Here is a 49,798-nt window from a genome sequence, read left to right as displayed (position 1 = left end):
TCACGTCGAGGAGCAGGACGTCCTTGACCTCACCCTTGAGGACACCGGCCTGGAGGGTGGCGCCGATGGCGACGACCTCGTCCGGGTTGACGCCCTTGTGCGGGTCCTTGCCGGTCAGCTCCCGCACCAGTTCCGTCACTGCGGGCATGCGGGTTGAGCCGCCGACCAGGATGACGTGGTCGATGTCCGAGACCTTGATCTTCGCGTCCTTGACGGCGTTGTGGAACGGCGCCTTGCAGCGTTCCAGGAGGTCGGCGGTCAGCTGCTCGAACTGCGAGCGTGTGAGCTTCTCGTCCAGGTGCAGCGGGCCCTCGGCGGATGCGGAGATGTAGGGCAGGTTGATGTTGGTCTCGGTGGCGGCGGACAGTTCGATCTTCGCCTTCTCCGCGGTCTCGCGCAGACGCTGGAGCGCCATTTTGTCCTTGGACAGGTCGATGCCGTAGGCGTTCTGGAACTGCTTGACCAGGTGGTCGACGATCTTCTGGTCCCAGTCGTCGCCGCCGAGGTGGGTGTCGCCGTTGGTGGATTTGACCTCCACCAGCCCCTCGCCGATCTCCAGGAGCGACACGTCGAAGGTGCCGCCGCCCAGGTCGAAGACGAGGATCGTCTGGTCGCTCTCCTTGTCCAGCCCGTACGCCAGCGCCGCGGACGTCGGCTCGTTGATGATCCGCAGCACCTTCAGTCCCGCGATCTCACCGGCCTCCTTCGTCGCGGTGCGCTGGGAGTCGTTGAAGTACGCCGGAACAGTGATCACGGCGTCCGTGACCTCCTCACCGAGATACGCCTCGGCATCGCGCTTCAGCTTCTGCAGGACGCGGGCGGAGATCTCCTGTGCCGTGTACCGCTTGCCGTCGATGTCGCCGGCATCCGGGAAACGCCAGTCCGCCTCGCCGATGTGGCGCTTGACGGACCGCGCGGTGCGGTCGACGTTCGTCACCGCCTGCCTCTTGGCGATCTCTCCGACCAGGACCTCTCCGCCCTTGCCGAAGGCCACCACGGACGGCGTGGTCCTGTTTCCTTCGGTGTTGGTGATGACCGTGGGCTCGCCGCCCTCCAGGACTGCGACGACGGAGTTGGTCGTGCCCAGGTCGATCCCGACTGCGCGTGTCATCATCCGCTCCTCTCAGATCCATGTTCGACTACCCGCTTCGCCGGGCGGCCCGAGCAGGGTCGCCGCTGTACCGGTCCGCCGCAGGAGGCGTCTTACCAGGGGTGAGGTGACGCTCACCAAGCGCAGGAGGGTGCCTTGTTCGGCTGCCCGGCGGCGGGCTTTCAGCAGGACGCCGAGTCCGTAGCAGTCGCAGAACTCGACTCCGCTGAAATCGACCTCCACCACACGCGCTCCGTCGGACAACGCCTCGTCCAAGGTGACTTGGAGCTGCGGCGCGCTCAGGATGTCGATCTCTCCCGAGACGGCGACCTTGAGGTGGCCGTCGGCGCGTCTGATCGCGGCCGCGAGAGGCGGTGCGCCGGGCATGACCGCAACCTCGCCTTCGTCCCGGCTGACTTCGAGACGGAGGATGGAGGGCGGCCGGGGGAAGGCCGGCCCGCCCTCCGTGTTCCTGCCGTGCGTCCGTCAGGCGTTGATCTCCTTGCGTGAGCCGGCGGCAGCCCTGATCTCGATCTTCCGAGGCTTCGCCTCCTCCGCGACCGGAATGCTCAGCCGCAGCACACCGGCCTCGTAGGAGGCCTCGATACGGTCGGTGTCCAGCGTCTCGCTGAGGAACAGCTGGCGGCTGAAGCTGCCGGAGGGGCGCTCCGCGATCAGCACGTTGCTGTCGTCTCCTCCGGAGGCGAGGGACCGTCGCTCCGCCCGGACGTTGAGGACGTTCTGTTCGACGTCCAGTTCGATGGACCCGGGGTCGACACCGGGCAGGTCCAGCTCGACGACGACGGCATCACCCTCGCGGAAGGCGTCCATGGGCATCGCCGCCGGCCGGGCCGTGGTTTCCAGGGCGCGCTGTGTCAGCCGGTCCACTTCACGAAAAGGATCGGTCCGCATGAGCATCATCGTTCACTCCTCTCCCTCTCGTCACAGATGCACATGGCGACACCACCTATATAGCGCGCAGCAATAAAGTTGACAAGATGCGACTCAAGGGTAGCGAGGTGGCCGCTACCAGCTCGGATGGCCACGGGTGACATCACGAGGCGGGCGGCAGGCGCACGGCCAGGACGGCTATGTCGTCACTGCTGTTCCGGGCGAGGCCCGCCAGGAGCTGTGCGAGGAAGGGGGGAATGTCCGCGCGGGCCAGGGCGGCGCCATGCTGGCGCAGCATTCAAGGCCCGTGTCGAGGTGCTCGCCGGGGCGCTCGATGAGCCAGTCGGTGTACAGCAGGATGGTGGAGCCCCCGGTGAGGGCCTGCTGGCCGCTGGGGCGCGCTGCGTGCGGGTCGACGCCCAGCAGGACGCTGTGGCCAGCGATCAGGTAGCGGGCGTCGCCGTCGGGGGTGATCAGCAAGGGCGGCGGGTGGCCGGCGTTGGCATAGTCGTGTGTGCGAACCTGGGCTGGCACAGCGGTCGAGACTTGGTGGCGTCTCGCCCCTTGCACCCGCACTCGGGTGAGGGCCCCCGCAGCCTACGTCGAGGCGCTCCTTTGGGGCCTGCGCTGGAGCAACGCGGCTGAAGACGGCGAACGTGGTTCGTCAGGTGATGGCGTTGCCGTGGTCGTCGATCAGGGGAACGAGCACGCGGACCCGTCCGTGAAGGTCTCCGGCTCCCGTAACCACCGGTGCGCCAGCCAGGACCCGGTCGAGACGGGCGAGGCGGGCGCGACGTCGAGCGCAGCCGGACAGCAGGGACACGGGCGAGGACATCCAGGCCGGCTGAGCGGCTGGCGCGCATGAATGAGGGTCTCGGTGGGGGAGTGGACAGGGAGGCAGAGACTGCCCAGCTGCTGCGCAGGCTGCTTCCTTGTACGGCGGTGGCCCGGTAGGGGGCGGGCCGAGGAGGGGCTCGTGGCGGCAGCCGGGCGGCAGGACAGGACGACCGGGCCAACCCGGTCCCATGCGAGGGGGTTCACGATGAGGCAGGTTCACCGGGCGGAGCATCTCTTGCCGGGCGACTACGTGCGGACCGGATACGCGCGATTCAGCGCCGACGGCCCACGGGCGGGCGAGTATTACGCACGCATCGAGCACGTCGAGCACATTGTTCGTCCCGGCTTCGTCATCTCTGGTGCCGGCTTCGGTCTGGACCCCACCGTGAAGCGCCTGGTGGGCCTTCGCATCCAGGGCATGCCCGGCCCGGTTCTCCTGCGTGCCGGAGACCACCATGCTGCCGACGCCATCGACGAGGAGCGGCAGCGGTGGGACAGGCTTCACCCGACATGGCCTGAGGCGTTCACCCCCATATTCGTCGGAGGCAAGCTGCCGGCGGTACCCCCGTCAGCTCGCGAAGGAACGGCAGGGCCGGAAGAGATCCGATCGAGCCCCGGCCGCGAGATTGAACGCAGGCCGATGTCCTTCGAGAAGCCCGCCAGTGCGCTGTGTGTGGGTGACTACCTGCAGACACAGGCCTGCAGGTTCCCCGCCGAGGACATGGGTTTCGATGAAGGCTTCTGGCGGGTGGAGTGGATCGCCCACCTCGAGGGGAAAGCACTGCAGGCCCTCCTCGCCGACCCCGCCTGGGCAGGTGGCAAGGTGACGCTGGCCCACGTCTACGGCATCTCGGGCGTACTGGTCATTCCGGAGACCACCGTAAGGGTGCTGGTTGTTCCGAACCCCGAACGGCTGCGCAACGATCTGGACGGGCCCTGGCACGAGAAGCCCTATTTCCACTTCGACGGAGCCACTGTTCCCGATGAGAATGATCAACGGCGTAGGGATGCCGTCCTGCGCCCGCCGGCGCCGGCAGATGAAGCTGACCTGTACCCCAGCAGCTTCTCCAGCCCCGACGACCGAACTCTCTTCTTGGAGGGTGTGACGGGGATCCGTCCCGTGCCGGTCTCGCGTCTGCCGTGGCCACACCGCCTGTCCAAGTGCCACCACTTCCGGCGCCTGGAAGCGATCGAGAAGACCTACCCGGAAGACTGGTACGCCGGACAAGTGGCACATGCCGAGCTCTTCGCCCGTCTGACGCCGGAGGACTTCGCCGCCTGCCCCTACCACCAAGGGGACTGGCCCGCGATCGCCGAGGCCGCGACCGAACTCGCGGCTGCCGAGCTGGACGACGACGATGAGCGGCAGCGAGCGGCGAACGCCATGGAGCACCTCGAGGAACGCGACCGCGAGTGGGCTCGTGCGTTGGTGCAGGATCCCATCTGCTGGGACGACAACCACGACAGCCTCACGAACGGACAACACCGAACCTGCGCCCTCCGAGCAGCCGGTGTTCCCTACCTGCCGGTGGAAGGGCGGTACCTGCCCGATTCGGATCCGCCCGACGCTGTGGACGCGCGTACGCACGCCCAGCAGACCGTTCAGGGGTTCTGGCACGACGTACTGACCGCTGTCCTCGGTCCCACGCACCCGCTGGTAAAGGCGGCGCCTCTGATGGTGCGCTTCCCTGCCCTGAGGCGGTTGCTCTTCCCGGCGCGGAGGCACCGCGAGTAGAAGCGGGGCCTTCGAGGCGATTGCCATCCACGGGGCTGGCGGTCTTGGGGTCTCTCAGGTGCTGGCGTTGCCGTGGTTGTCGAAGAAAGCGTCGACCCCGCACCCGTGGGGATGGTCCGGCCAACCTTCGGCTTCCGAAGAAATGCCGAGAAACACGGAACGGACCGGGTCGCCCCATACGTTGAGCAGGGCGGGGCCACACCGTGCGCACCTGACGAGCACCGAAGCGACGGGGGGGACGCGCGTGCCGCAACGGAGCCGCTCCGCGCGCCTGGCTGCGTCCGCGCTGACCGTCGTCGTCACCGTCCTCGCGCTGTTCGTTCCGGTGGCCGGGGCGCAGGGCATGCTCATGCCCGCCGACAGGCCGCTCGCCGACCACACGGTGGCGGGGCACGCCGGACAAGAGGCAGGACCGGACGACGACGTCCCGGCGCGGCATGTCGCGGTCACGCACCGACCTGACGCCCACATCCCGGGCCCGCAGCCTGCGGGCCCCGCGCGTACGGCCGTCGACACGGCCCCGCACCGCGCCCTGGGCGGGCCCGACACGGGCCCCGCCACCGCACTCGCACCGCCGCGCAGGCCGGCCGAGTCCGCCGCCCCGCGCGGCCCGCCCCACCGATGAGCACGCAGACCGTCATCGACGCCTGACCCTTCTGCCCCGGCGCACACGCGCGGGGCCGGTCACGCGTCCCTCCGTCCTGCCCTCATCGTGGAGTACGCATGTCTCGCGCACCCTTGTCCCGCGCACGCTTATGGAGGGCGATCATCGCGCTGGCAGCCGTCGCGTTGTCCGTCTACATCGCCCTCATCCAATCCGCCCGCCTCGGCCTCGATCTGCGCGGCGGCACCCAGATCGTCCTGGAGACCCGGGACTCACCTGCCATCAAGGCCGATGCGGCATCCACCGACCGAGCTCTGGAGGTCATCAGGCAGCGCGTCGACGTCCTCGGCGTCTCCGAACCCGGCATCGCCCGCTCCGGCGAGAAACGGATCATCGTCGAACTGCCCGGAGTGCAGGACCCACGCAAGGCCGCCGAGGTCATCGGCCGCACCGCGCAGCTCACGGTCCACCCGGTGACGGGGGCGACGGCCGACAAGGGCTCCGCGAAGCCCGAGGCCGACGGATCGCGCACCCTGCCCGACCCGGACCAGCCGGGCAACCACCTGAAGCTGGGCCCCACCGCCCTCACCGGTGAGGGGGTCAAGGACGCCGAGGCGGTCCTGGACCAGCAGTCGCTCAACGGCTGGATGGTCTCCCTCGACTTCCGCAAGGGCGCGAGCGACACCTGGGCGAAGATCACCTCGGACGCGGCCTGCGCGCCTCCGGGCGCTCCGGAACGCCGCGTCGTCATCACCCTCGACAACAAGATCATCTCGGCGCCCGGCGTCACCGCGGGCGTGGTGTGCGGGACCGGTATCACGGGCGGTTCCACGCAGATCAGCGGCGACTTCGGCCGGGCCGAGGCGCGCGAATTGGCGGCGCTCGTGAAGGGCGGCGCGCTGCCGGTGCCCCTCGACGTCGTGGAGCAGCGCACGGTCGGCCCGACGCTCGGCGCCGACGCAATCGAGGCGAGCACCAAGGCCGCGCTCATCGGCATCGCCCTGACCACACTGTTCATCACCGTCGTCTACCGGCTCCTTGGCGCGCTCGCCGCCTTGGCGCTCGCGCTGTACGGCCTCATCTCGTACGCCGCTCTGGTGGCGCTCGGCGCGACGCTCACGCTGCCGGGGCTCGCCGGGTTCGCCCTGGCGATCGGCATGGCGGTGGACGCCAACGTCCTGGTCTTCGAACGGGCCAGGGAGGAGTACCTGGGCGTCCGTTCCAAAGACTTGGCGAAGCCGGTGAAGACCGGCTTCGCGAAGGCGTGGAGTGCGGTGATCGACTCGAACGTGACGACGCTGCTCGCCGCGGGATTGCTGTTCTTCTTCGCCACGGGCCCGGTCAAGGGCTTCGGGGTCACCCTGTGCATCGGCGTCCTGGCATCGATGCTCACGGCGCTCGTGATCACCCGCGCGCTTGCGGACTTCGCCGTCGCCCGCAGCTTCGTACGCAAGCGCCCCGGTCTGACAGGCATCGCCTCGACGGGCCGGGTCCGCACATGGCTGTCCCGCCGCAACCCGAACCTGGTTCGCCACCGTCGCCGCTGGCTCGGCGCGAGCGCACTCCTGGTGGCGGTGGCCGTCGCAGGAATCTTCATCCGCGGCCTGGACTTCGGCGTGGAGTTCACCGGCGGCCGCCTCGTCGAGTACAGCACCAGCAGGTCCGTCGACGCGGACACGGCCCGGAACGCCGTGTCCGACGCGGGGTTCCCGCGCGCGGTGGTGCAGGAGTCCGGCGACGGCGGCATCACCGTACGCACGGAGAAGCTCACCGACGACGAACAGCAGCGCGTCAAGGCGGTCCTGGAGGAGCCCGGCGGAATCGTCATGGTGGAGCGTGACGAACAGATCGGCCCGAGCCTCGGCAGCGAACTGCGCCATCAGGCGCTCCTGGCCCTGGGCATCGCGGTGGCCGCCCAGCTGATCTACCTCAGCGTGCGGTTCCGCTGGACCCTGGCGGCAGCGGCAGTCTCTGCGATGGTCCACGACGTCCTCCTCGTGGTGGGCCTGTTCGCCTGGCTGGGCAGGCCGGTGGACAGCGTCTTCCTGGCGGCGCTGCTCACGGTGATCGGCTACTCCGTGAACGACACGGTGGTCGTCTTCGACCGCGTCCGTGAAGCGCGCCGCCGAGACCCGCGAGGCAACCTGGAGAAAACGGCCAACCACGCGGTGGTCCAGACACTCCCGCGCACGGTGAACACGGGCATGGGAGCCCTGTTCATCCTGACCGCACTGGCGGTACTGGGCGGCGACTCGCTGGCGGACTTCTCCGTGGCACTGATCGCGGGCGTCCTGGTCGGCATCGCCTCGACCATCTTCACCGCGGTCCCGATCGCGATCGCCCTGGAACACCGCCACCCGACACCCCCGCCGGCACGGGACCGCCGCGCCGCGAAGGAAGTCCCCGACGGGCACAGCCCGGTGGAGGCGCGGAGGAAGAAGGAGAGGGGGACTGGCGCGGTCGTCTGAGACCGCGAGGACGGCCCTGAGGTCGAGGGCAGCCTCCACCACACGCCGACCGGGCCTCCACGGAGCTCCGACAATCGCGGCCACATTCTGTGAAGGCCCGGTCGGCACGATGCACGGGGAAGGGGCATTCCGCGTCGGTGCCGGCGTCCTCGGCCACCAGGTCGTCCAGCGGGAGCGGGTCGCTGCCGACAGTTGGTCCGTGGTGGCCGTTACAGAACCGTTCCTCGAAGGTGTTGGCCGCCGACCCGAACAGCCGGGCGATGCGCCCCGGCGTCGGCGGCTCCGTCCGGTCGCCGCGGCGCGCAGGACCACGGCCTCCGCGAGCCGGTCCCGGTTCAGCTCCACCCCGCACAGCTCTGCCGCCAGCCACTCGGCGAGCTGGGCCTCGTCCTCCTCGGTGCACTCCCGGAACCCGAACGCGCCCCGATTCTCCACCCGGTGCCGCTTGATCGCCCGGCCGGCCAGTCGTACCCGGCCCACTCCTTGGCCAGCACCCTCACCTGCTGCGCCACGTCCAACACCGCAGGCGCCGGAATCTCCCCGCCAATCCTCCGGGAACCGGGCCTCCACCTCGAAGAACTACAGCAGCAAAGCCAACCCCAGCCGGTTCGCCCCCGACTTGTTGCGCAGCCGCTCCTGGTCCTCCTCCAGACCGCCCACATCACCCTCGCCGCCGAAAACGAACCACTTTCGCCGGATGCGCGGAATTTCCCCGGTCAGCGCCCCCGGTTCCCGACCTCCGGGACGGACCGGTGCACGGATCAGCCGAGTGATCGGCCGGACAGGTCCTCGTGTTTCTTGACGTCGATGTGGAGCAGCAGCAGGGAGCGCTCTCCACGGCCGACCTCATCGCCGTCGTACGGGACGGCCGAGTGGCCCACCGGAGGCCGGCAACGGGGCTGAGGCGACGAGGGAGGGGGTAGGGAGGTCCGCATGAACTGGCTGATCACCTTTGCGGGCGCGGCCCTGGTGCTGTTGGTCCTGCGGGACGTGTTCCACACTCTGTGGCACCCCACGCGGCATGGCGGTCTCAGCCGACTGGTCGTGACGGCCCTGTGGCGGCTGGCGGCCTCCCTGCCGCCGCGCCGCCGGGCCTCAGGGCTGGCGGGCCCCCTCGCCATGGTGATCGTGGTCGCGGCCTGGGCACTCACCGCGGTCCTGGGGTGGACCTTCATCTACTGGCCGCACATGCCGCAGGCGTTCACCTATGCAACCGGGCTGAAGCCCGCCGACCACGCGGGATTCGCGGACGCCCTGTACGTGTCCCTGGTCCACATCTCCACCCTCGGCCTCGGCGACATCGCACCCGCCGAGGGATGGCTCCGGATCCTCGCCCCCATGGAGGCCCTCGTCGGCTTCGTCCTGCTCAGCGCCACCGTGGCATGGACACTCGGCATCTACCCCGCGCTGGCCCGCCGCCGCTCCCTCGCCCTGCGCCTTTCCCACCTCGCCCGCACCCATCCCACGACGGAGCAGATCGACGCCGACGCGGGCGCGGCCATCCTCGACGGCCTGGCCGGGGCAGTGGCTGTGGTCTCCGTCGACTTCCAGCAGTACGCAGAGTCCTACTACTTCCACGACGGCGACGACCGGACCTCCCTCGCCCGCCAGATCGCCTGCGCCATGAACTTGGCGGACCAGGCCGCGGCGGCCCGTCACCCCGACGTCCGGCTGTCCGCCGCCGTGCTCCGGGCAGCTCTGGACGACCTGGCCGCCATCCTCGACGAACGCTTCCTGCACACCCGGGGATCAGCAAGGGAAGTCTTCGCAGCCTTCGCCCACGACCATGGCCGCCACACCCGTGGCGGAACCTGATCTGACCGTCCCGCCTTCACCCCCGTGGGCCGTGCTCGCCCGCCCGGGCAGCGTGCCGGCCGCCCGGGAGGGCGAGCAGGTGGCGCGGGTCCGTCGCCCGGGTGATGCCGCCCTCCACGGCGGCGACCCGGTCGGCGAGCAGGCCGAGTGCTGCGACCGCCCGGGTCAGCGGCTCGTCGTCCAGGCCTCCCAGAGCCTGGCTCCGGACGTGCCGGCTGCGCCCGGGACGCAGGACGCGCCCGGCCTCACAGAGGCCACTGCATCCCGAATCGCCGGCCGGCAGCGCTTGGTCACTGCCGGCAGACGATGCGCCCGGCTCTCCCTCTCCCGGACCGGCTCCGCGGTTGGTGACCGGAGTCCTGACTCATTCCTTGTGCGGCCTGTGCCTCGTACACGCCTTCACCGCAACACGGATACCGCACCGCCAGATGTGCCTGGCGGACCTCGGCCGACCGGGGGTGTGGGCCATGACCTTCAGCGCGATCGACGGCTCGACTGGCACGAGCGCATCGTCAGTCTGCTCCGCATGACCGATACCCAGCTGAAACGCAACTGCGGGGCCCTGGAAAGGCTCTCCTGACGCCCTGGAAGCGCGCCTCTCCCAGGCTGTGCCGGTACCGGATCACCGGCTTACGAGATATCGGAAGGCAAATGCCGTGCTGAGCACTCCGTACCGTTCTGAGGCCACCGGGGAAGCGGAGCCGCCCGTCCCGCCTCCGCCTCTGTCCGCCAACCGCTGCCGCGTACTCGTGCCTACCGGCCGTGGCCGCGGCTTGCTGATCGCCGCGGGCGCACTGTGTGCGGCCCTGATGATGGCCCTGCACACCAGAATCCCGAACGGGGCCGTCAACCTCGGCAGCCTGTTCCAGACCTTCCTGCCCTGGGCCGGGCTGAGCGTCCCCGTCCTCCTCGTGGCGGCGGCGGTACGCCGCTCCCGGCTCGCGGCCGTCGCCGTTTTGGCCCCCCTGGCCGTCTGGGGCTGCCTTTTCGGCGGGACCCTCGCCGACAAGCGATCCGGCAGCGGGAACTTCACCGTGGTAAGTCACAACGTGGACGAGGACAATCCCGATCCGGCGCGGACCGCGCGAGCGCTCGCCGCATCGGGCGCGGACGTGCTGGCCCTGAAGGAGATGTCCTCGAAGGCCACGCCCTTCTACGAGCGCGAGCTCGCCGTCGGATACCCGTACCGCTCCGACACTCTCGGCGTCAGACTGTGGAGCAAGCACCCCCTGAACGGCGTGGAAACGGTGCCGATCATGCCGTGGACGCGTGCCGTACGGGCCACCGTCGAGACCCCGCACGGCCCCGTCGCGGTCTACGCCGCCCACCTCGCTTCGGTACGCCTGACCCCGGACGCCGGGTTCACCACCGACCGCCGCAATGATGCGGCCCGGAAGCTGGCCGCGGCCGTGCGGGCGGAGCCGCTGGCCCGGGTCGTCGTGATGGGTGACTTCAACGGGACGGCGGACGACTCGGCTCTGCGACCGGTGACCTCCCAGCTGACCAACGCGCAGCGCGAGGCGGGCGCCGGCTTCGGCTTCACCTGGCCCGCTCCGTTCCCCATGGTCCGCATCGACCAGATCCTGGTGAAGGGGATGAGCGCGACCTCCTCGTGGACCCTTCCCGCTACCGGCAGCGACCACCTCCCCGTCGCGGCCTCCCTCCACCTGTGACCGCACCGCAGGCCCCACTGACTAGGATGGACTCCACAAATGTCCGCGTCTGAGCAGGTAGGTGGCGTGTCGGCACCCCGGGTCCCAGACCCCGTCAGCGTCCTCGTCGTCGAGGACGACGCCACCATCCGCCGCGCCGTACAGCTGTCCCTGGAGCGGTACGGCTATCAGGTCGCGGTGGCCGTGAACGGACTCGACGGCCTGGAGGCGTTCCGGGCCGGCAGGCACGACCTGCTGATCCTGGACGTGATGCTGCCCGAACTCGACGGCATCGGTCTGTGCCGCCGGATCCGCGAGCAAAGCCTGGTCCCGGTCCTGATGATGTCCGCGCGCGGAGACGCCCTCGACGTGGTCTCCGGACTGGAGGCGGGCGCCGACGACTATGTCGTCAAACCCGTCGACACCCCAGTCCTCGTCGCCCGCATCCGGACGCTGCTGCGCCGTGCCACCTTCCGGCCCGCCGAACCGGAGACGACTCCGGCGCCCGGCCCCGGACCGGCGAACCCCGCAGTCGTCTCAGCGGATACCAGGACGACCCCCGCGGAGCTGGTCTTCGGGGACCTGTCCGTGAACACCCTCGGCCTGGAGGTACACCGGGGCGGACGGCCCGTTCCGCTGACCCCCACCGAGCTGCGACTGCTACTGGAGTTCGCGGCGGCACCTGGCGCCGTGCTCGACCGCCGCCGTCTCCTGCGGGACGTGTGGGACTACGGCTGGGAGGGCGACACCCGCGTCGTGGACCTGTGCGTGCTGCGGCTGCGCAAGAAGATCGGAGCCGAGCGGATCGAGACCGTCCGGGGCTTCGGCTACAAACTCGTCCGCGGCTGAGGGGCCGACCCCACCCATGGCACTCCTCAACCCGCGCGCCCTGCGCTGGAAGATCGCCGCCCTGACCGCGGCCGCCTGCTGCGCGGTGGCCGCCGTGATCGGTGTCCTCGTCCACCAGGCGATGGCCGAACGAAGTGACCACATCGGGAACGAACGCCTCTCCGCGCGCCTGGCAGCCGCAGAGCGCGAGTACACCCGCACGGGCAGCGCGCCACTCGAAGTCGAAGTCCTCACTCCCGAGCGGCTCGACCCACCGCTCGCCCGGGCGCTGGCCGCGAAGGACCCGGCCGCCCTCTACGCGACCTGGAACGACCGCAAACCCCCCAACTGGTACTGGATGTGGGCGGCCATGCCCGTCGAGGGCGGCCGGGTACTCGTCGCCCGGACGGACATGAGCTCCGAGGTACGCGGCCTCCAGCTCCTGGACCGCAGCATCGTCAAAGCCGTGCTCGCCGCCCTCCTGGTCGTCGTACCGCTCGCCGCCCTGGCCACCGAACCGATGAACCGCAGACTGCGCCGGGGATCCCGCACGGCCCGGGCCATCGCCGACGGCGACCTCGACGCCCGGATCGGAGCGGGCGGCCGGGCCCGTGACGAGATCACCGAAATGTCGGCGGCCGTGGACGAGATGGCTGCGGCCCTGCAGCACAAGCTGGAGGGCGAGCGCCGCTTCACCGCGGACGTCGCGCACGAGCTGCGCACCCCGCTGATGGGGTTGTCCACCGCAGCCGGGCTCCTCCCGGAGGGCGACGAGGTGGCCGAGCTCGTCCGGGACCGTGCCCGGGCCCTGAACGGGCTGGTCGAGGACCTCCTGGAGATCTCCCGGCTCGACGCCGGAGCCGAACAAGCCCGGACCGACGCGGTGCCGCTGGGCGAACTGGTCACCGACATCGTCCGCCGCACGGGGACGCCGACCGCCGTGGCGGTCCGTGCCACCCCGATCCTGGAGACCGACCCGCGCCGGGTGGAACGGATCGTGGTCAACCTCGTCACCAACGCACACCGGCACGGAGCCGACCCCGTCCAAGTCGCAGTGGAGGCCACCGCCACGGGCGGGCGGATCCTCGTACGGGACCACGGACTCGGCTATCCCGCTGCACTGCTCACGGAAGGCCCGCAACGCTTTCGGACGGGAACCCCCGAGCGAGGGCGGGGGCACGGACTCGGGCTGACCATCGCGCTTGGGCAGGCGAAGGTCCTCGGCGCCAGGCTGGCCTTCGCGAACGCTCCGGAGGGGGGCGCGATCGCCACTCTCGACCTGGACGGCGGACGCCCGTCCGTTGGTTGAACGGAACCGCAACACGCCTTCCCTGGCGGAAACAGGCTCGCGCAGGTACGAAGGTACGGCTCTCGAAGGTGATCCCGGGGCGGGTTCCGCACCCGACTTCCGAGGTTCCCGACGTTCGCCGACCAGGGGGAGGGCTGTTGTGGGAGGCCACCTGGAGCAAGCACCGGTCGCCGGCCGGTGATGACGGGCATCAGCCAACCGGCCCGGTCCCCGTCGCCGTCGGCTACCCCCCGGTTCGAAGAGGTAGCCGTGCCCACCATCCGGACGCCCCGCCGGCAGCACGCTGGTTGACGGTGTGCTCGCGGCGCTCGCCGAGCAGCTCGGCTGGCCGCTGCCCACGCGTCGGCTCAGGGCGGGCAGGATGTGTTCTCCGTACGCGGTGAGAAGCGCAGCGGGGGCGCTGCCCTGCCGTGCAAGAGGGTGCACTCCTTCCGGTACCTGGCCGCGGGGGACTACTGGTTCGACGAGGACCAGGCCGACGGACACGACGGCACCAACAGCCGCCTGCACACCTGATTGCGGGCCGGCACCGCGCACCCCGCGCAGCCTGGGCATCCGGGTACAGGGGGAGAGGGATGAATCAACACGGTGAGGGACGAAAGGGTCCGGTACGTCGAGCCCGCCGCACACAGCGGGATCGGACTGCCTGAGCGGGCCCTCACGCGGCCCGCTCCCCTACGGCGGACGCCGACCGCGGCACCAGGCGCCGCCGCGGTAGCCCGAACCTGCCCCGGCCCGCGTACGACGGAGACCGGGCGGTTTCCGGACGGCAGGGGAGAGGCCGTTTCTGGGACAACCCCTCCGACAGCGCCACCCTGCGCGACGACCGCGGCCGCACCGTCGACACCGAAGCCCGGGGCCGCTTTCGCGTCACCCCCGCCCCGTAGGACGCCCCCGCCGACCCGGCACCGGCGAAGAGCCGCTGGGTGCTCGGTGGTGACCGACACGGCTGGTTTCTCCCCAAGCTCAGGGTCGGTGGTGCTGGTCCCCTAGGGGTGCGGGGCGGCCGCCGGTACTCGAGTGGGAGCACGAAGCCATCCCGCAGCAGGACCGTGCGCGGTCTTTCCGGATCGGAGACTTGAGGCGATCCGTGAGAGCGGCTTTCGTAGACGAAAAGGGGGCGGCACGGTGCTGCGAGCTGGACGAACGACCTCGATCCTGACGGCCGGAGCGGCGACGGCCGTGTTGGTGGCGTTCACGCCGGCGGCCGCGTTCGCGGTCCAGGAGCCGCTCGAGGAGTTCGGGCGGCAGCACCTGCGGTGGGAGCGCTGCGCGCCGGACCAGCCGACGTCGTTGGAGTGCACGACGGTGCAGGTGCCGCTGGACTACGCCGATCCGCACGGGCGGAGCATCCAGATAGCGGTGTCGCGGGTGAAGGCGGCCAGTGCGGCGAAGCGGCGCGGTGTGCTGCTGATGAACCCCGGCGGTCCGGGCGGCCCGGGGCTGACGACGCCGGCCGGGATGGCGCCGCTGCTGGCGCCCGAGGTGCGTGAGCGCTACGACCTGATCGGCTTCGACCCGCGCGGCGTCGGACGCAGCACACCGGTCCGCTGCGGTCTGGCGGCGGACGAGCAGGTCCTCAACCACCCTTACTCCGCCGATACGTTCGGGCGGGACATGGCGCGGGCCAGGAGCGTGGCGGACAAGTGCCGGGCGAAATCCGGCGACCTGCTGCCGCACATCACGACCCGGAACACCGCACGGGACATGGACGTGATCCGTGCCGCTCTGGGAGAGCGGAAGATCTCCTACCTGGGACACTCGTACGGCACGTACCTGGGCGCGGTGTACACCCAGATGTTTCCCCGACGGGCGGACCGGTTCGTGCTCGACAGCGCGCTCGACCCGGCACTGGTCTGGCGGGGAGTGCTGCGGGGCGCGACGGAGGCGGCCGAACTCGCCTTCACCCGGTGGACGGAGTGGGCCGCGGCCCGCGATGCGACCTACGGGCTGGGTGCGACCCCGCAGGCAGTGCGCGCGGCGTTCTGGGATCTGGTCGCGCGTGCTGACCGCACGCCGATCGTGCTGGAAGGGCAGCCGTTCGACGGTGACGCGATCCGGGCGCAGTACCGCGCCTTCGTCCAGGTCGAGGCGGTCACACCGTTCATCGTCGCGCTCAGGGCCGCGGAGGCGGGCGCCGCGGCCCCGGCCGGGCCGAGTACGGCCGTGCCGACGGCGGCCGAGGCGGCCGGCGAAGCGCCGGACGTGGACAACGTGGTCTCCGTCGCCTGGGCCGTTCTGTGCGGTGAGGGCCGGAGCTGGCCGCGCGATCCCGAGCAGTACCGGCGCGACGCCCTCCGGGACCGCGCCGCCCGCCCCCTGGCAGGCGACTTCGGCGCCAACATCCAGCCCTGCGCGTACTGGAAGTCCGCTCCGCGAGAGGCGGCGACGGTGGTGGACAACGACGCCGACGCGCTGATCGTGCAGAACGAATGGGACCCGCAGACGCCCCTGGCGATGGCCAAAGGCATGCGGCGCGCCCTGCACGGCGCCCGCATGGTCACGGTCGCGGGCGGTGAGGGCCACGGAGTGCTGGGAACAGGCCGCCCCTCCTGCGCCGAGACCGACGTCACCCGTTACCTGACGACGGGCAGACTGCCCGAGAAGGACCGCACCTGCACCTGATCCGCGAGCTGGAACGAGGCCCGGGGCGACGACGTCGCCCCGGCCGGGCGCTTCGATCGACGAGTGGTCGCGAGGACGATCCGACCCGCTCCGACCGCACCGGAAGGCCGGACCGTCCGGAAGGCGGTCCGGATTGCGGCGGCTGCCCTGGCCGGCGACGCGGCCGATGAGGACCGTCCACCCCGCCCCGGCCGCCGAGATCAGCGCCGACCGCGCCATCGACCACGACGGCATCTACCGTCAACCGCTCCGCTTCCAGCGGCCGCGCCTGGACGCGGGCCCTGAAGGCGAAGGCGCAGGCGTGCCCGGGTTCGGCCGGAAGCCGAGCGGGGCCGCGGGCTGACGAGGAGGCGGCGGAGCAGTCACAGGCCCGATGCGACGCAGATGAGGGAGAGGCGAGGGTGAGGCAGGGGCGGGACGAACACGGACCGGGGAGTTCGGACCACGGGCTGTCGTACGAGCCTGATCCACGGGCGGATCCGGTCCCGGACCAGGACAGGGACCCCCAGCGGCCCGATCTCCGGCTGGAGGAACGGCTTTGGTCGCACACCCTTGCGGACGTTAGGGTCTGACGCCGTACGAGGAGGGTGGGAATGGGGCTCATGGACGCCGACCACGCGGCGCTGGTCGTCGCGGCACAGGCCGGGGACGACCGGGCACGCGAAGAGCTGCTCGCCGCCTACCTGCCGCTGGTCTACAACATCGTCCGACGAGCGGTGAGCGGACATGCCGACGCCGACGACGTCGTCCAGGAGACGCTCTTGCGCGTCGTCCGCGATCTGCCTGCCTTGCGCGCTGCCGACAGCTTCCGCTCCTGGCTGGTGTCGATCACTCTCCGCCAGATACAGACCCACTGGCAGCGGCAGCGCGTCCTCGCCGGCCGGACCGCGGTCATCGACGAGGCACTCCATCTACCGGACGCCGGGCCCGAACCCGAGGACGCGACGATCCTGCGTGTGCGGGTGTCGGATGAGCGCCGTCAGATCGCCGAAGCCGGCCGGTGGCTCGACCCCGACCACCGGGTGCTTCTCTCACTGTGGTGGCAGGAGCACGCCGGACTGCTGAGCCGTGAGGACATCGCCGCCGCGACGGGCCTCACGGTCGCCCACGCTGGGGTGCGCCTGCAACGCATGCGCGAGCAGCTGGAACTGAGCCGGACGATCGTCGCCGCGCTGGCGGCCCACCCGCGATGCCCGCAGCTGGGGGAGACCCTCGCCGGATGGGACGGTCTGCGTGCATCGGTGTGGCGGAAACGGATCGCGCGGCACACCCGCGACTGCACGGTCTGCACGGCGACGACGACGAACCGGGTACCTGTTGAGCTGCTGCTCCTCAGCCTCGCGCCCCTGGCCGTCCCTGCCGGACTCATCGCCACTCTGACCGCCAAGGGCCTGCTGTCGGGTGCGGCCGCCGCGAGCGCCGCCGGGCCGGCCCTTGTTGCCGCCGGCACCGCGACGAAGGGAGGCAGTCTGCACGGTGCGATGACCGGCAAACTCCATGCGGTGACCGCTCATCCGCTGGCGAGCCTCGCCGCCGGCGCGGTGCTCGTCACGGGGGCCGCCACCTACGCGACGTGGCCGGAACCGCCGCCCCGGGTGCCCGAGGTCACCGCCGCCCCCGCGGTCGGTCCCACGGGCGGTGAACCCACGCAGATCCCGTCGGCCACGCCCACGTCAGCCGGACCGCCGTCGGCGAGTCCGTCCGCCGTCGCAGGAGGCACCGTTCCGCTGGGCCCACAATCACTGGAGTCCGTGGACCAGCCCGACCTCTATCTGACGTATTCCGGTGACTTCGCGACGCTGGGCCGGGTCTCCGCGTCCAGCAGCACGCAGGTACGGCAGCGGGTCACGTTCACGGTGGTCCGGGGGCTGGCCGACACACGGTGCGTCACCTTCCGTGCGGCCGACGGCCGTTACCTGCGCCACCACTACCTGCGGCTGCGGTTGAGCACCGACGACGGCAGCGAACTGTTCCGGAAGGACGCCACCTTCTGTCCGCGTCCCGGGGCGGTCCCAGGGGCGGTGACCCTGCACTCCCACAACTACCCCGGATCGGTCATCCGCCCTCGCGACGGCGGCATATGGCTCGACGGCTCCGACGGTACCCAGGCCTTCACCGGCCAGGCCTCCTTCGTCGTCCGCAAGGCCCGGTCCTGACAACCGCTCGTTGAGCATCGCGGACCGAGCCCCGGACAGCCGCCGAGCCCGCGGCCCGCTCCGGCACCGCGCGGTTCACATCCCGGCAGTGGCCGCCCGTATCCCGCACCGGTCCGGGGCCTACCGGCCTGCGGCGACGGACGCCTCGCCGTACAGGTCACCCTGAAGTCCGAGCACGGCGACCGCCGGCCGGTGGCCTTCTGAGCACAGCACCGTGGAGCGGTACGGCCTCCCTTCCCCCTCGGCGGCCGGACCGACGGGCCGGGCGTAACACTTTTCGCCTGCGAGATGCATCACGGGGTGATCGTCGGGGTGGCGCGACTTTTCTGTTACGCGGCCTCGCGTGCCGAAGCCTCCACTTCGTGGGGTTCTTCCCGCCACTCACCATGCAAGCCGGCACGGGAGGCCCCCACCCATCGGCACATCCCCGGAAGAAAGCGCACCATGACGCGAGACACCCGTGAACGCCGCACGCCCCGTACGCAGGAGCGGCGCCTCGTCCTGCACCGGACCCACCCCGCGGCGGAGCAGGCGGCACCGGCCGGTGCACCCGCCATCACGCACCCCCAGGCGACCCGAGACCAGCGAGGAGCGGCATGAAGGGCCTGCACCGGCGCGGCCGGCGCCGCCGGACACTGGCGATCGGACTGGCGGCCGCGGCGCTGGTGGGGGGTGTCGTGACGCTCCTGCCCAGTTCCGCCGGAGCCGTGACACCCCTCGGCACGCAGGCGGCCCCCTCGGGCAGGTACTTCGGTACCGCGGTGGCCGCCGGCAGGCTCGGCGACGCGAAGTACACCGCCATCCTCGACCGGGAGTTCAACATGATCACCCCGGAGAACGAGATGAAGTGGGACGCCGTCGAACCGGCCCGCGGCACCTTCACCTTCGGCCCGGCCGACCAGATCGTCAACCGCGCGGCGGCGCACGGCCAGCGCCTGCGCGGCCACACCGCGGTCTGGCACTCGCAGCTCCCGCCCTGGGTCGGCTCCATCCGCGACGCGAACACCCTGCGCGGCGTGATGGACAACCACATCACCACCCTGATGACCCGCTACAAGGGCAGGATCCACTCCTGGGACGTGGTCAACGAGGCGTTCGCCGACGGCTCCACCCAGCACCGCAGCTCGGTCTTCCAGGACGTGCTGGGCAACGGCTTCATCGAGGAGGCGTTCCGCATCGCCCGGGCGGCCGACCCCTCCGCGAAGCTCTGCTACAACGACTACAACATCGAGAACTGGTCGGACGCCAAGACCCAGGGCGTCCACAGCATGGTCAAGGACTTCAGGGCCCGCGGCGTGCCGATCGACTGCGTCGGGTTCCAGAGCCACTTCGGCACCGGAGGCCCCCCGGCGAGCTTCCGGACCACCCTGGCCAATTTCGCTGCTCTGGGCGTGGACGTCCAGATCACCGAGCTGGACATCGCCCAGGCGTCGCCGACCCACTACGCCGACACGGTGAAGGCCTGCCTGGCCGTGGCCCGGTGCACCGGCATCACGGTCTGGGGGATCCGCGACAGCGACTCCTGGCGCAAGGGCGAGAACGCCCTGCTGTTCGACGGAAACGGCAACCCCAAGGCCGCCCACACCGCCGTCGTGAACGCCTTCAAGGCAGCCACCGGTACCACCCCAGGAACCGGCACCGGCACGATCAAGGGCGTCGCCTCCGGCCGCTGCATCGACATCAAGGGCTCCACCAGGGCCAACGGAACCCAGGCGCAGCTGTGGGACTGCCACGGACGGCCCAACCAGCGCTGGACCCACACCTCCGGCAAGCAGCTGACGGTCTACGGCGACAAGTGCCTGGCCGCCAAGGGCAACGGCACGGCCAACGGCACCGCGGTGGTCATCGAGGACTGCAACGGCGGCGCCGGCCAGCAGTGGAACGCCAACGCCGACGGCACGATCTCGGGGGTCCACTCCGGGCTGTGCCTCGACGCCATCGGCGCGGCCAGCGCCAACCGCACCGGGATCCAGCTGCACTCCTGCTGGTCCGGCGGCAACCAGAAGTGGACCGGCCCGTCCGGGACGCCGGCCACGGCAATGCCCGCCCCGACGGGCACCTGTGCCCTCCCGTCGACGTACCGGTGGACCTCCACGGGTGCGCTGGCACAGCCGGCGAACGGGTGGGCCTCGCTGAAGGACTTCACCCACGTGACGTACAACGGCAAGCACCTGGTCTACGGGTCGAACTTCTCGGGATCCTCCTACGGCTCCATGATGTCCGGGCCCTTCACGAACTGGCCGGACATGGCCTCGGCCCGCCAGACCGGCATGAGCCAGGCCGCGGTGGCCCCTACGCTGTTCTACTTCGCGCCCAAGAAGATCTGGGTGCTGGCGTACCAGTGGGGCCCGTGGCCCTTCATCTACCGCACGTCGAGCGACCCGGCCAACCCCGACGGCTGGTCCGCGCCGCAGCCGCTGTTCACCGGCAGCATCCCCCGCAGCGAATCCCCCACCGGCCCGATCGACCAGACCCTGATCGCCGACGACCGGAACATGTACCTCTTCTTCGCCGGTGACAACGGCAAGATCTACCGGGCGAGCATGCCGATCGGGAACTTCCCCGGCAACTTCGGCTCCTCGTACACGACCGTCATGAGCGACACGGCCGAGAACCTCTTCGAGGCGCCGCAGGTCTACAAGGTCCAGGGCCAGAACCAGTACCTCATGATCGTCGAGGCGAGGGGCGCGCACCAGGCCCGCTACTTCCGCTCGTTCACGGCGCCCGGCCTGAACGGCCCGTGGACCCCCCAGGCCGCCGACGAGAAGAACCCCTTCGCCGGCAAGGCGAACAGCGGTGCCACCTGGACCAACGACATCAGCCACGGCGACCTGGTCCGCGACAACCCGGACCAGACCATGACCGTCGACCCCTGCAACCTGCGGTTCCTCTACCAGGGCAAGGCGCCCGCAGCCGGCGGCCCCTACGATCGGCTGCCCTACCGGCCCGGTCTCCTCACCCTGCAGCGCTGACCCGCCCCGACCCACGGCACAACACAAGGAGAACAACCCCCATGAAGAACCCTCCGCACGGCGGGCGCCGCGGACGCCACCGCCGCCGCTGGACCGGGACCGGACTGCTGCTCGGCGTGCCCGCCGTCCTCGTGCCGTACCTCCTCTACGTGCAGGACGACTCGCAGGCCGCGACGGTCGACGGCAACGCCTACTACCGGCTGGTCTCCGTACGCAGCGGCAAGGCACTGGACGTCAACGCCTTCTCCACCGCCGACGGAACCCGCATCCAGCAGTGGACCGACCAGAACACCGCCAACCAGCAGTGGAATCTACGCCCCACCGGGGACGGCCACTACGAGCTGGTGAACCGCAACAGCGGCAAAGTACTGGGCATAGCCGGCGACTCGACCGCCCAGGCCGTCCCCGCCGAACAGCAGACCGACAGCACCTCCACCTCCCAGCAATGGCGGATCGACGACGTGAGCGGTTCCGACGCCGTCGTCCTCACCTCCCGCAGGAGCGGCCAGGTCCTGGACGTCTCCGGAGGCTCCACGGCCGACGGCGCGGCAGTCATCCAGTACCGCGGCCACGGAGGCACCAACCAGCAGTGGAGGCTGGTGAAGACGACCAAGAGCCAGGCGCCCGGATCCGGACCGTACACCTGGCGAAACACCCAGGTGGTGGGCGGCGGCTACGTCACCGGGCTCGTCTTCAACCCGCGTGAGAAGGGTCTGTTGTACGCGCGCACCGACATGGGCGGCGCCTACCGCTGGGACGCCGGAGCCGAACAGTGGATCCCGCTGACCGACTGGATCGGCGAGAAGGACTGGAACCTGCTGGGCATCGACGCGCTCGCGACCGACCCCGTCGACCCCGACCGGCTCTACCTCGCCACCGGCACCTACACCAACGACTGGGCGGGCAACGGCGCGATCCTGCGCTCAAAGGACCGCGGCCGCACCTTCCAGCGCACCGACCTGCCCTTCAAGCTGGGCGGCAACGAGGACGGCCGCGGGGCGGGCGAACGGCTGGCGGTCGACCCCGCGGCCAACGGCACCCTCCTGCTGGGCACGCGCAAGAACGGCCTGTGGCGCAGCACCGACCACGGCGCGACCTGGAGCCAGGTCCCCTCGTTCCCCGTCAAGGACGGGGCGGGCAGTGGTGCGGGCATCTCCTTCGTGACGTACGGCCCGGCCGGCAGCAAGACGGTGTACGTCGGTGTCGCCGACAGGACCACCTCCCTCTACCGCTCCACCGACGGCGGCAGCACCTGGCAGGCCGTCCCCGGGCAGCCCACCGGCCAGATGCCGCAGCACGGCGTGCTCTCCGGCGACGGCTCGCTGTACCTGACCTACACCAACGCCCTCGGCCCCAACGGCGTGACGGGCGGCTCGGTGTGGAAGCACACCCCGGCCGGCGGCACGTGGCGGAACGTTTCCCCGTCCCAGGGCAACTACGGGTTCTCCGGTCTGGCCGTCGACCCGCGCAAGCCCTCCACGGTCATGGTCACCACCCTCGGCCGCTGGTGGCCGGAGGACGAGGTCTACCGGACCACGGACGGCGCCGCGACCTGGAAGGCACTGGCCGGCAAGTCGGTACGTGACGCCTCCGCCGCCCCGTACGTGGGCACCGGCACCGGGCACTGGATGACCGCTCTGGCCATCGATCCCTTCGACTCCGGGCACGTGCTGTACGGCACCGGCAGCGGCATCCTGCGCAGCAAGGACGCCCACGCCTCCGACAACGGCGGCACCAGCCACTGGATCGTGGGCGCCCGCGGGCTGGAGGAGACCGCCCTGCTGGACGCGATCGCCCCGCCCGGCGGCGCCCACGTCATCACCGCCATGGGAGACCTGGGCGGATTCCGCCACGACTCCCTGACCGAGGTGCCCACCGGACGGCTGAACAACCCCACGATGGCCAACAGCACATCCATCGACTTCGCCCAGTCCCACCCCTCGATGATGGTGCGCGTCGGCCGGGGCGGCGCGCAGGACGGCGCCTACTCCACCGACGGCGGCATCAGCTGGAACGGCTTCGCCTCCGAACCGGCGGCCGGCTCCGACAGCGGCCGGGTGGCGCTCTCCGCCGACGGCTCGGCCATCGTCTGGACACAGGCCGGCCAGGCCCCGTACCGCTCGACCGACCGGGGAGCGAGCTGGTCGAAGGTGGGCGGCCTGGGCACCGATGCCGTCGTCGTCGCCGACCGCTCCTCGGCCGGGACGTTCTACTCCCTGGCCGGCGGCACGCTGTACGCCAGCACCGACGGCGGCGCGACCTTCACCGCCCGCGCCGCCGACCTGCCGGCCGGCGGCCGGCTCAAGGCCGTCCCCGGAGCCGCAGGCCACCTGTGGATCGCCGGCGGCTCCCAGGGCCTGCTCCACTCCACCGACGGCGGCCGCACCTTCACCCGGCTCGCCCCGGTGAAGGCGGCCTCCGCCATCGGCTTCGGCAAGGCCGCACCCGGCGGCTCCTACCAGGCCCTGTACCTGATCGGCACCGTCAAGGACACCACCGGAGTCTTCCGCTCCACCGACAAGGGCGCCACCTGGCTCCGCGTCAACGACGACGCCCACCAGTGGGGCGGCATCGGCGGCACCGGCGTCATCACCGGTGACCCCGACGTCTTCGGCCGCGTGTACGTCGGCACCAACGGCCGCGGCCTCCAGTACGGCGACCCGTCCTGACCCATGCGCTCCGGCGGGGCCGCAGGCCCGACGACCTGCGGCCCCGCCACGGCCGAGCGACCCGGGGAGGCGTCCCTGCCGTTCCCCCGCGACGAGACCGTGTCCGGCGACGGCGACCACCGGCCCACCTGAGCCCTGGCACCGTCGAGGACCACCTCAGCTCCATCCTGACCAAGCCGCAGGACACCAGCCGCGTCCAGGCCGCACTCCTCGCCGGCCGAGCCGGACTGCTCACCCACAACGACGGCACGGCCCGGGACGGAGGCCGATGCGGACCCCGGTGGACACCGCAGGCCGACGACGCGAGAGAGAACTGGGTTCCCGAGCCGGAAGTCGTCGGCGCCGAGCAGGGCCCGGGCGGGGCGATGCGGCTGAGTACTTCCTACGCCGCGGACCGCTGGAGGCGTTGCTCAACGCCGCCCCCCCAGCCGGCGCAGTACGTGCGATGACGCAGGGCCGCGGCAGGTAACCCTTTCACGGTCCTCCCCGGCCCCGACGGCCCTCACGGGCCATTCGGATCGACCGTCCCTCCCCGGCGCCCCCCGGACGGCTGTAACCGGCCTCGCGCAGCTCGGACAGGAGCGCTCGACCCGTCCGCGGACGGTGGATCCGCGAAGAGACCTGAGTCGGGCCCCGGGCCGTGGCCTGATCCGGGCCGAGCGGCGCTGTGCGGTCCGGAGCCTGCAGGCTGCGCGGTCCGCAGCAGCTGCTCCGGCCGCGGGTGGGTCAAGACCGGCAGGATTGCCGGACGCGGAGCAGCTCGGTCCGCAGCACGGGCGTGCCGTCGACCGGTGCCGGGTCCTCCGCGGTCGGCTCGATTCCTCCAGCGGCGGTCTTGTCGAGTGTCGCCAGGCCCTCGGGGCCGACCGTGCCGAACACCGTGTAGTTCGGTCGTAGTGCGGAGTCGCCGTAGACGACGAAGAACTGTGAGCCGTTCGTGCCCGGACCGGCGTTGGCCATCGCCAGCAGCCCGCGCCCGTACAGGCGGCGCGCGCCGGCCGGATCGGTCGGTGCGGGTGGCAAGTCCACCGGCAGCTCGTCCTTGTACTTGTATCCGGGTCCTCCCTCACCGGTACCGGTCGGGTCGCCGCACTGCAGGACCTTCAGCGTCGGATACGCCGTCAGACGGTGGCACACCGTCCGGTCGTAGAACCCATGCCGTGCCAGGTGCAGGAAACTCTGCACCGTGCACGGCGCCTTGGCCCGGTCCAAACGCAGCGGGAGCGGGCCCTGGCTGGTCGCAACAGCCATCTCGACCGTGCCACGGCTGGGGGTGCGCCGCGGGTCGGGCGGCAGTGGAACGGGGCGCGCGGCCGGCTCGTCCGGGGTCTGTGCGTACTGGCACGGGCCGTGCGTGGTGCGCGGCGGAACAGCGTCGGAAGCGGCGGCGGCACTTCCCCCGGACACGACCAACGTCACGGCCGCTAAGGCACTGAACAGTGCTCGGTTCATCTTGCGCGTCCTCCTGATGATCGCCAGGTTCTGGAGCGGTCGCAGTTTAGGGCGTGGCTTGTCCGGCGGGAACGGTCAACGGCAGGAGGCCGGCGTGGCCTGTCCCGAAATCCTTGCCCTCCAGCGGACTCGACGGCTGGCGGGGGTGCGGCAGCCGGTGCGGCACGACGTCGAGCAGGCGCATCGCACCGTCTTCGTCGATGGCCTGCCGCATGGTGCCGGCGGTCTCCCACGTGGTGCGTCGCGCCGCCCGGAAACGGCCCACTGCGCCGCGAGGAGGACCCGTACCGCCGCCACCACCCCGGCCGCCGGCGCGATCGTGTCGGCCGCCGCGCTGCCGGCGGCCGCGCATGACGGGGACCGTCACCAGCAGTGGCCGCGGGTATCGGCCGGTGCTGCGGGGCGGGGTTCAGGCGGCGGGGGAGTGGGCGAAGAGGTGGCGGATCCGGACGTGAGGGTCACGAATCGCGTACCAGTTGGCGGCGAGATCGGTCGCCATGATGGCGCAGGCGAGGTCGGTTCCTCGGCGTTTGCCCCTGATCAGGAACACGGCGGCGAGGGTGTCGAAGAGCGCCGGCGACGACCAGTAGAGGTGGAGCCGGCTCGGTGCCCAGGCGTAGGGGTGCAGACCGCGGCTGAGAAGGTCGGTTACATGCGCGGAAGCGCCGACGAAGAGCAGCATGGCCGCGATCACACAGACCGATTTGACCGCCCATCGCGGGGTGTGGCGCAGCCATCCGATCACGCTTGGATCGTTCCATCTCCGGGCGTTGCACGTCAGACCGTCCGCCTGCGATGACCGATGAGAGCGGCGGTGATCCCTGCGAAGGTCTGGCGGTGGTCGGCCTTGGCTCGTAGGGGCGGTGGAGGCGGCCGCAGCCTCACACCACGGTTGCGGCAAGCCTTGGAATACTTCTCAGTATGGGAGAGCCAGTCGAGATCATGCCCTACGACCCTGCTTGGCCAGCCATGTTCGCCAGCTGGGGCACGTGCCTACGTGTCGCCCTCGGTGATGCTGCGGCTCGTATCGACCACATCGGGTCCACCTCGGTGCCAGGATTGGCGGCCAAGCCGGTGATTGACATCCAGATCTCAGTGGCATCGCTGGAAGCGACGGATGCATTTCTGCGCCCGCTGACAGAGTTGGGACTCGTGCACCGGGCGGACAATCCCGACCGGACCAAACGATACTTCCGGGAACCTCCAGGACAGCGTCGGACCCACGTGCACGTGCGGCGACTGGGCAGTTTCTCACAGCAGTTCCCACTACTGTTTCGCGACTACCTCCGGTGCCACACGGCCGCTGCGAACGAGTACGCGGCAGCCAAGAAGCACTGCGCGGCCAGATTCCGCAACGACCGTCCCGGCTACGTCCAAGCAAAAGACGCCTTCGTATGGGACATCATCCGACGCGCTGACGCCTGGGCCCAGCACACCGGCTGGGCTCCCGGTCTCAGTGATGCCTGACCAAGCCTTCCGATCACAGGCGAGGCCAAGGCCGTCGGAGTTACGGACATCCCTTACGGCAGAAGTCACCTCATGTGGCGAGTTGAGTCTGCGACAGCAGATCAGGGTGCAGGCGATACCCCCCTTTTTTTTGCCAACCCGCAGATGGACCGAGCTGATCGCACACCGCGACCAGTCCAGCTCACCCCGCGGCCCCGACTTCCTCGGGGATCACGCGATAGAGCCGGGCCCAGACCGGTCCGTCATGCCCGGACCAACGAACGATCACGCGAAGAAGCGACGTTTCAGAGGGTGTGCTGGGCGTCGGCTGCGTGCCGGTCGGCTCGCAGGATCAGCAAGGAGATCAGCGAGGCCGTCGCGAGTACGGATCCGACGGCGATGTCGAGGACCCGGCTGCCGTTGTCGACGGCGGCGTCTTGCAGCCCCAGTACGAACGGTGAGGCGATCATCCACAGGCCCGCCAGGCCGATGACCACGTCGGAGCGCCAGGTGCTGCCTCGGTACATCCGTAGGCCGACGACGAACATCAGGACCGCTCCGATCACCGCCTCGTTGACCTGAGCGTCCTTCGCTCCGCCGTGCGTCGCCATCGGGTAGATCCACAGGGCGGCAGAGGCGGCGAACATGACGAGCCCGATCACCTGGTCGTGCAGGCCCTGACGGTAGGCGTGAGCCTGGGCTGCCGGAACGGCAGCGTGGTGGGAGTGGTAGGTAGCCATGGCATCCTCCTGACCGTCGCCTACCCCGATCGCCGGCCGGAACCCCCCGGGTCACGTGATCCGGCACCGCCGCCGAGGGTGACCCCGGACTTGTGAGCGTGAGCGGTTGCACAGCGTGAGCCAACCGGGTCACTGACCAGCCGCCTTCTAGCCTTCCGTTACTATCCGTAGTACATGTGTAGCCGCGCGTAAGGCTGCACCGGTAGCGGCGCGTGATCCGATGTGTCCCACGCGAAGGGAACCGCCCATGGCGACCTCGACCGAGCCCGTCACGCCGATCCCGGTGCGCGGCCGCTCATGGGGAAGCGTGGTCGTCACATGGCTGACGACCACGGACCACAAGAAGATCGGCCACCTGTACCTGATCGCCTCGTTCGGGTTCTTCGTTGTGGGCGGCGTGCTCGCGCTGTTGCTACGCGCGGAGCTGGCCCGGCCGGGCATGCAGATCATCTCGAGCGAGCAGTACAACCAGGTGTTCACGCTGCACGGCACGATCATGCTGCTGTTCTTCGCGACACCGACCTTCGCGGGGTTCGCCAACGCCATCATGCCGTTGCAGATCGGCGCACCGGACGTGGCGTTCCCGCGTCTGAACATGCTGTCGTTCTGGCTGTTCCTCTTCGGCGGGATCATCGTGGTGTCCAGCCTGTTCACCCCGCAGGGCGCGGCGGACTTCGGCTGGACCGCCTACACGCCGCTCAGCGGGGGTGAACGCACCCCGTACGTGGGCGGCGACATGTGGATCATGGGCTTGGCGCTGTCCGGCTTCGGTACGATCCTCGGCTCGGTCAACTTCGCCACGACCATCATCTGCATGCGCATGCCCGGCATGACGATGTTCCGGATGCCGATCTTTACGTGGAACATCCTCTTGACCTCGGTGCTGGTGCTGTTCGCGTTCCCCGTCCTCGCGGCGGCACTGCTGGTCCTGGAGGCAGACCGGCGTTTCGGCGCGCAGGTGTTCGACCCGGACAACGGAGGCGCGCTGCTGTGGCAGCACCTCTTCTGGTTCTTCGGGCACCCGGAGGTCTACATCATCGCCCTGCCGTTCTTCGGCATCGTCACCGAGATCTTCCCCGTATTCTCCCGCAAGCCGCTCTTCGGCTACCTCGGGCTGATCGGCGCGACCATCGCGATCTCCGGGCTCTCCCTGACCGTGTGGGCCCACCACATGTTCGCCACCGGCGCCGTACTGCTGCCGTTCTTCTCCTTCTTGACGTTCCTCATCGCCGTGCCGACCGGGGTGAAGTTCTTCAACTGGATCGGCACGATGTGGAAGGGCTCCATCTCCTTCGAGACACCGATGCTCTGGTCGATCGGGTTCCTCGTCACCTTCCTCTTCGGCGGCCTGACCGGCATCATCCTGGCCTCCCCACCCATGGACTTCCACGTCACCGACTCCTATTTCGTCGTGGCCCACTTCCACTACGTGGTATTCGGAACGGTCGTCTTCGCCATGTTCGCCGGCTTCTACTTCTGGTGGCCGAAGATGACGGGCACCATGCTCGACGAGCGCCTCGGGAAGATCCATTTCTGGACCCTCTTCATCGGCTTCCACATGACCTTCCTCGTCCAGCACTGGCTCGGCGCCGAAGGCATGCCCCGCCGTTACGCCGACTACCTCGCCGCCGACGGATTCACCGCGCTCAACACCCTCTCCTCGATCGGCGCTTTCGTGCTCGGCCTCTCCACGCTGCCGTTCTTCTACAACGTGTGGAAGACGGCCAAGTTCGCGCCCCGCGTGCAGGTGGACGACCCGTGGGGCTACGGCCGCTCCCTGGAATGGGCCACCTCCTGCCCCCCGCCCCGGCACAACTTCGTCACCCTGCCCCGCGTACGGTCCGAGTCGCCGGCCTTCGACCTCCACTACCCGGAGATCGCCGCCTTCGACTACGCCGGCGATCACAAACGCGACGTCATCGACCAGGACAGGGCCTCCGCCCCTCGAAGGTCCCTGCGCGGCAAGGGCCCGGGTCAGCCCCAGTAGGAGGCGGCCATGAAGGAGCGCCCGGAAGAAGTGGCGGCCGGGCTCGCCAGGATCGAGGGGTACCTGATGAGCCAGGCCGCCCTTCGGGAGGCACGCGAAGAGGGCCGCGCCTTCGCCGGCTCTCTCACCTGGCTCGGCCCCGGCGAGCAGGACGAAATCAGCGACCGCTTCGCTCAGCATCATCTGCGTCTGCGCCGGGAGATGCTGGCGGCGACCGTAGCGAGGGCAACGGAACTCCGAGACGAGTACGCCCACCGCTACGCCCACCTGCGCCGACGCATCATCGGGCTGGCGCTGGCCGCCTTCGGATTCTGTTCTGTTGCCCTGGTCCTCCTCACCCGGCCTTGACCGCCGGATGGAGGCGAGACGGTCCCGGGCACCTGCCAGTGCGATGGGCGGATTGGCCGGGCGAGTCAGGCGTCACCCGAGACCTTGAGGTACCTGGCTCGTTGTGTCTGGATTTCTCGGTTTCCTCCAGGCATCTGGGGCATGCGCGGTCCCAGGCCTGCGGCCGTGCTCCATCTGGAGCACGGCGCCCCACCTCCTGGGAAGCCGGTGACCGCCCTGGCTTGGTTACGGGGACGAGCGGGCCGGGCCGTGTGGCCCCGCTCCTCGACTGTTCTGGGGGAAACGCATCACGCCTCCTCGGAGCTGCTGGGAAGTATCAGTGCCGAGGGTGCGTGGAGCGTGATGCGCACGGGTGTGAAGACGGTCGCGTCCACCGGCGACTCCCCGGTGCCGGGATTGCGGGCATAGCGCGGGTGGGCGCCTCCGCTGATCTGCCAGCGAATGCGGTGGCCGACCGGGAAGCGGTGGGCGGTGGAGCTCATCGGCACGGTCATCTGCGAGGGCGCCTGTTCCACTGTGCGGAGTGGGACGAACCCGTCGCAAATGTTGACGGAGCGGCCTTGTGGGTCCACGTCGCACAGGCGGCTGAAGACGTCGGCGTGTCCGGTGTCCGTGGAGATGGTCAGACGTGCGTAGACGGGGCCCAGGACGTCCATGGGCTCGGTCAGTGGTGGACCGGTGAAGGTCAAGACGTCGTCCCGGGCCTCCAGGGCGGCGTTGTCCCGGGGGCCGGCGGTGCGGGAGAGCAGTGGGCCGCCCAGGGAGGGGGTGGGGTCGCCCGGGTCGTAGCGGAACGTCGCCACGGGTGCGGAGTCGGCGGGGGCCTGCGCGGTGAGAGATTCGCCCGCGACGGCGTACCACGACGTGCCGACCGCGGTCGGCGGCCAGTCCTCGAGGTCCCGCCAGGTGTCCTCGCCGCTGATGTGCACACGCACCGCGGTGGGACGCAGGCCGGAGGGCTCGGCATCCAGGTGGGTACGCAGCCACGTGAGGCTTTCGGCGAAAACCTCGGGCCATCCTTGCTGCAGGGCCGAAGTGTGGGTCCACGGGCCGACGAGCAGGGCGGTCTCACATCCGCCCCGGCGTAGCCGCGCGTACTGCTCGAGGGTCTGGTCGACCAGTGCGTCGTGCCATCCGGTCATCAGAGCTGTGGGAACGCGGAGCCGCTCTGCTGACTCCGCCAACGACGCGCCGCGCCAGTAGGCGTCCTCGGCATCTGGGTGTGCCATCACGGCGTCCAACCACGGCAGCTCGCTCCCCAGGGCCGGCACGTACGCCCCGCGCAGGGGCCACGCGGCGGTGACGTCACGCAGTCGGCGTTGCAGGCGCAGCGTCGCCTTGAGGAACGTTGCCGTGCCCTGGTGCTGGTAGGTCATGCCCACGCCTACGGCGAGGGCGTTCTCCAGGCGCAGCGCACCCTCTGCGTGAAACAGGGAGTAGGGATCATGCAGCCCCACTTGCACCACCATTGCCTTCAGTTCCGGCGGTGGGTCCGAAGCGAGGGCCCATTGAACGTAGCCAAGATAGCTGGGGCCGACTGTCCCCACCTTTCCGTTGAACCATCGTTGTTCGCGCAGCCAGGAGACCGTGGCCCGGCCGTCGGCGGCCTCGTTGCGCCACAGGTCGAACGCGCCGCCCGAACCGCCGGTGCCGCGGCAGCTCTGCAGGACGACGTGGAAGCCCTGTTCGGCGAAGAGCAAACCGTACTGGGGTGACCACGGCAGGCCCCGGCCGTAGGGGGAGCGAACCAGGAGGGTGGGGAAGTCGCCCTGGCTCCGTGGAAAGTAGTGGTCAGTGATCAAGGGGCTGCCGTCGGCAGCCGGCACCATCAGCCCCGGCTCCCATCCGACCGAGTGCCGTTTCGCCGGGAGACCTCGCCAGGCAGCCCTCATCACCCGGGATGACAGCGGCGGCTTTCCGGCGGGCGGAACCCAAGTCGGGTCGGCTACGGCACCGGGCGTGCGTGGTGGCATCGTTCCCCTCCTCCATTTTCGTACGCCGTACGAGAATAGAGGATGCTTGGATGGCCTTCGCAAGAGCCGCCTCAACAAGGGAAAGAGAGCGAGGCCGTGTCCGATGACCGAGAGTCCCGCGCCCAGAGCGTCGATCCCGAACAGCTCTGGCTGCGCCCCACCGAACCCCGCAGAGGCCGCAGACCCTCCTTCACCCGCGAGGCGATCACCGCGGCGGCCGTCACTCTGGCGGACACGGAAGGACTCGACGCGGTCACCATGCGTCGCGTGGCCGCCGAGGTCGGAGCAGGCGTCATGTCGCTCTACAGCTACGCTCCTGACAAGGAGACACTGCTGGAACTGATGGTCGACCACGTCAGCGGCGAACTCACGGTCACGACCCCACCCACCGGTGACTGGCGTGCCGACCTGAAAACCCTGGCCCGACTGCAACGCGCCCACATGCTGCGCCACCCTTGGCTGCCCGCCGCCCTGTCCACCCGTCGCGTTCCAGGCCCCAACACACTGGGCTTCTTGGAACACGCGCTCGCCGTCCTGCGGCCCACCGGGCTGGACGGTGCGGCAAAGCTGGAGGTCTTCGCCCAGATCACCGCATTCGTGGCCGGGCACGCTGCCCATGAAATTGCGCAGGCCGCGGTCTCGCGAACACCAGACCGGGCCGCAGCCGAGGGCCGCTACCTCGCCGCTGTGGCCGCCGACGGCTGCCACCCGGAACTCGCCGAAGCCCTCGCCGCTCCCGGACGCCCTCTCACTCCCGACGCCACCTTCACCCGGTTCCTCAACCGTCTGATCGACGGCCTCGACACGGACTGACCCGACTGCGCCTGGCCGTCCGATCCGCGAGTGCGGGGTGCCGCCTCCCCCCGGAACCGTGAACTCAGGGGCCGACCGCGAAGCCCACCGCGAGGCCTGAGGCTGGGGACACGCCCGGGCCACCGGAGGGCACTGCCCCTCGGCAGCAGCACAACTCCTACCGCGGGGGCGGCTGCGCCAAAGCGATATCGGCGTCATCGCGGGCACCCTGAGCCGGGCCGGGCCGCATGTTCCCGCTCGTGCCCCGCAATTTACCGACGGCTCCCGTGGGAGCCCGCAGCCGCGGCCGGGGCCGCTGGAGCGAGACCGTGGACGCAAGGGGCAACGGCCGCGGACGCCGGGATGCGCATGCGCCGCAGCAGATTGCGTGTGGTGCGCAGGGTCAGGGTGCTGCGCCAGGACATGCCCGGGTGGCGGGCCTGCAGGTGCGACAGGGCGCGGTTGCCGAGGCCGCTGGCGAGGAGGTGGTCATCGATGTCGATGCCGGTGATCACACCCTCACCGCAGTGGGTGCAGATCCGGTAGTGGACTTGGCCGACGACCTTGCGGACGTGGACCAGGAGCAGGCATTCCTGCTCGGGCCCCGGGTCGCCGGGGAGGTGGGTGGAGAGGAACTCGATGTCACGGTAGGCGAGGATCCTGAGGCGCCACCTCCTGCTGAGCCGTTCGCGGCGGCCGTGCCTCGCCCCGCGCGGTGGCGCTTGGCCGGCAGGGGCGAAGCGGAAGAGGGCGCTCGTGAAACGTGCGGAATCTCCGGACATGGATGTCGTCTGCCCACGCGACCACTCCTGATGCTGTGCAGTCCCAGCAAAAACCGTGTGTGCAGTCGGTGCGCGAGGCGTGCGCCGCATCCATCTGGGCGACAAGCAGCTGTCGTCCACAGCCCCCGCCCGCGATCCGCAAGCGCCAGAGCGCTGCCCCCGCGCGATCGCCCAGCGCCGCAACCCTGGTGCTGGACGGCCTGAACCTGCAACTTGCAACCACCGGCACGTGGCGAGTTGCGTAGGGCAGAGCGTGGGATGCCGCAGGCGGGGAAGCTGAGCATCATGGACACCCTGGCGCCGCTGCGCAGCGGCGATCACCGGCTGGTCAAGCGGATGGCCGCTTGGGACTCCGCCTGGGCACGGCAGCTCTTGCCTCCGGTCGAGGAGGCGGTCGAGCACACGAAGCTGTGGTGGGCGGTCGCAGCGGTCATGGCGGCTGGTGGGGGCTGGCGCGGGCGCAAGGCGGCGAGCGCCGGGATCACGGCCATGACAGTGGCGGAGCTGCTGTCCAACGGAGTGGTGAAACAGCTCGTCGAGCGGCGGCGCCCACCCAAGGAGTGGATCCCGCACCACGATGTCCAAGACCGTCCTGACAGCTCCTCTTTCCCTTCTGGCCACACCGCCGCCGCCGTGGCGTTCACCGCGGCCGTCGCGCCCACATGGCCGTGGGTCGGCGCCGCCTGCCTCGTACCGACTGTGATGGTGGCGATCGAACGGATACACAGCGGAGCGCACTATCCGACCGATGTCATCGCGGGCGCAGCCATCGGCATGGTCACAGCCGCTGTTCTCCGTGCAACACCCCGCATGCTGATCCACCGCGCTCGCCAACCCTGCGTCAGGGAGGACGGGTTGCTCGGCGGTCGCGCCTGCGCTGGTTGCGCATGGGCCGTGATCCGTGGTGGCCGGGCGTGCGCCACGCCTACGGCAGAGGTCCGGAAGTGGGGTCGGCTTCAGCCGCGTCGGCGAGGGCCTGGGCGGCGGCTTCTGCAGCTTGTGCGGCGTCGTCGGCGGCTTGGTTCGCCCTCGCCCGCGTGGGCCCGGCATGGGTGGCCGGTGACGGAGGGAGCTTTTCGTTGAAGGCGCGGCTGACGGCTTGGAGGGCGGAGGTGACCTCGCCGGGGACGATCCAGAAGGTGCTGCCTGGTCCTTGGGCGAGCTGGGGCAGTGCCTGCAGGTACTGGTAGGCCAGCAGCTTGGGGTCGGGGTCGTTCCGGTGCACGGCCTGGAACACCTCGTCGATGGCTCGGGACTGGCCCTCGGCCCGGAGGATCTCTGCCGTTCGCGCCCCTTCGGCACGCAGTACGGCAGACTGTTTGTCCCCTTCAGCGGTGAGGATCTGCGACTGCCGCTGTCCTTCGGCTCCCAAGATCGCGGCGCGTTTGTCCCGCTCGGCTCGCATCTGCTTTTCCGTCGCGTCCTTGATGGACTGTGGCGGATCGACGGCTTTGATCTCCACGCGGTTGACTCTCAGGCCCCATTTGCCCGTGGCGTCATCCAGCACGCCGCGGAGTTGGCTGTTGATGGTGTCGCGAGAGGTGAGTGTCTTCTCCAGGTCCATGGACCCCACGACGTTGCGCAGGGTGGTGACGGTGAGCTGTTCGACCGCCTGGAGGTAGTTCGCGATCTCGTAGGCGGCCGCCCGCGGGTCGGTGACCTGGAAGTACAGGACGGTGTCGATCTCGACTACGAGGTTGTCCTCGGTGATGACCGGCTGCGGCTTGAAGGAGACGACCTGCTCCCGAAGGTCGATCACGGGATACACGCGGTCGATGTAAGGGATGACCACGTTGAGGCCGGGTCTGAGCGTGCGGTGGTACCGGCCCAGCCGTTCCACGTTGCGGGCGCGTGCCTGCGGCACGATGCGGACGGCCCGCACCACGGTAAAGACGGCGAAGACCGCGACAATGACGCCGGCGACGACCCAGGCTTCCATGGTCACTCCCGGGGGTAGACGAATGCGGTGCTGCCGCTGATCTCCACGACATCGGCGGTCGTTCCCGGAGGGATCACCAGCGTCTCGTCGTAGGCCCGAGCGGTCCACTCCTCGCCTCCGATGCGCACCCTGCCGCCCCGCGCGGACACCTCACTGACCACGTAGGCAGGCTTCCCTACGAGGGCTTCCACGCCGAACCGGGCCTCCTGGCGCGGTGAAAGGCGTCGCAGCGCGAGGGGACGTACGAAGAGCACGCTCAGTGTTGCGACGAGGGCGAACACCAAAAACTGCCACGACACGGGGAGGCCGAGCGCCGCGGACACGGCGGTGATCGACGCAGCTGCCGCAAGCAACCCCAGTGCGGCAGTGAGAGTGAACACCTCGGCGATGGCCAGCACCGCCGCGGCGATCAGCCACATCAACCACGGTTCCACGTCGGCCCTCTTCCCTCACGGAAAGCGACCAGGGGTCCGCGGGCGCGTTCCGCTCCAATGGCACGAAACTACCCATTTCCGGCTATGAGGAATCCCGGTATCCCGCCACATGTGCCGAATCCTTCGCGGGGCGGACACGGCCGCCCCCGGCCTCCGGTGTGGCACGTCGCCCGCACGGTATCGGCGGGAATGTGTTTTTTGTGCAGTTTACGGATGATTTATGGGTAGGTGTGGGCCACCACCACTCCCGACCTGGAGGTCCTCATGGCGTCCACCCACCGCCCACCCATCGAAGAACACCCCGACCTGATGGAGCTGCGCGCTCGTCACGACCGCGCGGCCGCCACGCCTCGCGCTCAGATGATCGAGGCCCTGGCGCTTCTCACCGGCATCTATCTCGCCGCCTCGCCGTGGATAGTCGGCTTCAACGGCTTCACCACCCTCGCCGTCAACAACCTCGTCGTCGGCATCGCCTACACGCTCCTACTCGGCGGCCTCGGCAACTCCTACGAGCGCACCCATTCCATGGCCTGGGCCGCAGCTGCGATCGGCGTCTGGACCTGCATCGCTCCCTGGGTCGTCGCCGGGGACGTCGCCCACACCCGCTCGATCACCAGCAACCTCATCACCGGCATCCTCGCCACTCTCCTCGCCCTCGCCGCAGCCTCCGGAGCCCGTGACCACGACACCGACCGGCAGGGCCCCCCTTCGCGCCGCCCCATGCCCGGAGCGCACTGACACCGGAGATGCCCGCTCTCGCTCCAACGGTGCTCCTGGAAGCGGGTCCCCGTGACAGCCGGGCTCCCTGGACGGGACCCGCGCCCGGTTTGAGACCGCGGGCGGCGTGGGCTGGTGCGCCCTGGCGCCCAAGGCCGAGCCCCGGACCGCTGATGGTCCGGGGCCCGCTCGTCTCGCAGAGCCGCCCGGGTGGCCGGGTGTTCGGGCGAGTCAGGTTGCGGCGGGGAAACGTTCCCAGACGCGGTGGGCCGCGAGCAGTTCCAGGAGCTGAGGGAGTGCCTGTGCGCCGTCGGAGATGATGACGCCGGGTTCGCCGACGGAGATGCCGGCGGCCTCGAAGAGGGCTTCGGCGCCGTCCCAGCCGGCGAGGGCCTTGCCGTGCCGATATGCCTCGGTGAGCAGCGTCAGGACCCGCGGATCGCTGACGGCGGGGCCGGGTGCCCCGGCCTTGGCGTCACGGGCCCCGTACGCGTCAGCTCCTGCTCCCGGGACACCGGCGAAGACGAGGGCGTCGAACTCGACGGAGCGGGCGGTGGCGAAGGTGCGCTGGACGGGGATCGGGTCACCGCCCGTGCCCAGTACCCCGCCGGCCGGGGCGATGATCAGGGGCACCAGGCCGGCGTCCAGAACCGCCTCACGGACCTGCTGCACGCCTGACACGTCGGTCGCGGGGCCAGTGACGATGCCGATGACGCGTCCGTCCAGCGGCCAGGTCGCGCCGATCTGTGACAGGCGGGGGCTGGGCCGGACGTCGGCGAGGGGTTCGGTTGCGGCCGGCACCGGTAGCCCGAGCCCCGCCGCGACCTGCGTGCACAGCTCGGGGTCGATGTTGGCCAGCACGGCCAACGTGCGCTCCTTGATTGCCTGCTCGTAGCACTTGGACAGCTCGAAGGTGTACGCGGCAATGATGTGCTCGCGCTCGACCGGGGTCATGCTGAGCCAGAACATGCGGGGCTGGGAGAAGTGATCGTCGAACGAGGCGGGTGCTTGGCGGACCTTGCGTCCGGCAGGGACCTCGACGGGTACCTCGATGAAGGCTCCGGTGTCGGCGCCGGCGAAGAAGGGGCAGCCGCCGTCGAGGCTGTTGGGCTTGTAGGGGGCCACGCCTCGGTGGACGGCGGTCTGGTGGAAGCCGTCGCGGAGCATGTCGTTGACGGGCGCGTGGGTCCGGTTGATCGGGATCTGAGGGAAGTTGGGGCCGCCGAGCCGGGTGAGCTGGGTGTCCAGGTAGGAGAAGTTCCGCCCTGCCAGCAGAGGGTCGTCGGTGGCGTCGATGCCGGGGACGAGGTGTCCGGTGTGGAAGGCGACCTGTTCGACCTCGGCGAAGAAGTTCGAAGGGTTCGCGTTCAGCGTCAGCAGCCCCACCGGCTTCACCGGCGCGAGCTCCTCCGGGACGATCTTCGTGGCGTCGAGGAGGTCGATTCCTTCGAACATCTGATCGGCGGTGTCGGGGAAGGTCTGGATGCCCAGCTCCCACTGCGGGTAAGCGCCGGACTCGATGGCGTCGAAGAGGTCGCGACGGTGGAAGTCGGGATCCACCCCCGCGAGGATCTGCGCCTCCTCCCAGACCAGGGAGTGCACGCCCAGCCTGGGCTTCCAGTGGAACTTCACCAGCGTCGTGGTGCCCTGGGCGTTGACGAGGCGGAAGGTGTGGACGCCGAAGCCCTCCATCATCCGGTAGGAGCGGGGGATGCCCCGGTCGGACATGTTCCACAGGGTGTGGTGGGTGGCTTCGGTGTGCAGGGAGACGAAGTCCCAGAACGTGTCATGGGCGCTCTGGGCCTGCGGGATCTCGCGGTCAGGGTGCGGCTTGCCGGCGTGGATGACGTCGGGGAACTTGATCGCGTCCTGGATGAAGAACACCGGGATGTTGTTGCCGACCAGGTCGAAGACGCCCTCCTCGGTGTAGAACTTCGTGGCGAAGCCACGGGTGTCGCGCACCGTGTCGGCGGAGCCGCGCGATCCGAGTACGGTCGAGAACCGTACGAACACCGGCGTCTCCACGTCCGAGGCCAGGAAGGCGGCCTTGCTGACCGTCTGCGCGGTGCCGTAGGACTGGAAGACGCCGTGCGCGGCCGAGCCGCGGGCGTGGACCACACGCTCGGGGATCCGCTCGTGGTCGAAGTGCATGAGCTTCTCACGCAGGTGGTGGTCCTGCAGCAGCACCGGCCCCCGGGGGCCGGCCTTCAGCGAGTGGTCCGTGTCGTAGAGCCGGACGCCCTGCGCGGTCGTCAGGTACGCGCCGCTCTGCGCCATCCGGGCCGGGTCCGCTCCCGTGGGCTGCCCGGTCGGACTGACCGTCTCCGGGCCGCTCTGGTCCGCCTTCGGCGGCAGGGGCTCGACTGGCGTCGTCGGTTCGACGAGCTGCGGAGAGACGAGGGCAGGCTTGCCGGGCACCCCGTCTTCAGGGCCCTCTGCCGGGCCGGTGTGCATGACGTCGGCGATCTTCTCAGCGACTGCCTTCACCGGGTTCTTCTCGGGCATCTCATCTCCAGACACAGGGGGGCGGGCCCTCGGGCCCTACACGTGTGACCCGAGGGATATGTCCCGAAACCTGGACTAGCCTGTCCGGCCGCGAGGCGTGACGCTGGAACGCGGTCCCTCACCGGCGGCCTGTGCGCAGGCGGCGGTCTACCGGACGCATGTCTCGTTGCGCCATCGCCATCGCCATCGCCATCGCCATCGCCATCGCCATCGCGATCGCCATTGCCGCAGTCGCCGATGCTCTCGCCAGAGGAGGCGGCTCAGGGCCCGGACAGGTCACGCCGCTCGCTGCCGCATCAGGCTGCCGCAGCGCAGGGCCGTGCCTGACGGTTTACGCGGGACGCCGCGGGTCTGGAGAACCCGGGGCGTCCTGCCGGGCTCGCCGCGGGTCTGGAGAACCCGGGGCGTCCCGCCGGGCTCAGGTCAGAGCTGCTCGTTTCGAGAGGGCTGAATGCCCGAACTGCAAAGCGTCCGAGAGGGCCAGAGCGGTCAGGGCGCCGGTCACCGTGCGGGTGGCATCCGGCCAGACGGCGCGTGCGCCGGCGAAGGTCGTCACGATCCACACGCTCAGGCAGAACGGGCAGCTGATCAGCTCACCCGCCGTTTTGCGACCGGGTTCTTCTCGGGGGGTTTCATTGAGTTCTGCCGGTGCGCCGGCACCGTCCACGCGTGTGAACGGCGCGCGCATGGGGCGCGTCACCGTGGCCTTGGCGATCAGTCGGCTGAGCCTGAACGTGGCGGTGGCGGTGAGAGCGAGGTCCCAGGGACCGGGAGAGGGGGGCCGGGGCCGTCCGCTCCGGCGCTGCAACACGGTCCATCCGGCTGCGTATCCGGCGAATCCCGCCATCGCGCACAGGTGCCCGCCGTGGGAGCGCAGACCTCGGAGTGTTCCCATCGAAGTTCCTCGTTCCGCCCGCTTGAGCCGACCCCGCGTCATCGTCGTCGTGGTCGGCGGCATGGGCTGTCGATGAGACGCCTACCCGGCTTCAGCCGGCGAACGCCTCAGGCCCCTGGCCAGCCCTGGCGGACGGCCCCTGGGGTATGGCTGAGGTTCCGCGCTCGTCGGCACCGAAGCGCCCTTCAAGGCGCGTCGCCGTCGTCACCGGCGCAGCCCGGGGCGCCGACGCGAGTACGGGGTAACTCGGAGGGCGGCCCTACTACCGCCGTCCGCTCCACCTGGCGCGGGGCGCGTGGAACACCCTGCCCGAGGGCGGTGAGCACTACCAGGCGGTGTGGGCGCAGATGGTTTTGCCGCCGTCGGGGTGGGGTTCGGTGTGGGTGTGGGTGGTGAGATGGCTGATCAGTTGCCAACCCCAGCCGCCGGTTCCGTCAGTGTGCGGCGGGCGGGGCTGAGGCGGCTGGGGGCTGGTGTCGGTGACCTGGATCTCGATGTGGTCGTCATGGAGTTCCAGGTGGAGGGTGCAGGGGCCGTCGGTGTGGCGGATCGCGTTGGTGATGAGTTCAGCGACGATCAAGAGCACGACGTCGGCGCTTTCGGGGTGGGTGGGGGGCCTCATCCGTGCAGCGTCGTGGAGGAAGACGCGGGTGGCGTCCCGTGCGGACGTGGTGGGTTGACCGGTGCGTGGTACGGGCTGGTCGAGGACGGGTCCTGGGGCCACGGAGTCTCCCTCCACTCGATGGGGCTTCCTGCATGGCACCTGCCCTCCTTGCGGGCATATATCCGATTCACCTCACTCCTGGGTGTTTATGGAGTTGAAGTCGCCCACATCAACGGCCGACAGTCATCAAAGAGTCGCGAAGGGCAGGTGCCCCATTGATGGAGACGACGTCAGCGCCGGCCGTCACCGTTCGCCGCGGTGCCCAGGGCGGCGGACCGAGTCGCGCGGCGGCGCGTGACGTGGGGGCCCGTGCCAGCCCAGGCACAGGACGGTGGCGTCGTCTTTGGGAGGCTGGCCGTCGTAGGCGCCGGTGACCGCGCCCACCAGGGTGCGTACGACCTCGCGCGGATGCTCGGCTGCGGTCTTGCGGAGGAGGGCGGGCAGGTCGACTGTTTCAGCGTCGCGTTCCTGCATGCCGTCGGTGTGGAGAAGGAGGCGGTCACCGGGGCGTAGGTCGAGGTGCTGCACCTGGTACGAGTCGTGGGTGGCGATGCCGAAGGGCAGGTCCACGGCCAGGCGCAGAACGTCGACGGCGCCGTCGCGCAGCAGCAGCGGCCAGGGGTGGCCTGCGTTGACGAGCTGGGCGCCGGTCCCGTCCAGGGCGATGCGCAGCAGCTGGCCGGTGGCGAAGGTCCGTCGGCCGTGGTCGAGGAGGGCCTGGTGGATCTGGCGGGCCTGTTCGGCCAGGTCCGTCCCTGCGCGGCGGGCGCCACGGGAGGCGTTGACCAGCAGGGTGGCCATGAGTGAGGCGTCGACGTTGTGGCCCATGGTGTCGGTGAGCCGACAGGTGGAGGGTGTCGTTGTCGACGCTGTAGTCGTAGGTGGTCGCCGGCGATGTCGGAGGCTGGGACCAAGGCACCGGCGAGGGTGAACTGGGGCGCCTCGCAGGAGGGCGCCGACGGCAGGAGCTGGCGCTGGATTTCGGCGGAGAGGCCGACCGTAGTGGTGCGGTTGCCCCAGTGGTAGAGGTCGGTGAAGCGGCGGTCGGTGACGATGATGTACGCCAGCGCGTGCGCAGCCTCTTCGACCTGCTCCAGCACATCCCGGGCGGCCTGGGCGAGGAACAGCTCCAGGACACCGATGGTGTCGCCGCGGTTCGTGACGGGGGCCAGCACCCGCTGGCCCTGCTCACCGTCCGAGTCCACCACCAGCCTCTGGCTGCGCAGCACCTCGTCATAGCCGCTGCTGCCGACGAGGGGAACCTGTTCGGCGCGCTCCTCGTGGTGCGTCGCCGCCGTGTCGTGGACTCGGAGCAGGCGTCGGCCGACGACGTCCACGAACAGGAACGACACGTACTGGGCACCGAACCGGTCACGGAGATTTCGCGCCACGATGTCGAGGGAGTCCACCGGCGCGGCCGCCTCCGCCGCTGCCAGCACCTCAGCAAGTCGAATCCGCTCACGTGCCACATCAGCCTCCACAGAGTTCTCTTTCCCGTCGAAGCGGCGGAATCAGGACCACGCCATGCATCAGCCCGTCAGGGACGACAGCGCGCCTACCGTGGGCGGCAGGGGCAGGGCAGGTTGTCCTGCCGACGCGGCAGCCGGGCCGATCACGTCCGCCCCACCGGGTCGGTCCCAAGTCGGCGGGTCAACGGACGGGAGGGTTGTCGAAGGTGATCTTGTGGCTCAGGCAGATGTTTGCCCCCATGTTCCGTTCCATCATGCGCAGGGCTGCCTCGGCCAAGGAGGGGTCGATGTGGGCGACCGCGTCCGCCGCCACCACGACGTCGAGATGGCGGATGTAGGCGTCCAGGGCCGAGTACAGCACGCACTGCTCGGTCACCTGGCCGCACAGGACGACCCGCTCGGCGCCGAGCTGTCCCAGCAGGTAGGCCAGCGGGGTCTCGAAGAAGGCTGAGTGGCGGGCCTTGACCACGAAGAGCGATTCCTCGTCGGGCGCGATCGGCTCCACCAGCTCGGAGTGCTTGCCGGCGAGCGCAGCCTCCAGGATCTCCCCGTGGTGGGACCGCCAGCGGCCGAAGTTGTCGTTCACGTAGATCACGGGAGAGTCATCGGCCCGGGCCTGGCGCAGGACTGCGTTCACGCCCGGCAAAGAAGCGCGTACCGAACCGGCGAGCACGTCCGCGTCCTCGTGCTCATAGGTGTTGATCATGTCGATCACGATGAGAGCCGTACAACCCATGACGATCGCCTTCCTCCCTGGGCGGCTGCCCGGACGGGAGCGGCCCAACCAGCAGGTCGACGCCTCTGCAACGAGGGAGCCGCCGGGCTGGGTCGTCCTCGACGGCGCCCGCCCGGCCGAGGCGCGCGTGGGTGGCAAGAGGTGAGGCAGGCGCTCCGTAGAGGATTCTCTTCTCAGATGCGAGGTGGCTCTGATGACCACCGCGCGCGACCCCATGACTCCGGAACCCGAATGCATCGACGCCGAGCACCGTTCTGGGCGGCGATCTCGTAAGCAGCGCTCGCCACCGTCGTGGCCGCCTTCTGGTACCGGGCCACCGGACCCCAGCGGCGACGCCGTCCGACGACGTAGCGGGCTGCCGAGCGGCTCCCGTCCGGCGGTTCCGTTCCCCTGGTGCGCGCGACGGCGAGCGCACAGGAGCACGTGATGAGTCCGGCCTATGCGGGTGAGGCGGTAAAAGGAGGGCAGGCGCCGATGTGAGACGTATCACTGCCATCATCAGGAGGAGCCTTGAGTGACTTCCAGGATGCGCGCCGTCAGGACGAGAGCAGGACGACGGCCGCAGCACACACGGTGCAGGAAAAGGCCGGCGAGAGCGTTTCGCTGGTTGGAGACAAGGCCGCCGAAGTAGGCGTGACGGCCAAAGAACAAGCCGCCAACGTCGTTGGCGAGGCGACCGCGCAGGCCCGTGACCTCGTTGGCGAGCTGCGAACCCAGCTGACCAGCCAGGCCGAGACCCAGACGCAGCGCCTCGCGGAGAACCTACGCCGCTTCTCCCAGGAGCTGCGAGAACTGGGCGAGCACGGCAAGCCCGACTCCACCATGGCGGACATGGCCCGTCAGTTGGCCGACGGCGGGCACCAGGTCGCCTCCCACGTGGAAAAGCGCGGCCCCGACGGACTGGTCAGCGACCTGCAGAACTTCGCCCGCCGCCGCCCCGGCGTCTTCCTCGCCGGAGCGGCACTGGCCGGCTTCGTCGTCGCCCGCGCCGGAAAGGGCGTCAGCGCCGCAGCGTCCTCGGAGACGGCCGGCACCCGCGCGGCCGACAGCGGCAGCGCTTCACCGTCCGGCCGATCTGCCGCCAGGACTGGCACCCCTGCACCGGTCCAGCGTCCGGCTCCCGACCGCAGTGGCATACCGGCCGGGTACGAGGACCCCCTCGACACCTACGGCCAGTCGCAGCCGCCGCATCTCACCCCGGCGCCCCCGGCCTACCCGCCGTCGAGCCCGCCGGCCACCGGCTCCACGCGACCCGGGGGAGGAGTCTGAACATGGCCCTTACCTCCCAGGAACGACCCGCGACGCCCCCGCCGGCGACATCCGAGCCCTCCCTCGGCGACCTGATCGGCGAGATAGGCCAAGACCTCTCACAACTCGTGCGCGACGAAATCGAGTTGGCGAAGGCCGAGATCAAGCAGGAGTCGACCAAAGCAGGCAAGGCCGTCGGAATGCTCGGCGGCGCAGGCTACGCCGGGCACGTGGTGCTGCTCTTCGCCAGCCTGACCGTCGTGTTTGCCCTCGCCAACGTGATGGACCCGGCGTGGGCTGCCCTGATCGTCACCGCCCTGTGGGCCGTGGTGGGAGGCGTCCTCTACGTCATGGGCCGCAAGCGCCTGCGCACCGTCAACCTCAAGCCCGAACAGACCGTTGAAACTTTGAAGGAGGATGCCCGATGGGCGCGACACCCGACGAGCTGAGGACCGACGTGGAGTACCGGCGCGCGCACCTCGCGCGCAACGTCGACCTCCTGGCCGACAGGATGACCCCAAGCAGGATGGCCCAGCGCAAAGTCGACTCGATGCGCCACCGGGTGAGCGGAGTGAAGGAGCGTGTCATGGGCACCGCACAGGACGCTGCGCAGGAAACCTCCGGCAGCCTGCATCAGGCCGCCGACAGCATCAGCGAAACAGCCCGGAATGCCGGCAGCAGCGCCCAGGAGGCCCTCCAGCAGGCTCCCGCACAAATCAAGCGGCAGACGCAGGGCAGCCCGCTCGCAGCTGGCCTGATGGCGTTCGGCGCCGGCATGCTCGCCGCCGCCCTGCTGCCGACCACCGAGGCCGAGGAGCGCGCCGGCCAGCGCCTGCGTGAGCACTCCGACGAGCTGCTGGAGCCCGTCAAGCAGACCGCCGTCGACGCCGCCCATGAAGTCCGCGACGAGCTGAAGGAACCGGTTGCCCACGCCGTCGACTCGGTCAAGGGCACGGCTCAAGACGCCGTCTCAGCGACCACCGAACACGCACAGCACGCCGGCCAGGAAGCTGCGGAGGGAGTGCGCCAGGCCGGACAGGACACGGCTGCCGAAGTACGCAACGACCCCCGCACACAGCGTCCGCCCACCCAGGGCTGATCGCGACCGGCACGAGGCCGGGGCACAGGCTGCGTGGCCGGGCGACTCCAGTCCTGGCGCCGGCCTCGCCCCGGCCTCCGCGCGAGGCGGCGCGATCGCGCACGAAAGCTCGGTGGGGGCGCAGCAGGTGGACGCCAGCGAGCTGGGTCCCATCGGGTCGCCGAGTCGGCTGCGGCGGGCCTTCCCCCTTGTGCACCGGTCACTTCGGTCTGTGGGTGAGGTGCTGTTGAGGGGTGGTCGGGGGCGCGAAGAGCGCCTGGACGGTTTCGGCGGCCGTTTCGCGCAGCCAGGTGTGGGCGCGGTCGTCGTCGTAGCGCTGATGCCACAGCAGGTACAGGGGGACGTCGGGCAGCGGTACCGGCGGCTGCCGTGTGACCAGGCCGATTCGGTTGCGGGCGGTGCGGGTGACGGCGTCAGGGAGGGTGACGACCAGGTCGGTGTCGAGGGCGAGTTGCAGCGCGAAGGCGGCGGTGGGTCCGGCGGCGACGACGCGTCGTTCGAGGCCTCGTGCGCTGAGGGCGTCGTCGATCTGATCGCGTAGGCGCCCGCGCCGGGAGACGGTGAGGTGTTCGGCGGCTGCGTAGCGCTCCGGGCTCAGTGGGCCTTCGGCGAGCGGGTGTCCCGGCCGGACGGCGATGACAAGCCGATCCCTGCCGACGAGTCGGTGGCGGATGTCGGGGAGCGTCGCAGTACCGGCACTTGATTCGAGGTCGACCTCGCCTCGACGCAGGTCGGCGTCGTCTGTCCCGGGTTCGGCGGACAGGCGCAGCTGGACGCCTGGAGCTCGGCGGTGGACGGCGGTGATCAGGGCGGTGCCGCAGGCCGCGGTCAGGGCGTCGTGCCAGCGCACGGTGAAGACCCGCTCCAGAGTCGCCAGATCGAGTTCCTGCTGCGCGGACAGGAGTTGGTGGGCCTGCTCGACCAGGGCGTGGACCTGGGCGCGCATGGCGAGCGCGCGGGTGGTGGGGACCATGGTGCGGCCGGTGCGGACGAGGATCTGGTCGCCGGTGGCCTTGCGGATTCTTCCCAGGGAGCGGCTCATCGCCGGTGAGGTGACGTGGAGGCGGGCGGCGGCGCCGGCGACGCTGCCCTCTTCCAGCAGGGCGTCCAGAGCCGTGAGCAGGTTCAGATCCAGTTGCATGACAGTAACTCTACAAGTGATAAGCATGCACTTGTTGTTAATGATCGGGCGGCCTACCTTCGAAGTGCGGGAGCGAGACAACCGCCCCGCTTCCCCTCGTCAACCCGATCCCCAGGGAGTCCGCCATGAGCACAGTCATGCCCTTCGACGCCGGTACGGCGCTCCTGCACGACGTGACGACCGCGGTGAAGACCGCCGGCACGACGCTGCGCGACCGCTACACCCCGCACGCCCGGGGGGTGAGCCTGGACGAGGTGGTCGCCGAGATCCACGCCAACGACGACGCGGTGCTGGAGATGCTGCGCGAACCGCTGCTGAGGGTCCGGCCGGGGTCGCAGTGGGCCGAGGACGAGCTGGCCGGCGGCGCGCTTCCGCCGGGGGAGTGGTGGGTGGTCGACTCCGCCGAGGGCAACATCAACCACGTCCACGGCATGGAGGACTGGGCCGTGACCGCCACCCTGGTCCGCGACAACCAGCCGGTACTCACCGTCGTCCATCTCCCGCTGACCGGCGACACCTACACTGCGGTCGCCGGCGGCGGTGCCCACCTCAACGCCCGCCCCCTGAAGGTGTCCGCCAAGATCGACCTGGGCGCCTCACTCACCGGCACCGGTCAGGCTCGGCCGGGCGAGGACGAGCGCACCTTCCGGCGGATCGGCGACTCCGTCACCGCCATGCTCATCAACGGCCTGGTCGTACGCGTGTCCGTTCCCGCCACGATGCAGCTCATCCACGTCGCCGCCGGACGCATGGACGCCTTCTGGCAGTTCTCCGACGTCCGCTCCGGCCTGGTCGCCGGCGCCCTGCTGGTCTCGGAGGCCGGAGGCACCGTCACCGACCTGGCGGGCGCCCCCTGGAACACCGCCAGCCGGGACTTCATGGCCGCCGCCCCAGGCATCCACACGGCCGCCCTGAAGATCCTCTTGCCCATCGCCTGACCTGGAGTGCCTGCCCTCATCCCCACTCCGAAACCCCAAGGAGCATCACCGCATGTCCCACATAGGAATCCTGGGCACCGGCCGCGTCGCCACCAACCTCGCGGGTGAGCTCTCCGCAGCCGGACACCACATCACCCTCGGCAGCCGCAGCCCGCAGGACACTGCCGCCTGCACGACCGGACTCGCGCCGTCGCCGCGGATCGCCTTCGCCGACCACCGCACCACAGCCCGCACCACGAACATCGTGATCAACGCGACGCCCGGCGCCAGCTCCCTGGGCCGCCTCACCGACCTGCGCACCGAACTCGCCGGCAAGATCCTCATCGACGTCTCCAACGCCACCCGCGACGCCGCTGACGGCCTGCCCGGAGACCTGTGCTATCCCGGCAGCAGCCTTGCCGAGAAGCTCCAGGCAGCGCTCCCCGACACCCATGTGGTCAAGACCCTCAACACCATGCTGTTCACGGTCATGACCGCCCCCGAAACCCTCGCCACCCCACCGACGGCCTACCTCTCGGGCAACGACGAGGACGCGAAGAAGACCGTAACCGGCGTGCTCGGCGACCTGGGCTGGCAACAGGAACAGATCGAGGATCTCGGTGACATCAGCACCGCCCGCGCCACGGAGGCCATGATCCTGATCGTGCCCCACATCCTGCGTCGGCACGGCTTCAAGCCCTTCGCCGTCTCGCTCGCCCGCTGACCCACCAAGACCGGGTTCAGACCGAAACCCGGGGGCGGGTCAGGCAGCCGGGCGCAGGCAGGGAGCGCGCCCGCCCGGCTGCCAGTGAGGCCCGAACCCGTCTCCTCCCTCGGACCCGCCCGGGTGCCGAAACCCGGCACCAGCAGGCAACGAGCCGGGTCGCTTCGGGCGGACAGGGGAGAGCCCGGTCCGGCACGGTCACCGTCCAGGCTCCGCATGCGCAGCCGGCCCGCTGTGGGCCTTCCTCGAGGCTGTTGTCTCCGGGCAGGTGGAGTATCCCGGCTGCGAGGCAGTCGAAGGCGTGCTGGGATCGGTGGGTGAAGGATCCCTTCGGCTGTAGTGAGCCGGCCATCTTGGTCCCGGCGGGAGTAATCGACGAGGGCGCGGCGTACCGCGCTGTAGCGGCGCGGGCCACCGACGCCGAGGACCTTGACATGCTGCTCGACATGCTCGGCCTGCCGCCCCGACCCGTCCCCGACTCCGGCACGCTCTGAAACGGCCGTTACAGGTCGGCCGACCGGCGAGGTCCGTCCTGGATGGCCTCGAGCGGCGCGTACCGGCCGACGGCCCGGCGAACGCGGGTATGACATCGGTCACTCTCTGAAGGCGGGCCCGCGGGATGCGGTGCCTGCAGCGCGAGAGGCACGGCGCTTCGACCACGAGCGGATCCCCGAGCGCGTTGTCCATGCCGCGCTGCGTGGTGCGCGCGCGGCCGCACGCGACGTCGTCCAGTGTTGTGGCACCGCTCGGCGCAATCTGGGGAAGGCGTTCATCGGCGATGAGCGAACGCATGTTCGGTAGTGGCTTCGCGGGGGTGTGCAGGTGTGGTGGACTAGGTCGTGGGACGCTTGAGGGTTGCGGGCGTGCCGTGAGCGGCACGAGAGACGGGGACTGCAATGGCCAAGACGGCTGATTCGTCAAGCGCGGAGACAACGGGGGCTGGGGCGGTCGGTGAGCCGGAACTGCGGCAGCTTCTCGCAGGGCTGACGGCCGTACGTGACGGCGACTTCGGGACCCGGCTGCCCGACGAGGCCGACGGCCTCATGGGGGAGATCGCCACAGTCTTCAACGGCATGGTCGACCAGCTGTCACTGTTCACGTCCGAGGTGACCCGGGTCGCCCGTGAGGTCGGCACCGAAGGAACGCTGGGCGGCCAGGCGGAGGTCCCGGGAGTCTCCGGTACCTGGGCGGACCTGACGGACTCCGTGAACGCGATGGCGGGCAATCTCACGACCCAGGTCCGGGATATTGCGCAGGTTGCCACCGCAGTGGCGCGGGGAGACCTTTCGCAGAAGATCGACGTCGCTGCCCGGGGTGAGATCCTGGAGCTGAAGGACACCGTCAACACGATGGTGGACCAACTGTCGTCGTTCGCCGCCGAGGTCACCCGCGTAGCGCGTGAGGTGGGTAGCGAGGGGCGCCTGGGGGGTCAGGCCGAGGTGCCCGGAGTGGGGGGCGTATGGCGTGACCTCACCGATTCGGTGAACTTCATGGCCGGCAACCTCACCGATCAGGTCCGCAACATCGCCCAGGTGACCACCGCGGTCGCCAAGGGCGACCTCTCTCAGAAGATCGCCGTTGACGCCCGGGGCGAGATCCTGGAGCTGAAGAACACCATCAACACGATGGTCGACCAGCTGTCCGCCTTCGCCGGGGAAGTCACCCGCATGGCCCGCGAGGTGGGAACTGAGGGCATTCTCGGCGGCCAGGCCGACGTGAAGGGCGTCTCCGGCACCTGGCGTGATCTCACCGACTCGGTGAACTTCATGGCCGGGAACCTGACCTCCCAGGTCCGCTCCATCGCCCAGGTCGCCACGGCCGTGGCCCAGGGCGACCTCTCCCAGAAGGTCCGCGTGGATGCGCGGGGCGAGATCCTGGAGCTGAAGACCACGATCAACACCATGGTCGACCAGCTGTCCGCGTTCGCCGACGAAGTCACCCGGGTGGCCCGCGAGGTGGGAACGGACGGCCGGCTCGGCGGGCAGGCGGACGTCAAGGGCGTCTCCGGCACATGGCGGGATCTGACCGACTCGGTGAACTTCATGGCCGACAACCTGACCGCGCAGGTGCGTTCGATCGCCGAGGTCACCACGGCCGTGGCCCAGGGCGACCTGACGCAGAAGATCCGGGTGGACGCCC

Annotated in this window: 44 protein-coding genes and 5 pseudogenes; 29 read left to right on the top strand and 20 right to left on the bottom strand. The window is 70.0% G+C overall.

The genetic code is table 11. The annotated features are described in order from the left end of the window. The 5 genes and pseudogenes from IH80_RS0129210 to IH80_RS47445 all read right to left on the bottom strand — a co-directional run. Positions 1-1,111, bottom strand: a 1,111-nt coding sequence (locus IH80_RS0129210; protein WP_030964472.1) for an Hsp70 family protein, incomplete at its 3' end; no start/stop codon positions are given. A 12-nt stretch (positions 1,112-1,123) separates the two neighbouring features. Continuing rightward, entirely contained in the window at positions 1,124-1,477 is a 354-nt protein-coding gene (locus IH80_RS0129205; RefSeq protein WP_051810093.1) for an STAS domain-containing protein, read from the bottom strand. A 99-nt stretch (positions 1,478-1,576) separates the two neighbouring features. Beyond that, positions 1,577-2,011, bottom strand: coding sequence for an Hsp20/alpha crystallin family protein (locus IH80_RS0129200; RefSeq protein ID WP_030964469.1), 435 nt, complete (start codon positions 2,009-2,011; stop codon positions 1,577-1,579). Positions 2,012-2,144: 133 nt separating this feature from the next. Beyond that, positions 2,145-2,279 (bottom strand): hypothetical protein, encoded by a 135-nt coding sequence (locus IH80_RS46965; RefSeq protein ID WP_267883530.1) that lies wholly within the window; start codon positions 2,277-2,279, stop codon positions 2,145-2,147. A gap of 23 nt (positions 2,280-2,302) precedes the next feature. Further along, positions 2,303-2,515 (bottom strand): annotated as a pseudogene (locus IH80_RS47445) (SpoIIE family protein phosphatase); the annotation flags it as partial. 508 nt (positions 2,516-3,023) lie between these two features. On the opposite strand from IH80_RS47445, the gene IH80_RS42780 reads away from it, so the two are divergent. The 4 genes from IH80_RS42780 to IH80_RS0129170 all read left to right on the top strand — a co-directional run bounded on the left by IH80_RS42780 (position 3,024) and on the right by IH80_RS0129170 (position 9,440). Continuing rightward, positions 3,024-4,553 (top strand): hypothetical protein, encoded by a 1,530-nt coding sequence (locus IH80_RS42780; protein ID WP_158943664.1) that lies wholly within the window; start codon positions 3,024-3,026, stop codon positions 4,551-4,553. Between the two features lie 244 nt (positions 4,554-4,797). Beyond that, positions 4,798-5,178: a hypothetical protein gene (locus tag IH80_RS0129185; protein WP_030964465.1), complete on the top strand. Its 381-nt coding sequence runs from the start codon at positions 4,798-4,800 to the stop codon at positions 5,176-5,178. A gap of 98 nt (positions 5,179-5,276) precedes the next feature. Next, positions 5,277-7,625, top strand: coding sequence for a protein translocase subunit SecD (gene secD, locus IH80_RS0129180; RefSeq protein WP_051810089.1), 2,349 nt, complete (start codon positions 5,277-5,279; stop codon positions 7,623-7,625). A gap of 933 nt (positions 7,626-8,558) precedes the next feature. After that, positions 8,559-9,440 (top strand): potassium channel family protein, encoded by an 882-nt coding sequence (locus IH80_RS0129170; RefSeq protein ID WP_030964461.1) that lies wholly within the window; start codon positions 8,559-8,561, stop codon positions 9,438-9,440. Positions 9,441-9,456: 16 nt separating this feature from the next. On the opposite strand, the pseudogene IH80_RS47440 reads toward IH80_RS0129170, so the two are convergent. Then, a pseudogene (locus tag IH80_RS47440) lies at positions 9,457-9,660 on the bottom strand (ATP-binding protein); the annotation flags it as partial. Between the two features lie 589 nt (positions 9,661-10,249). Between IH80_RS47440 and IH80_RS0129165 the strand changes: the two are divergent. From IH80_RS0129165 to IH80_RS46330, 11 genes and pseudogenes are all read left to right on the top strand, one after another. Beyond that, on the top strand, positions 10,250-11,113 hold the full coding sequence (locus tag IH80_RS0129165) for an endonuclease/exonuclease/phosphatase family protein (RefSeq protein WP_324609436.1): 864 nt from the start codon (positions 10,250-10,252) through the stop codon (positions 11,111-11,113). 39 nt (positions 11,114-11,152) lie between these two features. Continuing rightward, positions 11,153-11,941, top strand: a complete 789-nt coding sequence (gene cseB / locus IH80_RS0129160) for a two-component system response regulator CseB (RefSeq protein WP_030964459.1) — start codon at positions 11,153-11,155, stop codon at positions 11,939-11,941. 16 nt (positions 11,942-11,957) lie between these two features. Next, a complete protein-coding gene (locus IH80_RS0129155) occupies positions 11,958-13,229 on the top strand; it encodes a sensor histidine kinase (protein WP_030964458.1) in 1,272 nt (423 codons plus the stop codon). Positions 13,230-13,592: 363 nt separating this feature from the next. Beyond that, entirely contained in the window at positions 13,593-13,745 is a 153-nt protein-coding gene (locus IH80_RS44975) for a hypothetical protein (RefSeq protein WP_158943662.1), read from the top strand. 612 nt (positions 13,746-14,357) lie between these two features. Beyond that, a complete protein-coding gene (locus tag IH80_RS0129140; RefSeq protein ID WP_234432421.1) occupies positions 14,358-15,854 on the top strand; it encodes an alpha/beta hydrolase in 1,497 nt (498 codons plus the stop codon). Between the two features lie 166 nt (positions 15,855-16,020). After that, on the top strand, positions 16,021-16,197 hold the full coding sequence (locus IH80_RS44970) for a hypothetical protein (RefSeq protein WP_158943660.1): 177 nt from the start codon (positions 16,021-16,023) through the stop codon (positions 16,195-16,197). 250 nt (positions 16,198-16,447) lie between these two features. Then, a complete protein-coding gene (locus IH80_RS0129130; RefSeq protein ID WP_030964454.1) occupies positions 16,448-18,010 on the top strand; it encodes a sigma-70 family RNA polymerase sigma factor in 1,563 nt (520 codons plus the stop codon). Positions 18,011-18,454: 444 nt separating this feature from the next. After that, positions 18,455-18,610, top strand: coding sequence for a hypothetical protein (locus IH80_RS44965; RefSeq protein WP_158943658.1), 156 nt, complete (start codon positions 18,455-18,457; stop codon positions 18,608-18,610). Next, complete coding sequence (locus IH80_RS0129125; RefSeq protein WP_030964453.1) at positions 18,607-20,982, top strand: non-reducing end alpha-L-arabinofuranosidase family hydrolase; 2,376 nt, start codon at positions 18,607-18,609, stop codon at positions 20,980-20,982. The genes IH80_RS44965 and IH80_RS0129125 overlap by 4 nt, the downstream gene beginning before the upstream one ends. A gap of 41 nt (positions 20,983-21,023) precedes the next feature. Continuing rightward, positions 21,024-23,651 (top strand): RICIN domain-containing protein, encoded by a 2,628-nt coding sequence (locus IH80_RS0129120; protein WP_030964452.1) that lies wholly within the window; start codon positions 21,024-21,026, stop codon positions 23,649-23,651. Between the two features lie 125 nt (positions 23,652-23,776). Beyond that, positions 23,777-23,920: pseudogene (locus IH80_RS46330) on the top strand (DNA-binding response regulator); the annotation flags it as partial. Between the two features lie 457 nt (positions 23,921-24,377). Here the strand turns inward: IH80_RS46330 and IH80_RS0129110 are convergent. The 3 genes from IH80_RS0129110 to IH80_RS39810 all read right to left on the bottom strand — a co-directional run bounded on the left by IH80_RS0129110 (position 24,378) and on the right by IH80_RS39810 (position 25,848). After that, the gene (locus IH80_RS0129110; RefSeq protein WP_234432420.1) at positions 24,378-24,902 is read right to left on the bottom strand and encodes a peptidylprolyl isomerase; all 525 of its coding nucleotides are present in this window, start codon (positions 24,900-24,902) and stop codon (positions 24,378-24,380) included. Between the two features lie 247 nt (positions 24,903-25,149). Next, entirely contained in the window at positions 25,150-25,317 is a 168-nt protein-coding gene (locus IH80_RS0129105) for a hypothetical protein (RefSeq protein ID WP_158943656.1), read from the bottom strand. Positions 25,318-25,512: 195 nt separating this feature from the next. Next, positions 25,513-25,848: a hypothetical protein gene (locus tag IH80_RS39810; RefSeq protein WP_037881396.1), complete on the bottom strand. Its 336-nt coding sequence runs from the start codon at positions 25,846-25,848 to the stop codon at positions 25,513-25,515. A gap of 176 nt (positions 25,849-26,024) precedes the next feature. On the opposite strand from IH80_RS39810, the gene IH80_RS42760 reads away from it, so the two are divergent. After that, positions 26,025-26,570: a GrpB family protein gene (locus IH80_RS42760; protein WP_078906795.1), complete on the top strand. Its 546-nt coding sequence runs from the start codon at positions 26,025-26,027 to the stop codon at positions 26,568-26,570. Between the two features lie 284 nt (positions 26,571-26,854). Here the strand turns inward: IH80_RS42760 and IH80_RS0129095 are convergent, their stop codons facing one another. Beyond that, complete coding sequence (locus tag IH80_RS0129095; protein WP_030964448.1) at positions 26,855-27,289, bottom strand: SPW repeat domain-containing protein; 435 nt, start codon at positions 27,287-27,289, stop codon at positions 26,855-26,857. Between the two features lie 247 nt (positions 27,290-27,536). Here IH80_RS0129095 and ctaD point away from each other — a divergent pair, with 247 nt between their 5' ends. After that, the gene (gene ctaD / locus IH80_RS0129090) at positions 27,537-29,276 is read left to right on the top strand and encodes a cytochrome c oxidase subunit I (RefSeq protein WP_051810087.1); all 1,740 of its coding nucleotides are present in this window, start codon (positions 27,537-27,539) and stop codon (positions 29,274-29,276) included. Between the two features lie 9 nt (positions 29,277-29,285). Beyond that, positions 29,286-29,624, top strand: coding sequence for a hypothetical protein (locus IH80_RS0129085; RefSeq protein WP_030964446.1), 339 nt, complete (start codon positions 29,286-29,288; stop codon positions 29,622-29,624). A gap of 287 nt (positions 29,625-29,911) precedes the next feature. Here IH80_RS0129085 and IH80_RS0129080 read toward each other — a convergent pair whose 3' ends face one another. Beyond that, positions 29,912-31,516, bottom strand: coding sequence for a CocE/NonD family hydrolase (locus IH80_RS0129080; RefSeq protein WP_037881393.1), 1,605 nt, complete (start codon positions 31,514-31,516; stop codon positions 29,912-29,914). 177 nt (positions 31,517-31,693) lie between these two features. On the opposite strand from IH80_RS0129080, the gene IH80_RS0129075 reads away from it, so the two are divergent. Beyond that, positions 31,694-32,410, top strand: a complete 717-nt coding sequence (locus IH80_RS0129075; protein WP_030964443.1) for a TetR/AcrR family transcriptional regulator — start codon at positions 31,694-31,696, stop codon at positions 32,408-32,410. A gap of 251 nt (positions 32,411-32,661) precedes the next feature. Here IH80_RS0129075 and IH80_RS46325 read toward each other — a convergent pair whose 3' ends face one another. After that, positions 32,662-33,171 carry a hypothetical protein gene (locus tag IH80_RS46325; protein WP_234432419.1) on the bottom strand — a complete coding sequence of 170 codons (510 nt, stop codon included), beginning with the start codon at positions 33,169-33,171 and terminating at the stop codon, positions 32,662-32,664. 258 nt (positions 33,172-33,429) lie between these two features. Here IH80_RS46325 and IH80_RS47215 point away from each other — a divergent pair. Then, positions 33,430-33,960, top strand: a pseudogene (locus IH80_RS47215) (phosphatase PAP2 family protein); the annotation flags it as partial. 136 nt (positions 33,961-34,096) lie between these two features. On the opposite strand, the gene IH80_RS0129060 reads toward IH80_RS47215, so the two are convergent. Together IH80_RS0129060 and IH80_RS0129055 are read right to left on the bottom strand one after the other, a co-directional pair. Next, positions 34,097-35,110: an SPFH domain-containing protein gene (locus IH80_RS0129060; protein ID WP_030964439.1), complete on the bottom strand. Its 1,014-nt coding sequence runs from the start codon at positions 35,108-35,110 to the stop codon at positions 34,097-34,099. A 2-nt stretch (positions 35,111-35,112) separates the two neighbouring features. After that, entirely contained in the window at positions 35,113-35,544 is a 432-nt protein-coding gene (locus tag IH80_RS0129055) for an NfeD family protein (protein WP_030964437.1), read from the bottom strand. A gap of 264 nt (positions 35,545-35,808) precedes the next feature. On the opposite strand from IH80_RS0129055, the gene IH80_RS0129050 reads away from it, so the two are divergent. After that, the gene (locus IH80_RS0129050; protein WP_030964436.1) at positions 35,809-36,282 is read left to right on the top strand and encodes an SPW repeat protein; all 474 of its coding nucleotides are present in this window, start codon (positions 35,809-35,811) and stop codon (positions 36,280-36,282) included. Positions 36,283-36,492: 210 nt separating this feature from the next. Here IH80_RS0129050 and IH80_RS0129045 read toward each other — a convergent pair whose 3' ends face one another. From IH80_RS0129045 to IH80_RS0129025, 5 genes and pseudogenes are all read right to left on the bottom strand, one after another. Next, on the bottom strand, positions 36,493-38,766 hold the full coding sequence (locus IH80_RS0129045; RefSeq protein WP_030964435.1) for a catalase: 2,274 nt from the start codon (positions 38,764-38,766) through the stop codon (positions 36,493-36,495). Positions 38,767-39,184: 418 nt separating this feature from the next. Beyond that, entirely contained in the window at positions 39,185-39,613 is a 429-nt protein-coding gene (locus IH80_RS46960) for a DUF1360 domain-containing protein (protein ID WP_267883529.1), read from the bottom strand. 373 nt (positions 39,614-39,986) lie between these two features. After that, positions 39,987-40,385, bottom strand: coding sequence for an ATP-binding protein (locus IH80_RS0129035; RefSeq protein WP_037881407.1), 399 nt, complete (start codon positions 40,383-40,385; stop codon positions 39,987-39,989). A gap of 183 nt (positions 40,386-40,568) precedes the next feature. After that, positions 40,569-41,794 (bottom strand): annotated as a pseudogene (locus tag IH80_RS39800) (PP2C family protein-serine/threonine phosphatase). A 181-nt stretch (positions 41,795-41,975) separates the two neighbouring features. After that, complete coding sequence (locus IH80_RS0129025; protein ID WP_030964432.1) at positions 41,976-42,530, bottom strand: isochorismatase family cysteine hydrolase; 555 nt, start codon at positions 42,528-42,530, stop codon at positions 41,976-41,978. On the opposite strand from IH80_RS0129025, the gene IH80_RS44960 reads away from it, so the two are divergent. The 4 genes from IH80_RS44960 to IH80_RS0129005 all read left to right on the top strand — a co-directional run bounded on the left by IH80_RS44960 (position 42,499) and on the right by IH80_RS0129005 (position 44,877). Further along, positions 42,499-42,675 carry a hypothetical protein gene (locus IH80_RS44960; RefSeq protein WP_199819324.1) on the top strand — a complete coding sequence of 59 codons (177 nt, stop codon included), beginning with the start codon at positions 42,499-42,501 and terminating at the stop codon, positions 42,673-42,675. The two genes, IH80_RS0129025 and IH80_RS44960, sit on opposite strands and share 32 nt — an antisense overlap. A gap of 365 nt (positions 42,676-43,040) precedes the next feature. Beyond that, positions 43,041-43,799: a hypothetical protein gene (locus IH80_RS0129015; RefSeq protein WP_158943652.1), complete on the top strand. Its 759-nt coding sequence runs from the start codon at positions 43,041-43,043 to the stop codon at positions 43,797-43,799. 2 nt (positions 43,800-43,801) lie between these two features. Continuing rightward, complete coding sequence (locus tag IH80_RS0129010; RefSeq protein WP_037881390.1) at positions 43,802-44,227, top strand: phage holin family protein; 426 nt, start codon at positions 43,802-43,804, stop codon at positions 44,225-44,227. Continuing rightward, positions 44,203-44,877, top strand: coding sequence for a DUF3618 domain-containing protein (locus tag IH80_RS0129005; protein ID WP_051810083.1), 675 nt, complete (start codon positions 44,203-44,205; stop codon positions 44,875-44,877). Before IH80_RS0129010 ends, IH80_RS0129005 begins: the two co-directional genes overlap by 25 nt. 199 nt (positions 44,878-45,076) lie before the next feature. On the opposite strand, the gene IH80_RS0129000 is transcribed toward IH80_RS0129005, so the two are convergent. After that, a complete protein-coding gene (locus tag IH80_RS0129000; protein ID WP_037881387.1) occupies positions 45,077-46,018 on the bottom strand; it encodes a LysR family transcriptional regulator in 942 nt (313 codons plus the stop codon). A gap of 125 nt (positions 46,019-46,143) precedes the next feature. Between IH80_RS0129000 and IH80_RS0128995 the strand changes: the two genes are divergently transcribed. The 4 genes from IH80_RS0128995 to IH80_RS0128980 form a co-directional block, all read left to right on the top strand. Then, positions 46,144-46,956, top strand: coding sequence for an inositol monophosphatase family protein (locus IH80_RS0128995; protein ID WP_030964426.1), 813 nt, complete (start codon positions 46,144-46,146; stop codon positions 46,954-46,956). A 52-nt stretch (positions 46,957-47,008) separates the two neighbouring features. Continuing rightward, entirely contained in the window at positions 47,009-47,659 is a 651-nt protein-coding gene (locus IH80_RS0128990) for an NADPH-dependent F420 reductase (protein WP_030964424.1), read from the top strand. Positions 47,660-47,976: 317 nt separating this feature from the next. After that, positions 47,977-48,153 (top strand): hypothetical protein, encoded by a 177-nt coding sequence (locus tag IH80_RS44955; protein ID WP_158943650.1) that lies wholly within the window; start codon positions 47,977-47,979, stop codon positions 48,151-48,153. Positions 48,154-48,555: 402 nt separating this feature from the next. After that, a partial coding sequence (locus IH80_RS0128980; RefSeq protein ID WP_030964422.1) for a HAMP domain-containing protein occupies positions 48,556-49,798 on the top strand: 1,243 nt, incomplete at its 3' end.

Origin of the sequence: Streptomyces sp. NRRL S-378 (genome assembly GCF_000720645.1) — a bacterium.
Taxonomy (GTDB): domain Bacteria; phylum Actinomycetota; class Actinomycetes; order Streptomycetales; family Streptomycetaceae; genus Streptomyces.
The sequence above is the reverse complement of the archived record's forward strand: the minus strand, read 5'-3'. Positions and strand labels throughout refer to the sequence as shown.

What these genes read in the sequence shown, in the direction of transcription:
- IH80_RS0129205 (WP_051810093.1), bottom strand. Translation starts at nt 1,477, where the DNA reads ATGCCCGGCGCACCGCCTCTCGCGGCCGCGATCAGACGCGCCGACGGC.
- IH80_RS0129200 (WP_030964469.1), bottom strand. Translation starts at nt 2,011, where the DNA reads ATGATGCTCATGCGGACCGATCCTTTTCGTGAAGTGGACCGGCTGACA.
- IH80_RS46965 (WP_267883530.1), bottom strand. Translation starts at nt 2,279, where the DNA reads ATGCTGCGCCAGCATGGCGCCGCCCTGGCCCGCGCGGACATTCCCCCC.
- IH80_RS42780 (WP_158943664.1), top strand. Translation starts at nt 3,024, where the DNA reads ATGAGGCAGGTTCACCGGGCGGAGCATCTCTTGCCGGGCGACTACGTG.
- secD (WP_051810089.1), top strand. Translation starts at nt 5,277, where the DNA reads ATGTCTCGCGCACCCTTGTCCCGCGCACGCTTATGGAGGGCGATCATC.
- IH80_RS0129170 (WP_030964461.1), top strand. Translation starts at nt 8,559, where the DNA reads ATGAACTGGCTGATCACCTTTGCGGGCGCGGCCCTGGTGCTGTTGGTC.
- IH80_RS0129165 (WP_324609436.1), top strand. Translation starts at nt 10,250, where the DNA reads ATGATGGCCCTGCACACCAGAATCCCGAACGGGGCCGTCAACCTCGGC.
- cseB (WP_030964459.1), top strand. Translation starts at nt 11,153, where the DNA reads ATGTCCGCGTCTGAGCAGGTAGGTGGCGTGTCGGCACCCCGGGTCCCA.
- IH80_RS0129155 (WP_030964458.1), top strand. Translation starts at nt 11,958, where the DNA reads ATGGCACTCCTCAACCCGCGCGCCCTGCGCTGGAAGATCGCCGCCCTG.
- IH80_RS44970 (WP_158943660.1), top strand. Translation starts at nt 16,021, where the DNA reads ATGAGGACCGTCCACCCCGCCCCGGCCGCCGAGATCAGCGCCGACCGC.
- IH80_RS0129130 (WP_030964454.1), top strand. Translation starts at nt 16,448, where the DNA reads ATGGGGCTCATGGACGCCGACCACGCGGCGCTGGTCGTCGCGGCACAG.
- IH80_RS44965 (WP_158943658.1), top strand. Translation starts at nt 18,455, where the DNA reads ATGACGCGAGACACCCGTGAACGCCGCACGCCCCGTACGCAGGAGCGG.
- IH80_RS0129125 (WP_030964453.1), top strand. Translation starts at nt 18,607, where the DNA reads ATGAAGGGCCTGCACCGGCGCGGCCGGCGCCGCCGGACACTGGCGATC.
- IH80_RS0129120 (WP_030964452.1), top strand. Translation starts at nt 21,024, where the DNA reads ATGAAGAACCCTCCGCACGGCGGGCGCCGCGGACGCCACCGCCGCCGC.
- IH80_RS0129110 (WP_234432420.1), bottom strand. Translation starts at nt 24,902, where the DNA reads ATGGCTGTTGCGACCAGCCAGGGCCCGCTCCCGCTGCGTTTGGACCGG.
- IH80_RS0129105 (WP_158943656.1), bottom strand. Translation starts at nt 25,317, where the DNA reads ATGCGGCAGGCCATCGACGAAGACGGTGCGATGCGCCTGCTCGACGTC.
- IH80_RS42760 (WP_078906795.1), top strand. Translation starts at nt 26,025, where the DNA reads ATGGGAGAGCCAGTCGAGATCATGCCCTACGACCCTGCTTGGCCAGCC.
- IH80_RS0129095 (WP_030964448.1), bottom strand. Translation starts at nt 27,289, where the DNA reads ATGGCTACCTACCACTCCCACCACGCTGCCGTTCCGGCAGCCCAGGCT.
- ctaD (WP_051810087.1), top strand. Translation starts at nt 27,537, where the DNA reads ATGGCGACCTCGACCGAGCCCGTCACGCCGATCCCGGTGCGCGGCCGC.
- IH80_RS0129085 (WP_030964446.1), top strand. Translation starts at nt 29,286, where the DNA reads ATGAAGGAGCGCCCGGAAGAAGTGGCGGCCGGGCTCGCCAGGATCGAG.
- IH80_RS0129080 (WP_037881393.1), bottom strand. Translation starts at nt 31,516, where the DNA reads ATGAGGGCTGCCTGGCGAGGTCTCCCGGCGAAACGGCACTCGGTCGGA.
- IH80_RS46325 (WP_234432419.1), bottom strand. Translation starts at nt 33,171, where the DNA reads ATGTCCGGAGATTCCGCACGTTTCACGAGCGCCCTCTTCCGCTTCGCC.
- IH80_RS0129060 (WP_030964439.1), bottom strand. Translation starts at nt 35,110, where the DNA reads ATGGAAGCCTGGGTCGTCGCCGGCGTCATTGTCGCGGTCTTCGCCGTC.
- IH80_RS0129050 (WP_030964436.1), top strand. Translation starts at nt 35,809, where the DNA reads ATGGCGTCCACCCACCGCCCACCCATCGAAGAACACCCCGACCTGATG.
- IH80_RS0129045 (WP_030964435.1), bottom strand. Translation starts at nt 38,766, where the DNA reads ATGCCCGAGAAGAACCCGGTGAAGGCAGTCGCTGAGAAGATCGCCGAC.
- IH80_RS46960 (WP_267883529.1), bottom strand. Translation starts at nt 39,613, where the DNA reads ATGGCGGGATTCGCCGGATACGCAGCCGGATGGACCGTGTTGCAGCGC.
- IH80_RS44960 (WP_199819324.1), top strand. Translation starts at nt 42,499, where the DNA reads ATGTCGATCACGATGAGAGCCGTACAACCCATGACGATCGCCTTCCTC.
- IH80_RS0129025 (WP_030964432.1), bottom strand. Translation starts at nt 42,530, where the DNA reads ATGGGTTGTACGGCTCTCATCGTGATCGACATGATCAACACCTATGAG.
- IH80_RS0129010 (WP_037881390.1), top strand. Translation starts at nt 43,802, where the DNA reads ATGGCCCTTACCTCCCAGGAACGACCCGCGACGCCCCCGCCGGCGACA.
- IH80_RS0129005 (WP_051810083.1), top strand. Translation starts at nt 44,203, where the DNA reads ATGGGCGCGACACCCGACGAGCTGAGGACCGACGTGGAGTACCGGCGC.
- IH80_RS0129000 (WP_037881387.1), bottom strand. Translation starts at nt 46,018, where the DNA reads ATGCAACTGGATCTGAACCTGCTCACGGCTCTGGACGCCCTGCTGGAA.
- IH80_RS0128995 (WP_030964426.1), top strand. Translation starts at nt 46,144, where the DNA reads ATGAGCACAGTCATGCCCTTCGACGCCGGTACGGCGCTCCTGCACGAC.
- IH80_RS0128990 (WP_030964424.1), top strand. Translation starts at nt 47,009, where the DNA reads ATGTCCCACATAGGAATCCTGGGCACCGGCCGCGTCGCCACCAACCTC.